This is a genomic window from Haloprofundus sp. MHR1 (genome assembly GCF_005155585.1).
Classification (GTDB): domain Archaea; phylum Halobacteriota; class Halobacteria; order Halobacteriales; family Haloferacaceae; genus Haloprofundus; species Haloprofundus halophilus.
The window spans coordinates 2,608,405-2,663,147 of record NZ_CP039833.1 but is presented as its reverse complement, the minus strand read 5'-3'; the positions used below and the strand labels follow the sequence as shown (position 1 = coordinate 2,663,147).

Below are 54,743 nucleotides of genomic sequence, written 5' to 3'. Positions count from 1 at the left end.
CAAGAGGAGATGGTCGAGATAACCGAGACGGGGACCGAGTGGGTGGTCGACCCGCAGACGGAACTGCGGTCGTTGTGACCGAGAGGGAGCGCACACGGCGCACCGAGCATCGGGTTTGATACTCCGGCCCGCCTTGGAGTCGGTATGTTCGCGGTTCCGTCGTGGCTCCCCCTCTCTCGACTCGCGCTCGTCGCCGTCGCCGTCGCCTGTCTGTACGTCGCGTGGCGGTTGGACGACCGCCGGGAACAGCGAGTCGCCGCGCTTCGGTCGCGGCTGCTCTACGGGGTGCCGTGGGGGACGCTCGTCTCGGCGCTGTTCGTGCTCGCCGTCTACCTCGTCGTCCAGGGCGGGTACCAGTACTGGTATCGACCCGTCGTCATCCCCTTCCGAGCGTGGTCGTATCTCTACCCGACCGGCATGCTCACGGCCGCGTTCTCGCACTCGGGGGCGGGCCACCTCCTCGGCAATCTGTTCGGGACGCTGACGCTCGCGCCGCTGGTCGAGTACGCGTGGGGTCACTATCCGACGGCGCGCGAGGGTGAGAGCCTCGGGCCGTCGAAGTGGCGTGCCGACCCGCGGGTCCGCGCGTTCCTCCTCTTTCCCGCCGCCGTCGTCGCCGTCGGCCTCTTCACCGCCCTGTTCTCGGTGGGCCCCATCGTCGGCTTCTCGGGCGTCGTCTTCGCGTTCGCCGGGTTCGCGCTCGTCTACTACCCGCTCACCACCGTCCTGGCGCTGTCGGCCAGTCGCGTCGTCGACCTCCTGTACGACTCGCTGGTCGACCCGACGACCGTCGCGTCCTCGCGCGAGACCATCGTCTCCCCGTGGTGGGCGCAGATAGCGATTCAGGGGCACGCCATCGGGCTTCTCGCCGGCGTGTTTCTCGCGCTGTGGATGGTCGACCGCCGCGGCGACGAGTACCCCTCGACGTTGCGGCTCTGGACGGGCGTGCTCCTCTTCTCGGTCTCGCAGTCGCTGTGGGCGGTGTACTGGTACCGCGGCGGCGACAGCTACGTGCTCTTTCGCGCAGTCGGTCTCGCCCTCGTCCTCCTCTTGGCGACGCTCGTCGCCGCCGCCGTCGGTGCGAGCGGCCGTCCGCTCCTCGGCCGGGTCGGCGCGTCGGTTCGCGAGCGGGCCGGCGACGTCGTCGGTGACGGCTCGGGGCGTCGAACGCGAGAGAGCGGGGACGAGAGGGGCGGCGAAAGCGGCGGACGAAACGGACTCCGGTCGGTGACGGGCCGGCAGGCGGCCGTCGCCCTGCTGCTGGTCGGCGCGGCGGCGATAACCGGGCCGGCTATCGCGGTCAACATGGTGACGACGGCGGGCGACGACTCGCCCGGGGAGTCGGTGCAGGTCCGCGGCTACGAGGTGACCTACGCCGAGAACGTGACCAACGGGATGGTGTCGGTGCTCGACCTCGAAGGGTTCGGCGAGTCGACGAGCGTCACTACCTCCGGCGTCGTCGTGCGCAACCCCGACCGAAACATCTGGACGAGAGAGGTGTCGAAAGCGCAACTCGCGTTCAGAGGGCGGTCGGCGGTCCGCGTCGGCGGCGTCGGGTGGCGCGAGACGGTCGTCGCGAACCGAACCGGGTGGTCGCTCGCCGGCAGCAACGCGAGCTATCGGGTGACGCTCGCCGTCGACGGCGACGAGACGCCGGCGTACACGTCGCCGCCGGCGACCGCCGAACCGGTCGTCGCCGGACAGAACGTCTCTATCGCGGCCGAGAACGAGAGCTTCCGCCTCGTCGTCGGCACCGAGAACGACACCGTCTCCGCGCCCGTCCCCCGGACGAACGAGTCGGTGACGCTCAGAGAGATTCGGTTCACGAACCGAGACGGAAAACTGTACGCCGAGACGAACGGGACCCGAGTGCGAGTCGCGTCGAGAGAGCGGTACCGGTGAGCGAGTTCACGACCACCGAATCCGGAACACCTCGGTGTCGAGGTCCTTCGTCGCCTCGTCGTGGAAGTCGAACTGTCGCTCCAGCGTCAGCGTCGCGCCGAAGGCGTGGGTGACCTCGCCGCCCTCGTCGGCGGCGAACGACTCGACGAACTCCCGGCTCCCCCGGTTGTGAATCGAGTACGAGACGTCGGCGAGTGCCGCCGCGGTGGAGAGAAACGCTCGGTCGGCCCCGCGGTTGCCGTTCTGCGCTCCGAACGGCGGGTTCATCAGCACCGTCGTCTTCGAGGCGCTGTCGGAGACGCACAGCGGGGCGCGCGTCGCGTCGGCGCGAATCCAGTGAATCGGCGTCGTGGTTCCGACCCGGCGTTCGTTGTCGCGGGCGGTGGCGAGCGCTTCGGCGTCGAGTTCGACGCCGACGACGCGGTCGGGGCCGCGAAGCGCCGCCCCGAGCGCCAACATCCCCGTGCCGGTGCCGAGGTCCACGACCGTCCGGCCGTCGACGTCGCCCTGCAAGTCCGCCAGGTGAACGACGTGGGCGGCGATATCCGGCGGCGTCGGATACTGTTCGAGACGAATCTGCGGGTTATCGAACCCGGCGACGACGGCCAGTTGCGTCTCCAGCGCGCGCCTGTCTCCCATCAGGCGAGAGTAGCGTCCCCCGAGAGCGTAAGCGTGACGCCCTCCTGTTCGGCGCGTTCGCGGAGCGCCGCGAGTGCGGGTTCGACCTTCTCGGTCGCAGCCACTTCGTCGACGACGACGTCGAGCCGACCCGCGCCGAGGAACGCCGCCGCGCGGACGTGGTCGCGGAGACGGTCGGCTTCCCGCTGAGTCGCCAGCGAGCAGTCCTCGTCGAAACGCGCCTCGACGACGAGCGTCGCCGGCTGGTAGCCTTCCTCGCCGAGCTCCGCTTTCAGGTCGCGGAGGTACGACGGCGCAGTCGAATCGAGCACCGTCGCGTCGAGACGAACCGGGGTAACGTCCGCCGGGCGACACCCGTCGAGCGCCTGTCGAACGTCGTGAGAGTGAGTGGTACTCATGCTACTACTGCATACCTTTTAGTTATACAAAAACCTTTGTGAATGCACAGTGCGCATAACTATCCGGCATCGAGCGCCGTCGGAAGAGGATCGAGGTGGAGATTCGCACGGACCTCACGAACACTAATACCCGATGCTGACATAACGACTCACGGGGGTCACACGCTCCAACCCCCACTCCCCTCGAATCCGGTGTCTACCGACCGCGAAACGCGTCTCACGTCGTGGACACCGGAACTCCCTGTCGTATGATTCCGAGCGGGAACTTCAACCTAGTAGACAACACTACGAGCGACCTCCAAATTTGTATTACATTATATATAATTTACCAAACATGGCAGAAGGCGACGCCTTGTTACGAATTGTCAGTCAAAGTTCTGTTACAAAGGTTTAAACCTTCCGTTGCCCACAAGCTTTTTATGGAACGTCCGAGTCGGCAGCGTCAGCGAGAGCAGCAAGCGGAACAGACGTCGGACGAGACCCTGCAGTGTCCGGAATGTAGTTCTACTGATGTTATCACGGACGCAGACCAGGGTGAACTCGTTTGCGACGACTGCGGCCTCGTCATCGACGAGCGCTCTATCGACCGCGGACCGGAGTGGCGGGCGTTCAACCACTCCGAGCGTCAGTCGAAATCCCGCGTCGGCGCGCCGATCACCGAGACGATGCACGACCGCGGGCTGACGACGACCATCGACTGGAAGGACAAAGACGCCTACGGGCGCTCGCTCTCCTCGGAGAAGCGCAGTCAGATGCACCGACTGCGCAAGTGGCAGGAACGCATCCGAACCAAGGACGCCGGCGAGCGTAATCTCCAATTTGCGCTCAGCGAGATCGACCGGATGGCCTCCGCGCTGGGCGTCCCGCGGTCGGTTCGCGAAGTCGCGTCGGTCATCTACCGCCGCGCGCTCAACGAGGACCTCATCCGCGGGCGCTCAATCGAGGGTGTGGCCACGAGCGCGCTCTACGCGGCCTGCCGACAGGAGGGGATTCCGCGGAGCCTCGACGAAGTCGCCGAAGTATCCCGCGTACCGCAGAAGGAGATCGGCCGGACCTATCGCTACATCTCGCAGGAACTCGGTCTGGAACTGAAGCCCGTCGACCCCAAGCAGTTCGTTCCCCGCTTCGCCTCCGCGCTCGAACTCTCCGAGGAGGTGCAGGCGAAGGCGACCGAAATCATCGACGTCTCCGCCGAGCAGGGCCTGCTCTCGGGGAAGTCGCCGACCGGATTCGCCGCCGCCGCCATCTACGCGGCGTCGCTTCTCTGTAACGAGAAGAAGACCCAGCGCGAAGTCGCCGACGTCGCGCAGGTGACCGAGGTCACCATCCGCAACCGGTACCAGGAACAGATCGAAGCGATGGGCTTCCGCTGAGCTGTCGGCTGACCTGAAAGTATTTATCTCGCGTTCTCGACGGCGGTAACGTGAACCGCCGTGCAATCCTCCACGCACTCGGGAGCGGTGTGGCCGTTGGCCTCGCCGGAGTGCGCCGTGCGCGACGACGCAGCGCCGAGCGAAGGTGAAGTCGCAGCCGACGCCCGGACCGTATTCCGACTGGACGTCCCGCGTATCCGGACGGCCCGCGCTATCCGCGAGTGACTACTGCTTCACGAAGACGAACACTTCCCGGTTCCACAGTCCGAGTTCGTAGCGCGTCGACTCGTACCCCTCCAGTCGCCGAGCGACCTGACTCCGCGTCTCCCCGTCCGCGACGACGACCGCCGGTTCGCCGGCGACCATCGTCAACCCGTTCGGGTCGGCGACGCTCGTCTGTCGCGCGTCGAGGCGCTCGAAGTACCACGGCAGCGGAAGTCGGTTCCCCCACGCGTCCGACACCGGCGGCCGGCGGTCGCTGTCGGCGTTCAGCGTGTAGAACGCCTCACCGACGTAGACGACGTCGGGGCCGTCCGTGCGCTCCATCGCCGCCGAGGCGTTTTCGAGCATCGGTTCGAGCGGTTGTGAGGGCTGTGCGTACTGCGCGAGGTCGTCGTCGGGGCCCGGTTGGCCGTAGACGTTCGCGGCGACGACGCCGCCGACGTGCGCCAGAAGGACGAGCGAGACGAGTGCGACGACGCCGACGCGGGCCGCTCGGTCGCGTTCGAGTCCGACGCGCCCCATCCGTGCGAGCGCCGCCACGCCGAGCGCCGCCGGAAGCGTCAGCGCGGCCACCGTGTGGACGGCGAGCCACGGCGCGAACTGCTCGGCGAGCATCGGCACGAGGAGCAGCGAGACGCCGGCCCAGAAGCCGAAGAACTGCAGCAGCGGTCGCCGCCCGCCGGTCAGATAGCGGTCGTAGAAGAACGCCCCGACGGCGAGACCGAGCACCGGGAGCGACGCGGTGACGAGCAGTTCGGCGTAGTCGAGGACGTACGGGAGCAGTTCGTGGCCGTTCGTCCGCCGGTAGTCGACGCGGACGGCCCAGAACTTCCGGAACGACCCGAGAAACGCCGACTCGACCGTCGCCGGGAGCGTCGTCAGGTTCCAGAGGCCGACGTCGTCGGCGTCGCCAGCGCGGGGCGCGTAGAAGACGAACACCACGCCGAGCAGGAGGAACGTCGAGCGCGCCAGCGGCGTCGCCCGCGAGACGAGTCCGCGCCGGATGCGTCCGGCGGCCGCGACCGGGTTCGAATCGCCGCGGACGCGGAGGTGGTCGAACGTCAGCACCGCCGCCAGCGCCCAGCAGAGGAGCGTGACGACCGCGAAGCCCGACGTGGAGAGCAGGAGACCGACTGCGGCGACGCCGGCGTACAGCGACCGGCGACTGTCGGCGTCGACGGCGCGGAGGAAGCAGCCGACTGCGAGCAGCGAGAACGCGGTCAGCAGCAACTCGCCGCGGGCGAACCGCGAGTAGTAGAGCAGCACCGGTTCGACGGCGAGGACGAGCGCGAACGCGACCGTCTCGTCGTCGCGGAGTCGGCTTCGGTAGAGGAGCGCGACGAGCGGGAGCAGCCCGCCCGCGAGCGCGACGACGAGGCGAGCGGTGAAGTCGTTCGCGCCGAAGAGCGCGAACACGTGGCGGTTGACGAGCGGGAGAAACGTCCCGCCGGCGACGGGGCGGTACTCGAACGCGCCGGTGTCGAGGTAGCGGAGCGTCCAGTAGCCGACGCGCGCTTCGTCCCAGTGAAACGCCCTCGCGCCGAGTCCGGCGAGACGGGCGACGAGACCGACGACCGCGAGCGCGGCGACCGCGAGCGTCGCGCGGTCGAACCGGGAGCGGGCGTCGCCGCGAGGTGTCATGTCCCTTCCTGCCGCACCCTGGGGTAGAAGCCTTTCGGGTTTCGCCGCCCGCGGCGTCGGTACGGGTTCGCAGCGTCGGTACGGGTTCGTAGCGTCGATACGTGTTCGCAGCGAGGCGGTTCGCAACCGTCAACAGGCGCAACGACGTACCGCGTCGTATGTCGATACTCGACTCGCTGCCGAGTCGCCCGCTGTCGGACGCCGAACTCGCCTCGCTGAACCGCGCCGACGCCGTGGAGTTGGCCATCGCCGTCGACGACGGCGGGCCGACCGAGGCGCTGCTGTTGGCGACCGAGTCGTGGGTGAAGGCGCTCGTGTTCGGCGGCGAGGACGGTGGATGGCGAACCGCGGACACCGTGTCGCTCGACGAGGTGGAGCGGTACGAAGCGCTCAAGCGGTGCGAGGAGAGCGCTCGGTCGCTCCGCGCCTGACCGCCCCCCGAACTCGAAAAGCGACGCCGACCCCGACGCGGTCGGGTCACCGCGTCGGGAGAGACTCTCGGGGCGTTTTCGGGCGAGGGTTCTAATCACTGGTCTGCGTACACTCTCGTATGTACGACCGAATCCTCTTGCCGACGGACGGAAGCGAGGCGGCGGAGGCGGCCGCTCCCGACGCGTTCGAACTCGCCGAGACGTACGGTGCGGAAATCCACGTGCTCTACGTCGTCGACACGCGGACGCTCGCCACCGTCGACTTGGGTGCCGAGAGGGTTCTCACGATGCTCGAAGAGGAGGGCGACGCCGCCGTCGAGCGTCTCCGCTCCCGGGCCGAAGACGCCGGCCTCGACGTTGTCACCGCCGTCGAGTCGGGCTCACCGGCGAGTATCATCGTCGATTACAGCGAGGACCACGACGTCGACCTCGTCGTCATGGCGACGCACGGCCGACGCGGACTCGACCGATATCTGCTCGGCAGCGTCGCCGAGCGGGTCGTCCGGGGTTCCGACGCGCCGGTGCTCACCGTGAGGTACGTCACGGACGCCGAATAACGTCGTCGTACACCGAGTAAGTCGTCGATACCGCCGATGGGCGGGAAGAGTGCGTCCGCTCGACGTCGTTCGAAGGAACTCGGTCCGGTGAGGACCGGTCCCGAAATCAGAGGCATGGTCGCCGCGCAGGCGACGGCGTTTGCGGCCGTCGCGGCCGGTGGAACGTCCGGACACGGGAGCGTCCGGCTACGCCGACAACCGGTACAGAGCACGCGCGTTCCACGTATAACTGTTTCCCAGACTGACCCCGTCTGGTCGCCGTATCGACGCGACAGCAGTCCGAACGACGCGGTTCGGAGACCTCTCCGTTACCTGCCGTCTCCTCGAACAGTCTGTCTGGCCGAACGGACACGAAGGGCCTACGGAACTACAATCTCGGCGTAATCGAGCGTGAAACGGATTACGATGGCCGTGATACTGCCCGAGCGTCGGGAAATACCGGCTTGTTCGCCATTTGGCTGCACGTTACTTTGGGTGTGTAGTCCCTCGGTGAGAGTGCATCCAGACAGAGACGACGCCGACCGCCGCACCGTCCCCCTGGTGCGACTTCGGCACCGTCAGTGAGCTTGCATGGTTCGCGTCCGGATGCGATTCCCGGTTCAGTGCACTCCCCCTGAATCGGACCTTTTCGGAGCCCGGTCGTGACCGCGATTACCGCGCGGTCTGTATGGAGACCGACCCGACCGTAAGTAACTATAGGGAGAAGACAGTATCCGTTTCGGTGAAAATATAGAAAGTTTTATCAATGTCCTGTTTGATACCCCAGTCGTTGCTACAGAAGCCCCCGGACAGCAATCGTGCTTAGCGGGCGTCTGTTGGCACACCTGACACACCACCTTCTCCGAAACCGATCACCGAGCCGACAGCGACGCGACGGAGTCGGACAGTCGACGACTGCGGCTTCGACCCGGTAGCCACAAGCAGGTCGATTATGAATCGGGCAGAGTAACCAGAGAGCGATTGTCGGACGTGCGGACGGGTACGCCACAGGTTCGTCGGCACGCGAGGCCCCGACAATCACACGGTCACTTTCCGTCCGACCGCTACACCGCGACCGGCGGGTATCTCGCCGCTGCGTCTTCGAGCGTGTCTCGGCGCCCTATTCCGTCGCTTTCGAGGCGACAGTATCTACCATAAAGAGTTTTCTCCGGGCTTTTCGTACCGGCGAGTATGCCCGAATACACCGTCGAGTTCGTCGGCACCGGCGAGACCATCGAAATCTCCGACAAGCAGACGATTCTCAAAGCCTGTATCGACGAGGGAATCGCCCAGGAGTACTCCTGCCGCGTCGGGATGTGCCTGGCGTGCTCGGCCGAGATCGTCGAAGGAGAGGTCACACAGCCCGCCGCGCGCGGACTCACCGAAGAGGAGGCCGAAACGTACGCGCTCACCTGTATGGCTCGCCCCCAGAGCGACCTGAAGCTCGACCGCGGGAAGTACCCGCCGAGCATCGAGAGCGACGCACAGTCGACGGGCGACGCCGCCGCGGCCGACGACGACTGACCGACTCCACTCTCTCGTTCTCTCCGGTCGCCAGTGCCGACGGCGTCAGTCGGCGGCCGCCGCGCAGTTGTTGGGGCCCAGCTCCAACTCGAACGCCTCCTCGTCGTCGACGGCGTCGCGGCCGAGGTTCGCCTCGATTATCTCCTCGAAGTTGTTCGGTCGCGGCGGCATCCCCGACAGCGCGTAGTCGACGAACGCCGACTCGTCCGTCGAGAGCGCTTCCAGCCGCGACCTCAACTCACCGAGCGTCGCAGTGTACGCGCCGCCCTCGGCGGGTTCAGCGACGTCGCTGTAGTGACCGGGAGCGACCACGGTCTCGTCGGGCAGCGTGAGGACTCGCTCGTGGAGCGTCCGATGCAACTGCCGCGCCATCTCCTCGGCTCCCTCGTCGCCGCGTTCCAAATCCGGACGGGCGACGCCCTCGGTGAACAGCAGGTCCCCGCCCAGGAGGAGGTCCCCGACTCGGTAGGCGGTCATCTCGGTGGTGTGTCCCGGAACGTGCATCGCTTCGAGCGTCGCGTCGCCGACGCGGAGTTCGTCGCCGTCGTCGACCAGTTCGGCGTCGAACGCGAGTCCGCGGTCGGCCGCGCCCTCGGGAACGACGACGGTCGCGTCGCTCCGCTCGGCTACGTCGCGCACACCGCTGACGTGGTCGGCGTGGACGTGGGTGTCTATCGCGTAGCGAAGCGTCGCGCCGCGGTCGCGGGCGTCCTCGACGTACCGGTCGGCGAACAGTCGGAGCGGGTCGACGACGGCGGCTTCGTCGCCCGAGACGACGAGATACGCGAGACAGCCGCTCGCGGGGCGTTGGTACTGAAACACCCGCGCGCCGTCCGCGTCGGCGTCCAGTTCTTCGCTGTGGTACACCCGCGCCCACCCGCGCATCCCGTCTTCGAGGTTCACCGCGTCGACGCCGTGCTCGCGGAGCGCCGCGGCGACCGTCGCGCTCGACTCGCCGCGCCCGCAGACGACGACGACGCGCTCGCCGTCGTCGAACTCGTCGGCGAGGTCGCCGACCTCCTCTCTCGCCTGCGCCTGCACGAACCGCATGTACGACAGGTGCGTCGTCTCCACGTCGCCGCCGCCGAGCGGCCACCGGTCGGCCTCGTCGCGGTTTCGAGCGTCTAACACTCGGACTCGTCCGCCGGCGCGGAGCGTTTCGGCCAGCGTCGCCGGAGAGAGTGTGGTCTCGTCGCTGCTCACGGGTCGGCGTACGCTCTCCGACGGCAAAAGCCCGCGGCGGCGAGAGCGGACTCCCCCGACGCGCGGTGAGGCGAACGTTGAACCCGCGAGCACCCGTCACGACAGGTATGGACGCCACGGAGTTCCGCGAGACGGTCGAAGCGGCGAAGCGAACCGAACTCGACAGGCTGGGTTCGAGCCAACTGCTCGTCGCACTGACCGACGCCGAACTGGACGCCGAGTCGGTGCTCCGCGTCGCCGCCGGGAGCGAGGCGGCCGCCTACGGGACGTTCTCCTCGTGGGCCGAGGATGAGGACCACGACGCGGCCCGCGAGGCGTTCGAGACGGTGGCCGAGCAGGAGGCCGAACACTACGAGCGCGTCGTCGCCGCGATGGACCACGCCAGCGACGCCGCGGAGAGCGTCGAGGCGGCGGCCGAGGCCGACAGCGGCCCGATGCACGCCTACCTCCGCGGACGCGACGACACCGTCTCGCGCGTCGCCGGCGGGATGGTCGGCCGGTCGCTCGTCTCGCTGCGGACGCACACCCAGATTATCAGTTTCTTCGTCAACGAAGCCGACGAGAAACGCGCCGACCTCTTCCGGGACCTGAAGAACGAGACGAAGGACACCCTCGAACGCGGGTTGGAGCTCTTAGACGGCGGCCGTGAGACGGACGACGACTGGGAGCGCGCGCGGACGACGGCGGAGTACGTCGTCCAGTTGGCGTACGACGACTACGCCGACGCGCTCGGCGAGTTGGGTCTGAACCCGAAGTCGGTGTGCTGACGGGTCGAGAGACGGGTCTCACCCGCTCGCGGGGACGATTCGGTACAGCGCACCGCCGTCGAACGTTCCCCCGAGCACGAACAGTTCGCCCGCCGGGTTGCGGCCGAACGAGAAGACGCGTCCGAGGTTCTCGCTTCCCTCACCGACCACGTCGACGACGCGCGTCGGCCACATCCCTTGGCCCTCGGGTCGCGTCGCGACGAACAACTCGTTCTGCGCGTCCAGGTCGGCGAAGACGTACCGACCCTCTAGCGCGGGAAGCGCCGTCCCGCGGTAGACGTAGCCGCCGATGACGGAGTTGCCGGTGAGCGGCCCCTCGGCGTGCGAGTACTCGACGATGGGGTCCACGAGGCGTTCGCCGCCGCGGACCGACTCGGCCGTCCGGTCCGGACAGGACTCCGCCGCGAAACAGCGCGTCCCCTCCTTGACGTTCCACCCGTAGTTGCCGCCCGCCGTGACGAGGTTCACCTCCTCGTAGTCGCTCTCGCCGACGTCGCCGACGAAGAGGTTCTCGGCGTCGAACGACAGCCGCCACGGGTTGCGAAAGCCCCACGCGTAGTGTTCGTCGAGGCCAGGACGGCCGACGAGCGGGTTGTCGTCGGGAGTCGCGTACGGTTTGCCGTCCTCGCGGCCGTCGACGTCGATGCGCAGGATGCTCCCGAGGAGGTTGCGACGCACGTCCTGGGCGTTGCCGCCGGGGACGGCGTCGTACCAGTCGTCGACGTGACCCGGCCCCACGTCGCCGCCGTTGCCGCCGTCCCCGACGGCGACGTACAGAAAGCCGTCCGGTCCGAACGCGAGGTCTCCAGCGTTGTGGTTCGGTTGCGGTTCCGGGAGTTCGAGAATCGCGCGTTCGGAGTCGCGGTCGGCCCGTCGGCCATCGTCGCTCACGGCGAACTCCGCGAGGACGAACGTGTGGCTGTAGTTTCGCGGCGTGTTCGCCCGCCGCGGCGCGCTGTAACGGACGAACAGCCGCCGGTTCTCGGCGAAGTTCGGGTGAAGGGCGATGCCGAGAAGCCCCTTCTCCAGGTCGACCTCGACGGCGTCCCGCAGGTCGAGAAGGGGTCGGTCCCGCACCCTCCCGGCTTCGACGACCGAGACGACGCCGCGCTGCTCGGCGACGTACCGCTGGTCGGAACCGGGGACGAACGCGACGTCCAGCGGTATCTCGAACCCGTCGGCGACCGTCTCGATGCCGACCGAATCGGGAATCGCCGTCCCCTGCGCAGACTCGACCTCCGACGGGTCGGCCGTCGCTCCGAGCGACGGCTCTGTCGACGCCCCTGCGGCGACGCCGGTATCCGCCGCCGTAGCGACGATACCCACTACTGCGCCCGAGAACGCCGTCCTGAGCAACTCCCGCCGACTCGATGAGGGTTTCACACCGGTGTAAAGCGAACGGAGTGAGAAGTAATTACATACAAATTCTGACAATCTCGGCGACTGTCCCTCGGGTGCGTACTCCGGCGTACGGGGACGGTCTCGGCGGGTGACTCGTCGCGTCCAGTCCGTGAACAGCGTCGTCCAGTCCGTGAACGGCGTCGTCGAGGCTACGAGTAGGGTCACCGAGCCACGACACCGTCGCCCAGTTCGCGGACCGCGCCGTCGACACCCGCGCTCAGACGGCGCTGTTGGGGTGGTACTCCTCGAACTCGTCGCGGAGCACGTTGCAGATTTCGCCGACCGTCGCGTACACTTTCACCGCGTCGACGATGAGCGGCACCAGGTTCGCGTCGCCGCGGGCGGCGTCTCGAATCGCTTCCAGCGCGTCTTCGACGGCCTCCGCGTCGCGGTCGTCTCTCAGTTCCCGCAGCGACTCGACCTGCCGGCGCTCGTCTTCCTCCGACACCTCCTCGATGTCGACGTGTGCCTCCTCGTCGACCTGGTACTCGTTGACGCCGACGATGACGCGCTCGCCCTGTTCGATCTCGCGCTGGCGCTCGTAGGCGACCTCCTGAATCTGACGCTGGACCCACTGCTCTTTCACCGCGTCCAGCATCCCGCCGCGTTCGTCCACCTCGTCGATGATCTCGAAGGCGTCGGCCTCGACTTCGTCGGTGAGGGCTTCGACGTAGTAGCTCCCGGCGAGAGGGTCGATAGTGTCGGCCGCGCCCGACTCGTGGGCGAGAATCTGCTGGGTTCGCAGGGCGGTGCGGACGCTCTCCTCTGTCGGCAGCGACAGCGCCTCGTCCTTCCCGTTGGTGTGGAGGCTCTGCGTCCCGCCGAGGACGGCCGCCAGCGCTTGGTACGAGACGCGGACGATGTTGTTCTCGACCTGCTGGGCGGTGAGCGTCGACCCGCCCGTCTGGGTGTGGAACTTCAACTGCTTCGACTTCGGGTTCTCCGCGCCGAAGCGCTCCTCCATGATTTTGGCCCACATGCGGCGGGCGGCGCGGAACTTTGCGACCTCCTCCAGCACGTTGTTGTGCGCGTTGAAGAAGAACGACAGTTGCGGCGCGAACTCGTCGACATCGAGGCCGGCGTCGATGGCCGCTTGGACGTACTCGATGCCGTTACCGAGCGTGAACGCCACCTCCTGGGCCGCCGTCGACCCGGCCTCGCGGATGTGGTAGCCCGAGATGGAGATGGTGTTGAACTTCGGCGTCTCGGACGCGCAGAACTCGAATACGTCGGTGATGAGCCGCATCGACTGCTCCGGCGGGTAGATGTAGAGGTTGCGCGCGACGTACTCCTTCATGATGTCGTTCTGGATAGTGCCGCGCAACTGGTCGCGGTCGACGCCCTGCTGGTCGCCGACGGCGACGTACATCGCCAAGAGCACCGCCGCGGGCGCGTTGATGGTCATGCTGGTCGACACCTCGTCGAGCGGGATGCCCTCGAACAGCGTCTCCATGTCGCGCAGCGAGTCGATGGCGACGCCCGACTTGCCGACTTCGCCCGCGGCCATGTCGGCGTCGGAGTCGTAGCCCATCTGCGTCGGCAGGTCGAAGGCCACGGAGAGACCGGTCTGGCCGTTGTCGATGAGATACTGGTATCGGTCGTTCGTCTCCGCGGCGGTGCCGAAACCGGCGTACTGTCGCATCGTCCACAGTCGCCCGCGGTGCATCGTCGGGTAGACGCCGCGGGTGTACGGCTCCTCGCCGGGGAAGCCGACATCGTCGACGTAGTCGGTGTCGGCGATGTCGTCGGGCGTGTAGAGACGGTCGACCTCGTTGCCCTCGGTGTCGGTCGTGAACGTCTCCTCGCGCTCCCCGAACCGCTCCAGCGTCGGCCCGAGCGTCTCCTCCTCCCACTCCGCCTTCGCGGAACGAATGCGCTCCAAATCGTCGGGGTCGAACATAGTCGAAGATGAAGATAGGCGGTACCTTAAGCGTTCGAGAGACGCCGTCGGTTCCCGCCGCGCCGTCGAGACTCCGGTCGACGCCGTTTAGCACGTCGATAATAAAGGCTTCACCGCCGTCTCGTTCGACCGAAATGGATTCGGAGCACACCCGGAGGCGGGTTCTGGAACTCGCCGGCGTCGGCACCGGCCTCGCGCTCGCAGGCTGTGTCGGCGGCGGCACCGACGCGCCGGCGTCGGAGGGCGGCGACGCGTCGTCGACGCCCGAGTCGACCGACTCACCGACGGAGGCCGAAACCGAGACCGAGACGCAAACCGAAACTCCCGACCCCACTATGAGTACCGTCTTTCACTTCACCGACGACGTATCGAACCAGGAACACGCGCTCGGAAACGTCAGCAACCTGCTCGCCGACGACACCGTCGACCTCGACGACGTCGTCCTCCTCGTCAACGGGTCGGGGTTCAAACTCGTCTACGAAGAGCAGACCGAACACGCCGAGAAACTGCAGGAACTCCAGGAACAGGGCGTGTCGATTCGCGCCTGCGAGAACACGATGGATCGGTTCAGCGCGACGCAGGACGACCTCGTCGACGGCGTCGAGACGGTCCCCTCCGGCGTCGGCGAACTGACGAAACTACAGGCGGGCGAGGGCTACGCGTACATCAAGACGCCGTAGAAAACGGGGCGTTCGACTCTCCGTCGTCCCATCGTCCGTTCAGTCGCCTCGTCGTCCGCTCAGTCGCCGTCTTCGGCGAGTGTGACCTCGAACGGCGCGTTCGTCGGCGCGTCGCCCGGCGCGAGATATCCCGTTCCGAAGGCGGTGTAGACGCCCCGGTCGTCGAGCGTCACTTCGGTCGTGGTCACCGTGTCGCCGCCGTCGGCCCGCTGGACAGCCAGTCGATGGGTTCCGGCGGGGAGCGTCGCGGTCGCCGTTCGAGCGTAGCCGACGCCGTCGAACAGGGTCTCCTCGCCGTCGTCGCGGACGACCCGCAGCGCGTTGCTGTCGGGCGCGGCGTTGACGAACTGCAGGCGAGCGCTCCCCCGCTCCGGAAGCGAGAGGTCCTCGTCGAAGAGCCGAAATTCGACCGACCTGTCGGTGTTTTCTCCGAGTTCGCCGAGGACGACACCGGTGTAGCTCCCGACCTCGAAGTCGATGGCGTCCTCGAAGAAGACCCGGTCGGGGTTGCCGGTCGCCACGAGGCTGATGTCGGTCCGCTCGGCGCCGAGATACAGGTACTGGCTGATCTGTCGGAACGTCTCGTCTTTCAGCGCCGCGTCGCCGAAGACGACGATGTCGATGTTCGGCGCGTTCGGGACGGCGTGGACGACGCGGAGGTTCGCCCCGCCGTCGGTCGACGCCGGCCCCTGAGTCGGGGCGTCGGTGCCGGGCGGCGTCTCGGTTCCGGGTGCCGGTTCGGCGGTGGACGGCGGCATCTCGTCTTCGAAGAGCGTCCCGCCGCAACCGGCGAGCGCAGAGAGGAGGGCGACGCCGCTGGCGTGCAGGAACCGTCGGCGACGTGAGTCGGGCATCGTCCGCCCAGTCGTTCTCCGAATATCTCAACGTTTCCCCCGTTATCAGGTAGTGAAATTGAACTGTACGTTGAGAGTACGAGTCATCGTCGGCTGCCCGGCTGCGGGTCGACGTGCGGTTCCGGCAGCAGCGACTCGAACGGTTGAGCGTCGAGCCACTCCAAGAGGCGGACGAGCTGGTCCGTCGCCGCCTCGAAAATTTTCTCCCCTTTCTCGGGCGTCGCGTCCGTCTGGTCGCCCAGTACCCCGTTCTCGGTGTTGTCGGCGGCGTCGTAGAACGTGCGCGCCCCGAACTTCCGCGGGTCGGCGTCCGCGAGGCTGACGACGCCGCCGTCGCGGGCCGATTCGAGTTCCCCTTCGCGGACCAGTTCACGGGCAATGTGCATGATCATCGCCGTCTCCTTCGGCCCGCCGTGAGGGCCGTTGTGCTCGAAGATGTCGTTCACGAGGTCCGGAATCGACTCGTCCCACATCCACTCGATGGCGTACGCCTCGCCGTCGTCGCGGAGGCGACGCCCCACCTCGCGCAGGTGGACGGCGTTGCCGCCGTGGGCGTTGACGTAGACGACGCGGTCGATGCCGTGGTACGTCAGGTTGCGCGTGAGGCTCTCGACGTAGTCGCGGAAGGCGGGCGGGTCGACCCACATCGTGCCGTGGAACTGCCGGTGGTGGGGGCTGACGCCGACGTTTATCGTGGGCGTGCAGAGGTGGCCCGTGCGTTCGGTCGCGGCCCGCGCCAGCGACTCGGCGATTAGGTGGTCGGTCGCAAGGGGGAGGTGCGGCCCGTGCTGTTCGGTCGAACCGAGCGGAACGACCGCGAGCGACTGTTCGGCGACGTACTCTCCGAGTTCCGGCCACGTCTGGTCGGCGACGTACATGGTCGGATGTGGGGCGGCGGGTGCAAGAAGTTAGGTGTCGATACGGAACCGGTCGGGTCAGTCGGTCCCGTCGGTTTGCTCGGCGACGACCACCAACGCCACTGCGTGGACGGGAGCGACCAGCGTCGCACTGAGTACCGGCCCGACGGGAGAGACGCTGCCCAGCGCGAACGTTGCGAGACCGACGACGAGGACGAGACCGAACACCGTCCAGCGGTGACCACGGGTGAGGCGGGCGCTTCGACCGAACGCCGTCGAGATGTCCTCGCCGGCGACGACGAGAACCGGAACGAGGAACACGCGGACGAACACCGCGAGCGTCCCGACGAACAACAGCAACCCTATCGGGCCACTGACGGTGCCGACGAGGCCGAGCAGCCGAAATGCGACGTGGAGTAGCGCGAGCAGTCCGAGATACGAAAACAGTTGAGCGCTCCTCGCGCGGCCACCCAGTACGCGCGACAGCGTCAACCATCCGGCGACACCGACGGCGAGAAACGCCGTCAGTTCGAGACCGAGCGTCGTGAAAAGCGGTGCTACCTTGAGGTCGACCAACGCTCCGAGCGGCGTCGTCGTCGCTCGACTCCCGGTCGGGTAGACGAGATAACTGATGTCGATGCCGCCTCCGCCCATCCGGTCGACGACGTTGACGGGGACCGGGTCACGGCGACGGCGGTAATCGACTATCGTGACGACGACGCCGGCGAGGAAGAACGGAACGACAAGTACGGGGTCGCGCCGGATGCGGTGCAGAGCGGTCCACAGCGCCGACCACACCGAAAGCTCCGGTTCCTTTTCACCGAACTTCGACCCCAGTAGCGCCCTCCGGTCGCTCATCTCGCTTCCCCCGGCCCCAGCGCGTGGACCGTTTTGAACGAGGTACAGAACAGCATCTCGCCGCTGACGATGGGCGTCGACAGCGGACTGTCGATCTCGAATCGCCAGTGCAAGTCGCCCGTCGAAGCGTCGAACGCGGCGATGGTGTCGAATTCGGAGATATACACAGTGTCGTCCCCGACGACGGGTGTCGTCTCGCGCCAGCGACCGCTTGCAGACCACCGCTGTTCGCCGGTTTCGAGGTCGACAGCGTAGAGACGATTGTCTGCCTGCTGGTCGAACACTTCGCCGACGACGTACACCATCTTCCCGCTCGAATCGTCATCTGCGGACACATCGGCCACCGCCACCGCGCCCTCGGTCTGGTTGCCGCCGTGGTCGAATCGCCACAGTTCGTCGCCGTTTGCGGGGTCGAGTGCGGTGACGCCCTCGCGGCCTGGAACGAGAATCGCCTCCGACGTGGCGGTGACGGGGAGCACGAACTGGTCCGTTACTTCCGTCTCCCACAGCATCTCGCCGGTTTGGGCGTCGAACGCGCCCACAGCGTAGGGCCAGTACGAGGCGTAGACGGTTCCGCCGAGGTACGCCGGACGTCCGGGCTCTCCGAGCGCGCCCTCGCGGCCGAGTTCGCGCTCCCAGAGCATCCGCCCGCTGCTGGCGTCGACGGCGTAGAGGTGGTCGGTTCCCGAATTTGCCCAGTACAGCGTCGAACCGACGGCGATAGGCGGCGACATCGTCGGTGGTCCGAAGATGGACGAACTGGGACTCTCTCCGTCCTGCCGCCACCGCCGCACGCCGAACTGTCGGCCGAGAATCGTGTAGCCGCCGTCGGCGTTCAAGCCGACCAGTCCCTCGACCCCGGCGAGGGCGAGCGTGTCGCTGGTGTACGCGTCCACAGGAACGATAGCAGGATTCGATTGTGAACTGCCGTCGTAGGTGAACAGCGCCTCACCGTCGAACGCGTCGAGCACAGCGACCGAGTTGCTAACGAGGTACAGACGGTCGTCGGCGAGAATCGGCGGCGAGAACGTACTGGAGAGGTCTTCGGGGTCGTGGCTCCACACCGAATCGACGGTCTCACCGGGGCCGCGAGCGTCGGGAACGTACCCGGTTCCGGCGGCGTCGTACCGCGGCATCGGCCAGTCGGTGAGCGAACCGCTTCCCGTGGCGGCCGCGGCGTCGTCGGCACTACCGGTGTTCCTCACACCGATAGCGGCGATTCCGGCCATACCGAGCGCGCTGAGGTAGCCTCGTCGGGAGGGCGAGTCGGAGACCATACATCGAGCGAACGAGTCGACCCGCAAAACTGTTGCTGTCGAGACACCATCGCCGCGACTCGCCGCGCAGTCCTCGCGTTCTCGCCGGCGTTCGCCACGTTTTTGCCCGCCCGCCACGACGCTCCGGGTATGTTTGGTGGCGGCGGTATGAACCCGCGGAAGATGAAGCAGATGATGAAGCAGATGGGCATCGACGTCTCCGAGATAGACGCCGAGGAGGTCATCATCCGAACAGCCGACGAGGAACTCGTCTTCAGCGACGCGCAAGTGACGCAGATGGACGCACAGGGACAGCAAACGTACCAGATCGTCGGCGAACCCGAGTCGAGAGCGCTCGGCGCGGGTGACGCCGGCGCGGGTGGCGCCGGTGCCGAGGACACCGTGGACGTCGAAGCGAGCGACGCCGGCGGCGAGGAGATTCCCGAGTCGGACGTCGAAATCGTCGCGACGCGCGCCGGTGCGAGCAAAGACGAGGCCCGAGAGGCGCTCGAAGCCGAGAACGGTGACCTCGCCGCGGCGATCTCGCGCCTGGAGTGATACTCCTCGTCCACGGCGACCGCGAGTATCTGCGCGGCTCCGGCGACGAACTGCAGACCGACCTCGGCGTGCTCACCGTCCCCGAGGACGTCTCGGCGGGCGATGTCCTGGAGACGCATCTCGGCGAGGAGTTCCTCGTCCGCGAACCGCGCGGCCCCGACCTGTTCAACCACTTCGAGCGGACGGGCGCGCCGATGATGCCGCGCGACGTCGGCCTCATCGTCGGCCACACCGGCGCGGCCGCCGGCGACCGAGTGCTCGACGCCGGAACCGGCACGGGCGTCCTCTCGGCGTATCTCGCTCGCCTCGGCGCGGAGGTGACGACGTACGAGCGCGACCCCGAGTTCGCCGACGTCGCGCGCGAGAACATGGAACTCGCCGGCGTCGACGAGCGAGTCGACGTGCGGACCGGCGACCTGACCGAGGAACTCGACTCGCTGTCGGGGTTCGACCTCCTGACGCTCGACACCGGCGACGCCCCCGAGGTGGTCGCCCACGCGCCCGACCTCCTCGTCTCCGGCGGCTTTCTCGCCGTCTACTCGCCGTTCGTCGAGAACTCACACGAGACGGTGCGGACGGCCCGCGAAGTCGGTCTCACGGGCGTCGAGACGCTCGAGACGATCCAACGAGAGATGGACTTCAGCGACCGGGGGTCGCGCCCGTCGACGGCGGGAGTCGGTCACACCGGCTATCTGACGTTCGCCCGCAACGAGTAGCGGGTTCACGGAGTTCGCGCATCGAACGCCGCGTTCGACTTCGCCGACAAGCGCCGCGTTCTACACGACCAACGAGCACCGCGTTCTACACGACCAACGAGCGCCGGTTGCGACGACGCGGGTCGTTCCTGCCCAAAATATCGGCCGTTAACCAAAACTTCTGACATCTTTCGACCGGAACGCGTGGTGACGCCGGGTGAGAAATATGTGTGTCCGCGTGGGCACTGTCGTGTAGAAACATGGGAGACATAGACGTAGCAATCGGCGTCGACGCGGACTGTGTCGCTGGCTGGTTAGGGTCGTACGGCGGGGCAGACTCGCCGGCGGACCTCTCGCGCGGGCTCTCCGCCGGGAACGAGGGCATTCCGCGACTGGTGCAGCTGTTCGAGGACGAGGGAATCGACACGTCGTGGTACATCCCCGGTCACACGATAGAGACGTTCCGCGAGGAGGTTCAGGCCGTCGCGGACGCGGGTCACGAGATCGGCGTCCACGGCTACTCTCACGAGAACCCGACGGACCTCTCCCGCGAGCAGGAAGACGAGATTCTCGAGCTCTCGAAGGAGCTCGTCGAGGACGTCACCGGAGAGGAGCCGGTCGGCCACCGGGCGAGCTGGTGGGAGTTCAGCGAGAACACGCCCGAACTCGTCGAAGAGCACGGCTTCCTCTACGACAGCAGCTTGATGGAGCGCGAGTTCGAGCCGGGGTGGATGCGGAAGGGCGACAGCTGGGAGAAGATACAGTACGACAGCGAACCCGAGACGTGGACGGAGCCGTACCGGTACGGCGAGGAGACCGACGTCGTCGAGATACCGATCAGCTGGTACCGCGACGACATCCCGCCGATGCTGTTCATCAAGCAGCCCAGCTACCACGCGGGGTACAAGGACCCGGAGATGATGTACGAACAGTACTACAAGCGGCAGTTCGACTACCTCTACGACCGGCGGGGAGCCGGGGTGTACACGTTCACCATCCACCCCGACCTCCACGGGCTACCCCACATGATCTCGCTCCTGCAGGAGTTCATCGGCTACGTTCGGAGCCACGAGGACGCCGAGTTCAGGACGCTCGAAGAGATTGCGCGCAAGTACCGGGACGACCCGTCGATCTACGAACCCGAGGGGGCGTACGTGTAGCGGCCGCCGCAGAACCACTAAGTCGACGGCCTCCCAACAGAACTCACGCCATGAGCACCGACGAGATGTCCGAGATCGACGAGACGCGAACGTGGCCCGAACTCGCCCTCGGCCTCTACGAGCGGTTGACCGGGCGGGGCGCGGAGATAACGTACGAGTTCGAGGATATGGAGGTCGACGTGCCGAGCAAGACCGGCGAGGACGCCGACCACGCCCACTGGCGACTCGACGGCACGCTCCGCATCAGCACCCGCGAACCGGACGAGTGACCGACGACGTGACCGACGCGCGCCGCCCGCTGGACGTCACGGCCGAACTGACGCTGACGGTCGAAGACGAAGACGTCCGCGTCGTCGGATACGGGGAGTTAGTCGTCGTCGACGCTCCTTCCCTCGCCGGGGCGCTCGCGCTCCTCCGCGGGACGGGACGACTGCCGACCGAGCGGTTCGGCGAGAACGTCCGCGCGGCCGACGTGACCGTCGACGTGCGCGTCGACGGGGTGAGCGTTGCCCGTCTCGGGCCGGGTATCCGGCCGGACGCCCTGTCGAGGAGAGTCGGCGTCGCGCCGGCCCGGCTCTCCCTCGGCGGAGCGGCGCTGGCGCTGCTCCGGCGGTAGCCGCGGGCTACCGCGTCGCCCGAATCAGCGCGAACAGCTCTTCTCTGAACCGTTCGGGGTCGAACGCGTCCGCTAGCGACGGCGAGCGGCCGGCGTCGACCCCCATCGAGTCGTCCTCAGCGACGTTCGTCGGGTACGCGCCGCCGGCGAGCAGGAACTCGCCGCGAGCGTCGGTCGGCCAGGCGGCGAGCCACCCCCGAACGCCGACGACCGCTCCGCCGACCCGGGTGCGGGCGTCGTACCCCGCGAGTCTGGCCTCGGTCCCGCGAACGTCGAACCGTCGCTCGGAGGCTCTGTCGACGGCGAGGAAGCCGCGTTCGCGGAGCTTCGTCTCGAAGCCGGCCATCGACCGGTCGGCGACCAGCCGGAACAGCGTCCGCGACGCGGGTGGTTTCGGGGCGAGTCGAAGCCGACTCGCGAAGAAGAAGCGGCGAATCGGGGTCGCACCGGGCCGTCGCGGGAGGCGCTCGGCGAACGTCGCGTTTTCGTAGACGACCGTGTGAGCGGTCACTCGGACGAGTCCGGCGTCGAAGGGGTGTTCGACGCTCGACTCGACCTGTCGCCACCCGTCGAGGCGGTCCTCGGGGACCGCCGGGGGTGGCACGCGCATCGTTCAGTGGTCGTCTTCGCGCCACTTGTGTTCGCACTCGGTGCAGACGAAGAATCGCGTCTCGGACTCGTCGGCCGAGCGAATCTGCTGCATGTACCAGTAGGCGGTGTCGTTGCCGCACTCGGGGCAGTGTGCGGTCGTCGTCGGCAGGCCGCTCGTGCCGCCCTCGGACTCGATGACTTCGGACTCCTCTTGAGCCTGCGTCGTCACCATCGCCTGCTCTTTGGCCTGGTCGCGCAGTTTCTCGTGACCGCACTTCGTGCAGACCCAGTTGTCGCCTTGCGTCTGCATCATCGAACCGCATTCGTCGCAGAACTCCATAGGAGTGATATCAGCGTACTCGGCTACTTAAACGTCGGGATTCGGCGTCGGAACCGCCCGACGGCGCGTCCGCGTCCTCGGGACGGCGACGGCATCCGGAACCGTTCAGGCGTCGCCCTCCGACTGTCCCGGTTCTCCCAGCGCTTCGACGGGCAGGACGTTGTACAACTCCTCGGACAGCTCTTCGGAACTGCGGAACCTCTCGCTGCGCGTCTCCGAAACTAACTCGCCGAGGTTCGCCTCCCCATCGGCGAGCGCTACGGTCGTGTCGGCGTACTCCGCGACGGCCTCGTCGCGGGCGACCGGGTACGAGAGCCGCTCGAAGGCGGTGTCGACTCGACTCAGTTTTATCGTCTCACTCATGGGTTCTATATCGCCTTCGAGACACATAGCTTCGGCGTCCCCGCCGCGGGACGGTGAGTTTCCGGCGCAGCGCAGTCTGCGATTCGGTGACACGATTTTCGGGTTCGCGCTCGGACGACACGCGAGCGGTTACGACGTCTCTAAGCGGTCTGTGTCGCCGTCCACGGGCGAATCCGCGTCGCAGACGACCGGGTCGTAGTCGCTCTCGACGGAGTAGCCGCCGCAGGTCGGACAGACGTGGTACTCGACCGAGTACGTCTCGCCGCACCCCCGACACTCGTACGGCCCGCCGTTCGCCTCGCCGCTCTCGGAGAGGCGGTCGGCGATGGCCGCGAACGGGTTCATACCTCTGCGAAAGGAAGATTATAACATTGTTATGAATGTACTAAAAACGGTAGAGTAACTCGTTAGTGACTATCTAATCGGACGACATTCACTCGAAGTCGGGGTCTCGTTTGTCGAGGAACGCGTCCATCCCCTCTCGCTGGTCGTGCGTGCCGAACAGTCCGCTCCACGCCCGACGCTCGTAGACGAGGCCCGCGCCCTGCGGTTCCTCGTGAACGGCGTTGATGGTCTCTTTCGCCGTCTGCAGCGCGAACTTCGGTTTCGCGGCGAGTTCGGCAGCGCGGGTGGAGACGACGTCGTCGAGTTCGTCGTGGGCGACGACTTCGCCGACGAGGCCGTGTTCGTGGGCGTCGGTCGCGTCGACGCGGTCACCGAAGTAGATCATCCGCCGGGCGAGTTCGTCGCCGACGAGGCGCGGCAGTCGCTGGCTGCCGCCCCATCCGGGCGTGATGCCGAGGTCGATCTCGGTCTGGCCGATGACGGCGCGCTCGGAGGCGACTCGAAGGTCGCAGGCCAGTGCAAGTTCGCAGCCGCCGCCGAAGGCGTAGCCGTTGATGGCGGCGATGACGGGGGCGGGAAACGTCTCCAGGCGGTCGGCGACGCGGTGACCGAGTTCGGCGTATTCCTGCGCTTCGGGCACCGAGAGCTCCTTCATGTAGGAGATGTCCGCGCCGGCGACGAACGCCTTCTCGCCCGCGCCGGTGAGGACGACGACGCGCGCGTCGGCCGCCTCGGCCTCGTCGAGGGCGTCTTCGAGCGCTTCGAGCGTCTCGACGTTGAGCGCGTTGAGTCGGTCCGGTCGGTTGACGGTGATGGTCGCCACGTCGTCGCTGTCGATGTCGAGGAGTACGGTCTCCGCCATACTCGTGGGTCACGCCGATTCGGGATAATCGTTCGGCCCGCGGTCGATACAGCGGCGAGTTCCGGTCGACGAACGGTCTTCGCCCGCATCGGTGACGCCGAGACCACGGTACGCCATCTCAGCCCGCGGTCCCGGCCACACTCCAGAACACCGATATCCTCCCTCCCCGAACACCCGGCAATGACCCTCTCGGACGAGGACAAGGAGCGGTTGGCGGACGTAGTCAAACTCCAACCGACGAAGAACAAGGAACTGCAGGACCGCTGGGACCTCGACAGCGGCAGCGAGGTCCATCGCTACCTCGAAGGCACGCTCAAGGAGTACTACTACCGCGACGAGAACAGCCTCATCCGGGCGACGACGGAGGCCGCGGAGCTGCTCGGCATCGACCCGCCGGTCGAGGACGAACGCGACGAGGGCGCGCCGAGCGTGCTTCGCGTCCCCGAACTCGAGTCGCGGGTGTTCGAGGTCGTCGCCGGACCCGACGAGCGCTCCGAGAGCGTCGTCAGCGTGCTGAACAAGCTCCGCGAGCGGTTCGACGTCGACCCCGAGGCCGCCGACGTCCGCCGGGCGCTGCAGAGCCTCAAGCGGAAGGGCGTCGTCGAGGTCACCTACCGGACGGTGCCGACGTTCAAACTCGCCGTCGACCGCGACGAGGTCGACGTCGAAGTCGTCTGAACCGACCGACGGCTCGACGGGCTTCGACCGCCGACTTCCGTTCTCTCTCGCCCGCCGACTTCCGTTCTCTCGCGCCCGCCGACCTCCGTCCTCATATGCCCGCCGAAACGTTCATCCGAGCGCTCCCCCCTAACGCACCCCGATGAGAGACGACGAGGGCGACGACGCCGACGAGTCGACTGCCGCGACGTCGGAAGGAAGCGGCCGAGCGCCCGAACGCGACCGAGACGGCGGCCCCGGCGCTCGCCCGGGGACGGTACACGTCGACGCGTTCGGCGCGGTCGGCGACGGCGACGTCGACGACGGTCCCGCGTTGCAGGCGGCACTCGACGCCGCCGCCGACCGCGGCGGCGGAACCGTAACGCTGCCGCCCGGTACGTACCGCCACGAGCGCTCGCTGCTCTACGGTTCGAACCTCGTCGTCGACGGTCACGGCGCGACGCTCCTGTTCGACCCGCCGGACCCCGACGCGACGGCGCTCGTCCCGCGAAGCTACGGCGGCGGCGAACGGGTGCGACAGGTCGTCGTCGACGGACTGACCCTCGGTTCGGTTGACCCCGCGAAGGGGAACGGTATCGGCGTCGCCCACGCCGAAGACGTCACCGTCCGCGGCTGTCGGGGCGAGAACCTCCGCTGGCACCTCGTCGACGTGGCGGGCGGGAAAGACGTGCTCGTGCGGAACTGCTACGCGGTCGGTCTCCGGTCGGCCGCCTACCAGGCGGACAACCTCACCGAGCGCGGCGGCCTCGTCGTCGCCCCGCCCGGAGGCGGCGTCGAGAACGCCGCCGTCGACGGCTCCGCCAACGAGAACGTCGCCATCGTCAACAACGTCGCCGAGGACTGCGCGCGCGGCGTGCACCTCCACCGCAGCGGCGGCCACGACCTCTCGGTCGACGGGAATAAGATCCGACGCTGCACCGACGTCGGCATCCTCGGCGACGACGGCACCGACTGGCACGACGTACGCATCACCGGCAACATCGTCGAAGGGACGGAGACGTCGACCGGCATCCGCCTCGACGGCCGCTACCGAAACATCTCCGTGGAGAACAACACCGTCAGGAACCACGGCGGCGACGGCATCACGGTTCACCCCGGGGGCCACGGAGCGGCGGGCGACGTCTCCGACGGGCCCGACGAGTTCGAGGAGGCCGTCGCCGAGGGCGTCAGTGTCTCCGACAACACCATCGAGTGCGTCGGCGGTGCAGGTATCGCGCTCCGCCGGGCCTCGGGGGAAGTCGCCGACAACTACGTCTACGACGTGGGAATCGGCGGGAGTCGGCGTGACGGCTCGACCGAGGGCCGCGAAGACGGGAGCCTTCGAGGCCGTCCGATCCACGAACCGTCGGGCGTCGTCGTCGAGCGCGGCGACGGCGTCACCGTCACCGACAACGTCTGTCGCGCCGTCGCGGGCGTCGGGTTCGTCGTTCGCGGCGGCCGCAACGTCGCGGTCACGGCGAACGAACTGTTCGACTTCGAGGTCGGCGTGCTCGCCGTCTCCGACCCGACGCCGACCGCCCGAGTGCGGGTCGCGGCCAACACGCTCGAAGGCCGGGAGGGTTCGCAGTGCGGCATCCGTCTCCGCGGCGGCTTCGACCACCGCCTCGACGGGAACGACTGTCGACGGGTCGACCGCGGGGTCGAACTCCTCGGCGTCCGCCGCGTCTTCTTCCGCGACACCGACGTCGTCGGCGGAGGCGACGACGGGGACGACGGGGAGGTCGGCTATCTCCTCGACGGCTGCGAGGAGCTCCGCTTCCGCGACAACGACGCCGACGGCTTCGCGCGGTCGACGGTTCTCACGGGGTCGACCGATATCGAGGGGCAGCTCCCACACGCCGACGTTCGCGTCGGCTCCGACTGTGCCGACGTGACGTTGACGTTCCCGGGCCGCGCGCCGCCGACCGAGGGACGCTTCGACGTCGGATGCCGGGTCCGCAACGTCGAACCGTCGCCCGGGAGCGCGATGGGTTGGGTCTGCGTCGACGGCGGCGACCCCGGCACGTGGCACCCCTTCGGCCGAATCGACCACGACTCGGTCTGACGGGTCTCAGGAGTCGGGCGCGGACGGTTATCGGGAGTCGGCGGTTATCGGGAGTCGGGCGCGGACCGCTCGCGGACGCGCGCACGCCGCCGTTCGAGCAACCGCTCGATTCCCTTGCCCGGACCGCCCTCTATCGGCCACCCTCTCGTCCGCCACTGCGGGGGTTCGGGCTGGAAGGAACCGCACGACCCCGCGCACTCGGCGGCGGTCTGGTGGCGGCCTTTCGCCGCGCACCACGGGAGGAGCGCGTCGCCCGCGCGTCGAAGTTCGAAGTGCCGACAGTCCTGGCGCATCGTCGAGTGGTACGACCGCCAGCCGCGGCCGTAGGCGCGCTCTGCGAGTCGCAGACGCGTCTCCGCTCGGTCGCCGCAGTCGCCGCTGTCGACTCCGTCTCCGTCCGCTCTCGGCGACAGCGAACTCGGGTACCACGCCACCTCGCCCGCGTCGGCTCGGACCCCGGCCGAGAAGTCGAGCGCGAGGATGCCGACATCGACGGGGATGCTCTCGAGCAGCGCGGGTTCGACGGCCGCGTCGGTCGCCGCCGTCGCCAGCCACACCTCGTCGGCCAGCGCCGTCTCCACGTCGTGTTCCAACTGCCCCGAGAGCGCGCGCGCGGCGCTGGCGTCCAGGTCGGGTTTGTTCTCGATGGCGACGATGCGACGAATCCAGTCGGGGTACGGCGCGATGCGGCGAATCTCGATTCTCCGCCCTTTACGTCGCTTCTCGACGACGCCGCGGGCGGCGGCGCGGTGGATCGCCGCGAGGACGTAGCGCCACGGGTAGCCCGGATGGGGGAGCGCGTCGCGGTACCACGTCCACTCGGCAGGTGCGTGGCGAGCGACGTGCAGGAGGTTGGAGTCGAGTTCGTCGTCGCCGAACGCCGCGCGCGCGGCGAGCGCCTCGGGGTCGGCTTCGACGACGACGGTGTCCCAGCGGCGTCGCTTCGTGCCGAGCTGCCGCGCGACGACGAGCGCCGACTCGCGGTCGCTCTCCGGGGGCCACGCGCGTTCGGCCCACCGGCAGGTCAGAAGCTCGAAAACGAACTCCGAGTCGGCCGGATAGCTCACGGGCGCACTGCGAGCGCAGTCGCTATTCGTGTTACGGAACGCGGCGCGAGCGCGCGCCGACCCGCCTCACCCGCCGCGGGTCACGCGAGGTACTTTCGCTCCGGTTCGTCGTCGCCGTTCTCCGAGACGAGTTCGTTGAGGTAGTTGTGCGCCTCTTCGAGAATCTCGCGCGGGCCGTCCTGCGTGATCGTGTTGATGGCCTGTTCGTAGTCGCGCCACTGCAGGTCGCGGTGCTCGCTCGACAGCTCCGCGCTGGCCTCGAACGAGCGCGCGATGAACAGGTGGACCGTCTTGTGGATGGTCTTGCCACCGGCTTCGAACACGTAGTCGTACTCTCTGCGGAACCCGTCGACGAGGCGGAAGTCGTCGATGCCCGCCTCCTCTCCGATCTCTCTAATCGCCGTCTGCTGCAGTTCCTCATCGCCTTCGACCCCGCCTTTCGGGAACTCCCAGTCCCCGGGTCGGCTCTTCAGGAGCAGATACTCCCGTCGGCCGCGGGTGTCGCGGAAGAGGATGGCTCCAGCACTGACCGCTTCGACCGTCATTGTATCCACGTAGACCATCCCGTGTTAAGAGAATATCGGAGGCGTCGGCACAGTCTCGCACAGTCGACGCTCGACGGCGCGATTTCTGCGGAAACGTACCCGACTTTATCAGTGACCCGCCGTCGTCGACCGGTTCGCGCGCGTCGACGGTGCGGAGCGGCGGCTCCGTCGACCGAGAGGCGAGTCCCCGTGCGGAACAGTCACGCACGCCGCACGCTGTAGATGCGTTTTTACCGCTCCGCGTGCGAAACTGAGAGTAACCCCCCAGCTCATGACTTTTGTAACCAAACTCACTTTCGAAAGTGGTGACCGCGCCGTGCTCGACGACGTGGTGACGGGACTCAAACGGCTGCTCGAACGGAAAGGAGCGGAGTGCAAAGGTCCGCACTCCTCGTCGCCGGACCGACTGAGCGTCCCGCAGTACCGAACTCTCACGCGCGGCCGGGAGTTCTCGCCGTGGTCGTACACGGTGTACACGCGCCGACTCGAAATCCACGGCGCGGACCAGATCGCCCGCAGCGTCGCCGAGCGGCAGTTCCCCGACAGCGTCCACGTCGAAATCGAGATCGAGCAGAAGAAACCGCTCGGCCACCGCCAGAACTGACCTGCACCGGCGGAACTGGTATCTTCTCGTCGACGGTCGCCGTCCGTCTCAGAACGACGCCTCGGACCTGTCGAGCACCGCGAGCAGCTCCGCGGTGCCCCGATGCGACGCGGCGTCGAAGGAGTCGACGCGGATGCGCACTTTCCGGTCGAGGAGTTCCCCGTCCGGGTCGAGTTCGACGTCGTCCGCGGTCGTCGCGAGTCGCAACACCGTGTCGCCGATTCGGACGACCGGGGTGTCGCCGTCGACGCCGGTGACGTACGCCACCAGTTGGTCGCCGACGTCGTACGAGGGGGTGCTCGTCCGGAACGTCCACCCCGCGAGGAGCTTTCGGAACGCCCCACCGCCGTCGGTCCGCGCGTCGCGCTGCGACGAGCGGTCGCTCATACGCGACTCACCTCCTCGGAGACGCGGTCGGGGACGTACTCGCGGCCGTAGCCGGTGACCGCCGCGAAGACGAACACGCCGACGAGGAACCAGCCGTGGAACACGTACGGCCAGACCGAGGCGGGGTTGACGAGCATCGCCTGCGTGAACCACTCGTACTCCTCGGGCAGGCCGAGCATCACCGAGTAGCCCGCGAGGACGCCGCCGCCCCACGGGAAGATGTAGCCGAGCGCCGAGGTGTTGGCGTCGAGGATGTTGGCCCGACGGTAGCCGTTGATGTTGAACCGCCGACCGAGCGTCGAAACGTACGGTGCGATGGCGATTTCGGCGGCCGTGTTGATGGTTATCATCGCGTTGACCAGCGCCGTGCCGAGTACCATCGTCAGTTCCGAGCGCCGGACCGAGGTGGCGACGCGGTTCAACAGCACGTCCTGAATCGCCTCGAAGCCGCCGCCGCGCTGGAGCACCTTCGCGCCCGCGACGATGAGCAACACGAGGACGATGAGCGGGAAGAAACTCGATGCACCGGCGTAGATGCTCCCGCCGACCGACGGGTCGGCGTCGGCCCCCGCGGGAATCGTCTCGACGACGGCCCCGACGACGGGTGCGTCGGCGAAGGCGGCGGCGATGCCGGAGGAGGCGGGTGCGTTGAACACGAGCATCTCGCTGGCCGGCGCGAGGCCGAGCGCGAGGTTGAGGACGATTGCGACGATGAGCCCCCAGGAGATGGCCTCGACGATGTGTCGGCCCGAGACGGCCGTCACGATGACGACGGCGATGGAGAGCAGATGGACGAGGCCGAGCGCCGTCGCGTCCTCGATGACGGTGGCACCGACCGACATGGGTTCGCCGGCCATCGCGCTGCCGGCGACGAGGTAGGCCGCGAAGGCGAGCACGGCGGCGATGACGGCGTACTTGAACCGCGAGGCGACGACGCCGCCGATGTCCGCGTTCTGGGTGACGGCGCTGACGATGGTGGTGTCGCTGACGGGCGCGAGGTTGTCGCCGAACACCGCCCCCGAGAGGATGGCCCCGAACAGGAGTACGGGGTTCGCGCCGAGGAGCACGCCCGCCGGGAACACGAGGCCGGTGAAGGCGATAGCGGTGCCGTAACCCGTGCCGATACCCGTCGCCAGCACCGCGGCGAGCAGGAACGTCAGCGCCGGGAACAGCGCCGCGCCGACGCTGAGCGCGTCGGCCGCCCAGACGAGACCGGAGACGAACTCGCCGACCTGTATCGTCTCGGCGAACATCCCGGCCCACAGCCACGCGACGATGGCGGTGACGGCGACGCGCTGGGTCATCCCCTCGAACAGCGCGTTGGCGTAGTGCTTCCAGTCTCCCTTCACGAACAACATCCCGAGGATGAGGCCGAGGAGCATCCCGGCGACCAACCCCGTCGTGTCGCCGATGCCGAAGAGACCGCTCTGTACGATAGCCCATACGATGAAGAACGCGATCGGGACGGTGCTCGCGAGCGGACCGCCGCGGAAGCGCAACGGCGGGCCCTCGGAGTCGTCGCCGAGTTCCGCACGACTCATATCAGTTCTGTCGACTCGGGCCGGACAAATAAGCGATACGTCTCGGCGAACTGTGAACCAGCGAACCAGTCCGTCCGGCGACGGTCCGTTCCGATTGCCCTTTTCTCCGGCTTTATGTGAACGCCTCCCAATCTCCGCGACATGAGCCAAAGCGAGTTCGACTACGTCGGCTTCCGCCGCGACCTGCACCGCCACCCCGAACCGGCGTGGCGAGAGTTCTACACCACCGCCCGCATCGTCGACGAACTGGAGAAACGCGACCTCGACGGGTTGTTCGTCGGCCGAGAGGCGCTCGCCGACGACCGCCCCGGCGTCCCCGACGACGCGGAACTCGCCGAGTGGTTCGAGCGGGCCCGCGAGGCCGGCGCGCGCGAGGACGTCCTCGAGAAACTGGAGGGCGGCTACACCGGCGCCGTCGCCGTCGTCGAGAAGGGCGAGGGGCCGACCGTCGCGCTCCGCGTCGACATCGACGCGCTGCCCATCACCGAGGCCGACGAGGACGACCACGCGCCGGTCTCGGGTGACTTCCGCTCGGAGAACGAGGGGTTCATGCACGCGTGCGGCCACGACGCCCACGCGACCATCGGTCTCGGCGTCCTCGACGCGATCATCGACAGCGACTTCTCGGGGACGTTCAAGGTGTTCTTCCAGCCGAGCGAGGAGATCGTCTCCGGCGGCGGCCCGATGGCCGACAGCGGCCACCTCGACGACGTGGACTACCTGCTGGCCGTCCACATCGGTCTCGACCACCCCTCGGGCGAGATAGTCGCGGGCGTCGACGGTTTTCTGGCCGTCCACCACTTCCGCGCGGAGTTCACCGGCCACCCCGCCCACGCCGGGGCGCGCCCCGAGGAGGGCGACAACGCGGTGCAGGCGATGGCCGCCGCGATTCAGAACCTCTACGCGATTCCCCGACACGCCGACGGCGCGACCCGCATCAACGCGGGGTTGGTCGGCGGCGGCACGGCGACGAACATCATCCCCGAGGAGTCGTTCATCGACGGCGAGGTCCGCGGCGAGACGACCGAACTGATGGAGTACATGCAGGAGAAGGCGTACCGCGTGATGGAGGCGGCCGCGGAGATGCACGGCTGTGAAGTCACCCTGACGACGGAGGGCGAGGCCCCCAGCGCCCGTAGCGACGACGCGCTCGTGAACGTCGTCTCCGCGGTCGCAGGCGACAACGACGGCGTCACCTCGCTCGTCGAACGCGACGCGCTCGGCGGCAGCGAGGACGCGACGTTCCTCATGCAGAAAGTACAGGACAACGGCGGGAAGGCCGCCTACGTCGGCGTCGGCACCGACCACCCCGGCGGCCACCACACCCGGACGTTCGACGTGAACGAAGACGACCTCGACTTGGGTATCGAGGTGCTCGCCGACTCGGTTCTCGAAGTCGCGGCGACGCGGCCGTAGGGCGACGCGTTCTCCTCCTCCCGCCCTATCGCCTGACGACCAACGTCACGATTCCGAGTACGAGCAGCGCGATTCCGTACCACAGCGAATCGCCGGGTAGATACGCGAGAATTAGCGTGACGATGCCTGAGGAGAGAAGCGACCAGCCGATAGTAGTTCGGTACGTCATACAGTGGTGACGACGCGCAGACTGATAGTGGTGGGGGCGCATCGGGGGTCCCGAGCGCAGAATACACCGCTTCCCGGCCTCGCTCACCGACAGAGAGCACCGAGAGGGTAGCCGTTTCGTCTCTCGTACCGCTCACCGCGCTTCGGTATTCTCGAAGACGACTCCATCGACGAGATAATCCTGTTCGAAAGTAATTAAACCATTTTTTAATACTACAATTTCCAATTGATAATATGAAATAATATATGGTTGAATTTGCAAGCACGAAATACACCCGTCTCCCCGTCCAACGGAACAACGATGCGTCGACGGAAATTTATCAAAGCCTCGGGTGCAACGGCTCTAACTGGTCTGGCCGCTGGTTGTATGAACGGTGGCGAAAACGGCGACAGCGAGACCAGTCCAAACGATACGACCGACGGAAACGAGACCGAAGAAACGACTACCGAAGGGGACGAAACCGCAGAGAACGAGACCGGTGGAAACGAAACCGACGGAAACGCAACCGAGGACGGAGCGTTCGGAGACGTCGACGGGGAGATCACGGACGACAGCGACGAGAACCTCGAAGTCACGGAGAGGGAACTGTACGAATCGAACGGCGAGGTCGGTCTTCGCGGAACCATCGAGAACGTCGGCGACACGGCGTACGAGTTCGTCGAGGTCGAAGTGACGCTGCAGGACGACCAGGGCGAAGTCCTCGTCGAGTTTATCGACGAGACCGAAGAGGAGGAGATAGACCGCCTCGAACCCGGCGAAACGTGGGAGTTCGACGTCGTCTTCGAAGAAGCGCAGATGGAGGAGGTTTCGAGCTACAGCATCGGTGTCGACGGCGACCTGGCCGAGACTACCGGGAGCGACAACGGGACGAACACGACTGCCGGCAACTCGACCTCGAACACGACGGCCGACGACTCGAACACGACGAACGACTGAGCGGATAAAACCGCGAGGGCCGAGGGCCGCGTTCACCGAACGGGAGCGACGACGCCGCCCGGACCCGACGCAAACGGTTCGGAATCAGTACTTCGCTTCCGCGCCGGTCGTCTCGTAGATTTGGTCCATCAGGTCGTCGCGGTGGATCTGCCACCCTGAGAGCGCGCTCGGGCGCGTCGGGTAGCGGTCGTAGTGGTTCATCAGTTTCTCGGCGAGTCGCTTCGTCTGGTAGAACGTCTTTATCTCCCGCCAGTAGCCGGCGCTCTTGAACGCGGTCTGCGCCATCAGGAGCGGGCTCATCGACGTTTTGCCGGAGTACAGCGCCTCGGCGAGTTTCTCGCCCGGCAGCGCCGCGAGCAGCCCCATCAGATCGTCGACGTCGACGGCCGTCGAGAGGACGTTGTACACGTCGAGGCCGGCGTAGCGGCCGCCGAAGTGGTCCATCACGCGCTCGTTGTAGTGCCAGAGCGCGTCCTCGGACACGTCGCCGTCCGCGATGGCGCGGACGGCCTGCTCGGCGGCGTACTTTCCGGCGTAGGCCGCCCCGGCGATGCCACCGCCGGTCGTCGGGTTGACGTGACCCGCGGCGTCGCCCGCGGCGATGAACCCCGGCGCGGTGGCGGAGTCGTACGGTCGGCGGGTCGGCAGCGCCGCGCCGAGTTTGTCGGTGACCGTCGCGCCCTCGAACTCGGGGCGCGCGCGGAGGTCCTGCTTGAGGTCCTCGACGAGTTTCATCGGCTGCTCGTTCATCTGGAAACCGAGACCCGCGTTGATGGTCGTCGACGTGCGCGGGAAGTACCAGAGGTAGCCCGCCGCGCGCTTCGTCGGTTTGAACACGAGCGCGTCGTCCCACTCGACGGGTTCGTCGACCTCGACGATCTCGCGGTACGCCGAACAGAACTGCGAGTAGCGGACGTTCGTGTCGAACGTCGCCCCCGAGAGGTCGGCTTTGTCCTGCAGAAGCGACAGCGAACCCGCGCCGTCGATGGTGACGTCGGCCTCGAACTCGACGACGTCGCCCTTGTGCTTGCCGCGGACGCCCGTGACGGTGCCGTCGTCGGCCTGCGTCACGTCCTGGACGACGGTGTCGTAGTGGAACTCGACGCCCGCGTTTTCGGCACCTTCGATGAGGAGGCGACCGTACTCCCAGCGGTCGATGACCGCGAGTTCGCCGGGGACCGGGATTTCGAGCACGGTGTCGTGGCTCGGTATCTCGAAGCGGCCGTGGTCGACGTCCGTGTTGGTGAACGCGGGCTGAATCTGCGTTTTCGGAATCGACTCGGGGAACGCGTCCGCGCCCTTCAGCGCGTCGCCGCAGGCGATGTGTCCCGCTTCTTCCTCGTCCTTTCGCTCGACGATAGCGACGTCGAGTCCCGCGTTCGCCACCGTCGCGGCGGCGTAGCAACCGGCGGTCCCCGCGCCGACGACGACGACATCGTACTCGTGCGTAGTCATTAGTCGTGAGTCTCGTAGGCGGAAGCAAAACTCTTTATTCCCAAATCTGTCCTTCGACCCCCGACATAATTGCCTCCGCGCGAGTTCCGCCGGCACGGGATATCCTCACGTGCAGTCGGTTCACCGTACCGACGAAACGACTTACTCGTCGGCTCCGAATACGCGGTTATCCTCCCCGGAAACGTACTCTACTCGTTATGTCTTCGCACGGACGACCCCCGACAGACGACCGACGGTCGACGCTCGGTCCCGAGGCTCTCGACGCGTTCGCCGACGCCTTCGGCGGGGAGATACTGCTCCCGTCCGACGCGGGGTACGACGACGCGCGCCGTATCTGGAACGGGATGATAGACAAGCGTCCGGCGGTCATCGCTCGCTGCTCGGGGACCGCCGACGTCGTCGCCGCGGTGCGGTTCGCCCGCGAGCGCGACCTCCCGCTCGCGGTCCGCGGCGGCGGCCACAACGTCGCGGGCACCGCCGTCTGCGACGACGGCCTCGTCGTCGACCTCTCGGGGATGGACAGCGTGTTCGTCGACCCCGACGCGCGGCGGGTCCGCGCGCAGGGCGGCGCGACGCTCGGCGACGTCGACCGCGAGACCCAGCTGTTCGGTCTCGCCACCGCACTCGGCGTCGTCTCCGAGACGGGTATCGCCGGACTCACCCTGAACGGCGGGGTCGGACATCTCCGCCGGAAGTACGGCCTCTCGCTCGACAACCTCGTCTCGGTCGAACTCGTCACCGCCGACGGCTCGGTGGTGACCGCCAGCGAGTCGGCGAATCCGGACCTCTTCTGGGCGATTCGCGGCGGCGGCGGCAACTTCGGCGTCGTCACCGCCTTCGAGTACGAACTCCACGAGGTCGGACCGGAGGTATTCGGCCTGTTCGTCTGGTATCACGGCGACGACGCGCGGGAGGCGCTTTCCGCCTTCCGCGACTACGCCGCCGACGCCTCCCGAGACGGCAGCGTCGTCCCGTTCTACGCGACGGTTCCCGAACTCGACGAGTTCCCGGAGGAGGCGCGGGGCGAGTCGGCGGTCGTGTTCCTCGGCTGCTACGACGGTCCGGCCGAAGACGCGGAAGCCGAGTTCGAGACGCTGCGAACCGCCGTCGACCCGCTGGTCGACTTCAGCGGCGTGATGGCGTACACGGCGCTTCAGTCGATGCTCGACGAGGACTACCCCGACGGACTCCGCTACTACTGGAAGGCCAGTTACGTGACGGAACTCACCGACGACGTCGTCGACCTCGTGATTCGATACGGACGCGAGAGTCCGTCGACGCTGTCGACGGTCGACGTCTGGCACCTCGGCGGCGCGATTTCCGACGTCGCCCCCGAGGAGACGGCGTTCTGGCACCGGGACGCGCCGTTCATGGTCACGTTCGAGGCGAACTGGGAGGACCCCGAGACCGACGACGCGAACGTCGCGTGGGCTCGAAACGGCCTCGCCGAACTCCGAGAGATGGACGTCGCCGCCGGCGCGTACGGTAACTTCCCCGGCTTCGGCGAGGACCCCGCGCGGACGCTGTTCGGCGAGAACTACGAGCGGTTAGTCGAGGTAAAGCGCGAGTACGACCCGGAGAACGTGTTCAGGCTGAACCAGAACGTCGCGCCGAAACCGGCGACCGGGGATGTCCGATGACCAGCGTCGCGTCGACAGACCGCGCGACGTCGAGCGACGGGACCGAAATCGCGTACGAACGAACCGGCGACGGGCCACCGCTCGTCTTGGTTCACGGGACCGCCGGCGACCACACCGACTGGCAGCGAGTGCGCCCGGCACTCGACGAACGGTTCGCCGTCTACGCGCTCGACCGACGCGGCCGAGGTGAGAGCGTCGACACCGCGAAGTACGCGCTCGAACGGGAGCTCGAAGACGTCGCTGCGGTCGTCGATTCGGTCGACGAACCGGTCGTCCTGCTCGGTCACTCCGCCGGGGCGCTCTACGCGCTGGAAGCCGCGCTGCGAACCGACAACGTCGAACGGCTGGTGCTGTACGAACCGCCGATTGTCGAGGCCGGAGAGCGTCTCGTCCCCGCAGAGACCGTTGCCCGCATCGAAGCTCACCTCGACGACGGCGACCGCGAAGAGGCGTTCACGGTGTTTCTTCGGGAGGTCGCCGGCGAGTCGCGGGAGGATATCGAGGCCCTGAAAGCCGCTCCGGCGTGGGGCGTCGGCCTCGAAACGGCGCACACTATTCCGCGGGAGATTCGCGCCATCGACGACTACCGATTCGACCCCGACCGGTTCGCGGCGTTCACGGTCCCGACGCTGCTTCTGTCCGGTGGCGAAAGCCCGCCGTTCATGGAGCGAGCGACCGCGCTCGTCGACAAGGCCCTGCCGAACACCCGAGTCGTCACGCTTCCGGGGGCAGGCCACGAGGCGATGAACACCGCGCCCGAGTCGTTCGTCGAGACGGTGGTCGAGTCGCTGCGCTCTCCGGGGTGAGCACGTGGAGCGGAGGGGAGACGAAAGAAGCGCTGCGACGGCTACCGGTCTTCGCCCGACTCGTAGTGTTCGCCCGCCGCTTCCGGGAGTCGCGTCTTCCCGAACAGCGCGAGCACGACGATGACCGCGACGTACGGAATCGTCCGCACGAGCGACTGCGGGACGGCGATGATGGCCGCCGCCTGCAGGCGCAGTTGCAGCGCGTCCAGTCCGGCGAAGAGGAACGTCGACAGCAGCGCGCCGACGGGGTTGTAGTTGCCGAACAGGTAGGCGACGATGGCGATGAACCCCTTCCCGTTCACCATCGTCTGCCCGTTGCCGACGAACTGGCCGAGGCTGAGCGACAGCGCCGCACCGCCGATGCCCGCGAGCAACCCGGAGATGAGCACTGCCGCGTAGCGGACGCGGTTCACGTCGACGCCCGCGGTGTCGAGCGCCTGCGGGTTCTCCCCGCTGGCGACGACCCAGCGGCCGAACGACGTGCGGTTCAGCGTGTACCACGACGCCGCGGTGGCGACGAACATCAGGTAGACTATCGGCGACGCGTCGAACAGCGCGCCGAAGAAGGGGATACCCGCGAGGCCGGGCACCGTGACGGTGCCGAAGGTCTGCACGCTCGTGGTGTTCGGGCCGCCGTAGATGACCTGCGAGGCGAACGGCGCGAGTCCGAGCGCGATGAGCCACACCGCGAGGCCCGCGATGATCTGGTCGGCGCGGAACTCGATGCAGACGACGGCGAACAGCGCCGCCAACAGCACGCTGGCGACGACGCCGACGAACAGGCCGAGCCAGATGTCGCCCGTCACGTCCGTCGCGTAGACGCCGACGAACGCCGAGATGATGAGCAGCCCTTCGAGGCCGATGTTGATGACGCCGCTCTTCTCGGCGAAGATGCCGCCCAGCGCCGCGAAGGCGATGGGTACCGAGAGCCGAAGCGTCGCCGAGAGCGCGCTCTTGGTGAACATGACGCCGAGGATGCGCCCCGGCGTCGACGCCGGGGCGACGAGCCCCCACAGCACGAAGACGGCGGCGGCGACGAGCGCGACGATGCCCGCGATGCGCCGCGTCGAGAGGTCGGAGGTGCGGCTGAGCGTCGCGTTACTCATTTCGCTCACCTCCGGTCGCCGCGGCCGAGTCGTCGGTCACGACCCCTCCATCGGTCGCGACGGGGCGTTCGTCGGAGCTGTCGACGACGAACTTCTGTCCGATGAGTCGGAAGAACTCCGGCATCGCCACGAAGAGGATGATGAGCCCCCGGAGCACGCCGACGAGTTGCGGCGGCACGTCCGTACTCACGTCGACGATGATGGAGCCGCTCTTCAGGATGCCGAACAGCAGCGCGGCGAAGCCGACGCCGAGGGGGTTGTTGCCCGCCAGAATCGAGACGGTGATGCCGTCGAAGCCGTACGCCGGGACGCCGGTCTGGTAGTTGCCGAGAATCATGAGCACGTACATCGCGCCGCCGACGCCGCCGATAGCGCCCGACAGCGTCATGCTGGAGACGATGGTCCGCGCGGCGTCGACGCCGCCGTACTCGGCGGCTTCGGGTTGGATGCCGCTCGTGCGGATGTCGTAGCCGAACGACGTGTGTTCGAGCAGGTAGTACGACGCGCCGACGAGCGCGAGCGCGATTCCGAGCGCGATAATCGAGAAGTCGTCGCGCGGTTCGTACAGAATCGGCGGGATGGTGGCGAACTCCGGGAGACCGACCGTCTCGTTGGCCGGGCTCTCGGGGTCCTTGAACGGGTTCGCGACGAGGAACAGTGCGACGCTCGTCGCCACGAAGTTCAGCATGATGGTCGTGATGACCTCGTTGGCGTCGGCGTACGCCTTCAGCGCCCCCGGAATCGCGGCGAACAGGCCGCCGGCGAGCGCGCCGACGACGAGGCCGAACGGGACGAGCACGAGCGTGCCGACGAGGCCCGAGACCAGCGAGGAGGCCCAGAGGACGGTGAGCGCCGTCGCCAGCGCGCCGACGACCAACTGACCCTGCATCCCGATGTTGAAGATGCCCGCGCGGAACGCGAGCGCGACGCCGAGGCCGGTGAAGATGAGAATCGTCGTCTCGCGGAGCGTGACCGCCATCTGTCCGTTCAGCGGCGTCCACCCCTCGCGGAACGGCGGCGCGAGTTGCCCCTGCAGGGGTTGGAACAGCGGGTTGATGGGGTTGCCGAGCGCGCCGAGGAAGAGGCTGTCGTAGACGGCGAAGGGGTCGTAACAGAAGCCGACGCCGAAGAACGTCGTCGCCGCGGTCGTACACGTCGTCATCCGACCGGCGGCGAGGACGATGAGGACGCCGACGAACATCGAGAGCACGAGCGCGGCGGTGCTGATGAGCACCCGCTCGAACGCCGAGGCGCGGACGAGTCGCTCGAGCGCGCTCCGACCGCGCGCGCGCCAGTCGCCGGCGCTCATCGGCTCTCACCCCCGGCGGTGGCACCCGCGTTGTCGTCGTCGGTGGTCCGGTCGCCCGGCCCCGCGTCGTCGGTGGCCCCGCTGCCCGGTCTCTCGCCGCCGTCGGCGGCACGGAGGCTCGTCGCCGACGACTCCTCGGGCAACCGCTCGCCCGCCATCAGCAGGCCGATCTCCTCCTCGGTGACCGTCTCGGGGTCGACGACGTCCATTATCTCGCCGTCGTGCATCACCGCGAGGCGGTCCGAGAGCCCCTGAACCTCTTCGAGTTTCGAGGAGACCAACAGTACGGCCTTGCCGGCCGACCGCAGGTCGAGCAGTCGGTCGTGGATGAACTCCGTCGACCCGATGTCGACACCGCGGGTCGGGTGGGTGGCGACGACGAGCGACGGGTCGCGCTCGAACTCGCGGCCGACGATGAACTTCTGCTGGTTGCCGCCCGAGAAGGCGGCGGCCTTCGCGTCGCGGTTCGGCGGGCGAACGTCGTACTCGTCGATGATGTCCTGGGCGTGGGTCCGCGCTCGGTTCCACTCGATGCGCCCGTTCTCGGCGAACGGCCGACTGTGCTGGCTGCCGAGCAGCCCGTTCTCGGTGAGGTCGAACTCCATCACGAGGCCGCGTTCGTGGCGGTCCTCGGGGATGTACGCCATCCCCTCGTCGATGCGGCGCTGGCGCGACCACGCCGTGATGTCGTCGTGGCGGAAGGTGACGGTGCCGGCGGTCGGCTTTCTGAGACCCGTGACGGCCTCGACGAGCTCGGACTGCCCGTTGCCGTCGACGCCGGCGATGCCGAACACCTCGCCTTCGTGGACGGTGAAAGAGACGTCGGAGACGGCTTCGACGCCGCGTTCGTCCTCCGCGGAGAGGCGGTCGACCGAGAGGACCGTCTCGCCGCGTTCGACGCGCGGTTTCTCGACGGTCTCCAACACTTCGCGGCCGACCATCAGCTCCGCGAGCCGTTCGCGGGTCACGTCGGCGGCCGCGACGGTCCCGACGTTCCTCCCGTCGCGGAGGACGGTGATGTCGTCGGCGGCGTGCATCGCCTCGCCCAACTTGTGGGTGATGAAGATGATGGTCTTCCCCTGTGCGGTGAGCTCCTCGAAGACGGCGAAGAGGTCCTCGACTTCCTGCGGCGTCAGCACCGCGGTGGGTTCGTCGAGGATGAGGACGTCAGCGCCCCGGTAGAGCGCCTTCAGAATCTCGACGCGCTGCTGGACGCCGACGCTCACGTCGGCGATAGTCGCGTCGGGGTCGACGTCGAAGCCGTAGCGGTCGCAGAGCTCCACCACCTCGCGGCGGGCGCGGGTGCCGTCGACGGCCAGCCCGCCCCACTTCCGGGGCTCGTTGCCGAGGGTGATGTTCTCGGTGACGCTCATGGGGTCGACCAGCATGAAGTGCTGGTGGATCATCCCGACGCCGGCGTCGATGGCGTCGCCCGGCGAGTCGAAGCGTCTGGGTGGCTGTACGTATCGGTGGGTCGTCTCGTCGTCGGCTTCGAGTCCGTCGCCGTCGACGTAAACGTCGCCCTCGGTCGGTTCGTACAGTCCGTAGAGGACGTTCATCAGCGTCGTCTTCCCCGCGCCGTTCTCGCCGAGGAGCGCGTGTACCGACCCCCGTTCGACGAGTAAGTCGACGTCGTCGTTGGCGACGACGCCGGGAAAACGTTTGGTGATTCCGTCGAGATGGACGGCCGGTTCCATTGGTAGTGGCTTGTTGAGTGTGTGCTTAAGAGCGTGGTTTCGCGGATTGTTCGACTATCGAACCGTTTTCGGTCCCCGACGGACCGAGTTACAGGTTCAGTTCCGACGGATCGGCCGGCACCGAGATGTCGCCGTCGATGATGGCCTGTCGCGTCTCGCCGACGGTGGACTTCACGTCCTGGGGGATCTCGCCGCCGATGCTGTCGCCGTAGACGGCTGCGACGCCCTCCTGTTCGAGGCCGAGCGTCGTGACGCTGCCCCCCTCGAACTCGGCGTTGACGACGCTCTCGATGGAGGTGTAGACGGCCGTGTCGACGCGCTTGACCATGCTCGCGAGGATGACGTCCGCGTAGCCGGATTTCGTGAGCGACTGGTCCTGGTCGACGCCGATGGCGAACTTGCCGGCGTCCTGCGCCGCCTGGAAGACGCCCGTCCCGGCGTTGCCGGCGGCGTGGTAGACGATGTCGACGCCGTCGTTGTACATCGCCGTCGCCGCCTCGTTACCCGCCTGCGTGTCGTTGAAGTTCCCGACGTAGCTGACCTGCACGTCGATGTCCTGGCTCACCTCGGCGACGCCCGCGCGGTAGCCCGCCTCGAACTTGCCGATGAGGTCGCCTTCGACGCCGCCGACGAAGCCGACCGACGACTGGTCGGGGGTCGTCTCGCCGCCGCCGGCGCTGAACTCCTGTTGGGTGAGCAGTCCGGCCATCTGACCGACGAGGAACGACCCCTCCTCTTCGCCGAACACGTAGCTCTCCACGTTCGGCTCCTCGACGACGCTGTCGACGATCATGAAGTTCTGGTCGGGGTAGTCGGGGGCGTTCTCCGCGAGCGCTTCGGCCTGCAGGAAGCCGATACAGCAGATGAGGTCGTGTTCGCCGCTCTGGGCGAACTGCTGCTGGTACGTCTGGAACTCCGTCACCTCGCTCGGCTGGACGTTGTCGTGGGTGACGCTGTACTCGTCGGCCGCCTGCTGGACGCCGGTCTGCGCCTGGTCGTTGAACGAACCGTCGCCGAGGCCGCCCGTCGCGTACACCATACCGACGCTCACGTCGGCGCTGCCGGAAGCGCCCGCGCCGCCGTCGTTCGACTCGTTGCCCGAGCCGCTGTCGTTGCCGCCGCTGCTCTCGTTGTTGCCGTCGTCTTCGGTCGGACCGCCGGTACAGCCGGCAAGTCCCGCGATTCCCGCCGCGCCCGTCGCCTTCAGGAGTGTCCGCCTATCCACATTCATGACTACGTCTGGACGAAGGTGGCGGCGAAATAGGCATAAAGGCGTCGTTTGCGCCGGACGGCGCTCAGAGACGCCTCGACCGCCCGAGGGCGGTCAGTTCTTCGCCGTCTCGACGGCGCGTTCGACGACGGCACCGGCGTCAGCGACGAGCGAGTCGACGTCGTCGCTCTCGGCGTAGAGCCGAACGTACGGTTCGGTGCCGCTCGGACGGACGAGCAGCCACGAACTGTCGGGGAACTCCAGTCTGACGCCGTACTCGGTGTCGACGCTCGCCTCCGGGAAGGCGTCGGGAAGCGTCCGTTCGAGCGTGGCCATCGTCTCGCGCTTGGCCTCGTCGGGACAGTCGACGCTCACCTTCCGGTAGGGGCGTTCGGTCACGGGGTCGCGCAGCGCGTCGAGACCCGCGTCGGCGACGAGTCGGCCGACGACCGCCGCGGAGACGACGCCGTCTATCCACCCGCCGAACTGCGTGTGGATGTGTTTCCACGGCTCGGCGGCGAAGACGACGTCGCCGCCGGCGTTCTCGGCGGCGGCGATGCCCTCGTGCAGCGCGCCGAGGCGGACGCGTTCGACGCGGCCGCCGGCCTCGCGGACGCGTTCGTCGATGCGCGCGGAGGCGTTCGGCGTCGTCACGACGACGGGGTCGTCGGCGTCGACGCTGCGGACGTAGTGTTCGGCCAGAATCGCGACGACGGTGTCCTCGTGAACCACCTCGCCGTCGGGGGCGACGACGACGATTCGGTCGGCGTCGCCGTCGTGACCGATGCCGAAGGCGAAGGGGTCGCCGTCGTCGCCGGCGTCGGCGACGAACGTCCGGAGGTCACGGAGCGACTCGGGCGTCGGCTTGCTCTCGCGGCCGGGGAAGTGCCCGTCGACGTTCCCGTTGAGCGTGACGACCTCCGCGCCGAGCGAGCGAAGCACCTGCGGGGTGGCGAGACCGGCCATCCCGTTCCCGCAGTCGACGGCGACGCGGAGCCCCGACAGCGGCGCACCGCGGCCGCGGGCGTAGTCGACGACGGCGCTGCGGTACGCCGAGAGCACCGCCTCGTTCTCGCTGTCGCCCCACTGGTCCCACGCGGTGGGCGGTTCGTCGCCGGCGACGCGCTCTTCGACCGCCCGCTCGGCCGTCCGGTCGTACTCGACGCCGTCGTCGAACACCTTGATGCCGTTGTCCGTCGGCGGGTTGTGCGACGCGGTGAGCATCACGCCGCGCCGACCCCGCGAGGCGAACGCGAGCGCGGGCGTCGGCAGCATCCCGGCGCGGCGAACGCCGGCACCGGCGGACAACAGTCCCGCCTCGACGGCGGCGGCGAGCGCCGGCCCGGTCACTCGTCCGTCGCGCGCGACGACGAACTCCGCACCGTCCCGACCGACCGCGCGGCCGACGGCGAGGGCGAGTTCGGGCGTCACGCGCTCGGTCGCGCTTCCCCGGATTCCGGCAGTTCCGAACAGTTCCATACGCGGAGGTATCGGGCGGTGTACTTAGATGGTCCCGATTCGGCCGCGCCCGCGGCCCGACGTATTTTGCCGGTCGCCCGCGAACGTCGCCCCATGAGCGAGACACCGTCCGACTCCGACAGAACCCGCGCGCACGTCTTCGTCACCGGCCGCGTCCAGGGCGTCTTCTACCGAGCGAACACCCGCGATACGGCGAACGAGCGGGGCGTCGACGGCTGGGTTCGCAACCTCGACGACGGCCGCGTCGAAGCCGTTTTCGAGGGCGTTCCCGACGCCGTCGACTCGATGGTCGAGTGGTGCGAGAGCGGCAGTCCGGACGCCGAGGTCGACGACGTGAAAGCGGAGTACGAGGAGCCGGAAGGGCTCGACGGCTTCGAGGTCCGACGCTGAGCGGCGGCGGAGAGGCAGAGAAGCGGGGAGCGTGGGGAGCGTCTGTCACGCGAAGGCTATCTCCTCGCCGCACCATCCACTCTCGTGAACGACATCACTACCGCAGTCGACATCGACGCACCGCCCGAGACGGTCTGGCGCGTCCTCACCGACTTCGAGAGCTACCCCGACTGGAACCCCTACACCGTCGTCTCCGGCCGCGCCGAGGAGGGGACACGGCTCCGCGTCTCGCCCGGCCCGGAGGCCGGGCGTGCGCCGACGTTCCGACCGCGCGTGCTCCGCGCCGACCCGAACCGCGAACTCCGGTGGATCGGCCACCTGTACGTCCGCGGCCTCTTCGACGGCGAACACCGGTTCGTGGTCGAGTCTCGCGACGACGACCGTTCGCGACTCGTCCAGTCGGAGTCGTTCTCGGGGGTGTTCGCGGGACCGATTCTCCGACGCATCGGAGCCGACACGGAGGCGAACTTCCGCGGCGTGAACGAGGCGCTGAAAGCGCGGGCTGAGGCGCTGTGGGCCGACCGAGTGGGCAGCGCGGATTCGAATATCACCGCCGGTACCGGAGAGTCGGCGACCTGACCCTTCCCGAGAGAAACGTTCATACCGTGACCGCGTGAGAACCGGTCCGATGCACCTCGGTAACTCGTCGCCACGTCGCGCACAGACCGTCCGTCGCCTGCCCCCTCTTCCCGCCGGAGGCCGCCCGTGAGGGTCGCGGCGATTCCGTGGACGATTCTGACCGTCGTCGGACTCGTCGCCACCCTCTCGACGGGCTTTCTCATCGTCCGCGGCCCGTTCTTCGGCGGACCGACGCTCGACCCGCTCTCGCTTCTCGTCGCCACCGGCGGCTTCATCGCCGCCATCATCGCCCTCGCGTTCGGCGGGTCGAAACTGGCGCGCGTCGTCCTGTTCTGACTCCCCGCCGGAGTCGGTGTCGGCGACGACCGTGCGCCGAAACGGCGTATTCGGTGTCGAGGATGCCTCTCTCGGACGAGCATTCGAAAACAGGGGTTCGGCCGACTCGGGCCCGAGCCGTGCTGGCGGCTACGAGTCGGAGTCCGCTCTACCGACGAGCGCCTCGATACCGCTCCCGGCCGCGCGGGTCAGCACCGCCGCCATCGCGGTTCCTGCGCTCCAGATAGCCGTCTCCTCCGGCGGTTCGGTCCCCTCGCCCTCGTACAGCACCGAGAGCAGGAAGATGTCGTCGTCGGCGAGCACTACCCGGCCGGTGAAGTCGCCGGGCGCGTCCGCGGGGGGCGCGGCGACGCCGATATCGTCGTCGCGGGCGAACACCTCGCGGACGGCGGCGCTGGCGCTGACGACGTCGACGTCCACTCCCGCGTCCGCTCGTTCCCGAAGCGCGACCACCACGTCGTCGTCGAGCAAGTCGACGGAGTCGGCCCCGAAGAGGATTCGTCGCTCCGCGCGGCGGACCAGGTCGACGGTCCGGTCGTCGATGGGTCTGCGGCCGCGGACGGTCCAGACGTCGTCGCGGGTCTCCTCGCCGTGTTCCTCGCTTCGGAGCTCCGCGAGGGCGTCGAAGGCGCGGTCCCGCTCGCGTTCGAGGCGAACGGTCAGCAGTTCCTTCGCCGCCTCCAAACTGACCGGGCGGTACCGCTTCGGCGTCGACTGCTGCAGTTCGACCAGACCCCGCGCTTCGAGGTCCTCGGCCGCGCCGTACACCTGCGAGCGCGGGACGCCCGCGAGCTCGTGGACGTCCTTGGCCGTGCCGGTGCCGAGTCGGTGGAGCGCGACGAAGACCCGCGCCTCGTAGTTCGAGAGACCGAGGCGTTCGAGCGCCTCCTCGACGTCGCGTTCGTCGGGCCTGTCGTCGGTCATCGTTCCTCCCTCGTCTCCCGCCCTTTCGACTGTTTCGTTTCCGGGCGGGCCGGTCGGTCGCTTCGTTCGTCCGCTTCGGTTGCGAACCTGCCGCTGCTTCGCTTCACTTGCGACGTAGGTTTGCTCGCTACACTCACAAACCCACCGTCGCGGCACTTCACTTGCGACGAGGTGTCACTCACTACGTTCGTGACACCACCATCCGTCGCGACGCCGTCGCCGCGGTCCGGAGCGCCCGCCCCGTGACCGATGGGGACGGCGGGGTCGTTGCCCTGGTGCCGGTCCCACAGCACGAGCACCGACGGGAGCACGAGCAGCGAGACGAAGAACGAGTACGCGATGCTGAGCGCGGTCAACACGCCGAACTGTCCGAGGACGTCCAGCACCGAGAGCACGAGCACGCCGATGCCGAACGTCGTCGTCAGCATGCTCCCCGCGAGCGCACCGCCCGTCCCGCGAACGGTTCGGTCGAGCGCCGTAAACAGCGAGTGCGTCCGCCGCTCGTCGACGAACCGGTGGACGACGTGGACCGAGTAGTCGATACCGAGACCGATGGTGATGGCGAGAATCGTCGCCGTGAACGCGTTGAACGAGATTCCCAGGAGGCGCATCGTCCCCGCGATGAGCGCGACGGCGACGCCGATGGGAATGGTGTTGACGACTCCCAGCGAGGGGTACCCCTCGACGAGCCAGTAGACGAAGACGAGAAACACCACCGTCACGACGAGGGCGAAGGCGAGGCTCGAAATCGCCGACTGGAGGATGAGGTCCGACACCGCCTTGAACACGACCGTGTTGCCGGTGGCGATAGCACCGTCGCCGCGGAACTTCTCGGCGACGCTCCGGGCGTCCTCGGTCACCGCGGTCTGGCTGGCGCTGGCCTTCGTCGAGTAGGTGACGCGGGTGCTCCGGCGGTCGTCCGAGAGATACTCCTGCGCCTGCGCGCTCGCCGGCGTGTCCATCAGCGCGTCGTACACGTCGCCGAGGTTTCGGTCGGGAATGCCGTTTCCGTCGGCGTCGTTGCGGTCGACCACCGCCGCGAACTCGGGGTCGCTGGCGGCTTGCGACTGGATGACCGTCACGATGCTCTCGGAGTCGGCGCGGCCGCCCGACTGGACGAACGAGTCAGGCGGGTCGTCGCCGGCGCGGTGAAGCTCTTCGAGCGCCGTGTCCCGCTCCATGTTCGTCTCCCAGTAGACGGTCGCGCTGCCCCCCTGCGTCGTCTCGAACTTCTCTTCGAGGAAGTTCAGCGTCGCGACGACCGAGTAGTCCGACGGCGCGAACGGCTCCGGGAGCGCGTCGAGGTAGTCGGGCGTCTCCTCCGGCGGGAGGAAGTCCTCCTGGGAGAAACTCGTGTCGACGCCCGTCGCGTACGCGCCCGCGACTGCGCTCAAGAGCACGACGGCGAGCAGGAACAACGCGGGAGCCTTCCCGGCGACGACGACGCCGCCGCGGAGCGCCTCGCCGAAGCGCGAACCCTCCGCGCCCAGCGGCGACTCGCTGAACGTCGGAACCGGCCAGTCCTCGCGGCGGCGGTCTATCCACACCTTCGCCGCCGGGAGGAAGATGCCGAAGATGAGGAACGTGAAGACGATACCGACGGCGGCGACGACGCCGAAGTCCCGAATCGGCGGGAGGTCGGACACGAGATTCGAGAGGAAACCGATGACCGTCGTCCCGGTGACGATGAAGAACGCGACGAGCAGTTGGTCGGTCGTCAGTCGCATCGCGCCGTCGATGTCGTGGCCGTCGGCTCTGTCTTCGCGGTAGCGGTTGATAGCGTGGATACCGAAGTCGATGCCGACCGCGAGCAGCAGCGGCGGCACCGCGATCATCATCTGACTGAACGGGATGCCGGCGAGGCCGAGGAACCCGAACGTCCAGACGACGGCCATGAGAAGCGACAACCCGCCCAAGAGCAGGTCCACGAGGTCGCGGTAGGCGACGACGAGGAAGAACACGATGAAGATGACCGCCGCCGGCGTCACGATGAGAAGCGAGTCGGTGATGACCGAACTGAACTCGTCTGCGGTGACGCCGCTGCCGAAGACGGTGATGTCGTCGCTCGTCGCGGCGACGACGCGCTGCGCCTGCTGTTGAATCGGCGTGAGCGGACTCGTCCCGCCCTGGCCGGCGGCCGACGACTCGTAGCCGGGAACGTCGTGTTGGACGACGCCGATGGTCGCCGACGCCGACGCCGACCGGCGGTTGAAGTCGTTACTCAGCGTTCCGGTGAGCCCGGGGTTGTTCGCGTTCTCCCTGACCGCGGCCCGAATCTCGCCGGGCGAGGCCCGCTCGACGGCGGTTATCTGCGCGTCGAGCGTCTCCGCCTCGGGGTCGAGCGTCTGTGCGACGACGCTCGCGGCGCTGCTCGTCGACGAGACGCGGAGGTCGGTCCGGTCTTCGAGTGCGTCCTGCGTCCGCAGCATCTCCAGGAGCGCCGGTTTCGCCAGCACGTTCTGGCTGCGCTGAATCAACTGCGTCGACCCCGGTTCGCTCTCGAACGACGCGCCGAACTCGCGGTTGATGTCCTCGAGCGCCTGGTTCGCGGGGATGTCCTCGGCGAACTGCTCGGTGCCCGACTCCGTCGAGACGTTGCCGAGCCCGGCGGTGAAGACGAGCGTCAGGACGAGAAACAGGACGACGACGCGTCCCGACCGCTCGACGATGCGCTCGTCTACCCAGTCGATGGCGCGCTGGTGGTCCAGCGCCATGCTCAGAGGCCGCCGGAGCGTCGGCGGTACAGTACCGCGCCGACGCCGACGAGGGCGATGGCTCCGACGCCGACGAGCGTCAGCGGGACGTTTCCGCCGTCGTCGTTCGCGACCTCGACGGGCAGTTGGTACGTGTCCGAAATCCGTTCGGTGCCGGAGGCGTCCTCGTATCGGAAGTCCATCTTCACCGGGTACGTCTTCGCCAGCGCGTCGCCGCCGACGTTGACGCCGAAGACGAGTTTGGCGCTCTCACCGGGCGCGAGTTCGTCGACGTACGCCTCGCTGTTGTCGGCGCTGATGGGCGATTCGGGGAATATCTTCGCCGACACCTCGCGGAGCGGTTCGTCGCGGTTGTTCGTCACCTCGACGACGAGTTCGCCGCTCTCGCCCGCCGCGAACGTCGTGTTGACGCCTTCGAGACCGAACTCGTCGCGCCGTTCGCCGACGTCGACCCGCACGTCGAGCGGGTCGCTCGTGCGCTGAGTGCCGTCACCGGTCCGGTACTGCGCCTCCAGCGAGAACTGCCGCGGGCCGGCGTCGGCGTTGTCGGTCACCTCGGTCGAGAAGTCGAACGCCGCGCGTTCGCCCGGTTCGAGCGTCCCGACGGCGTACTCCGTCTCGACGGGGTTCACGTTCGAGTTCCGACTCTCGAAGACGAGGACGACGTTGTCGGCGGTCGTCTCGCCGGTGTTGACGAGTTCGCCCGACAGCGACCCCTCCTCGCCGACGTGCAGCGACCCCTCGACGTTCTCCAACTCGAAGGTCTGTTCGGCGAGCGGCGTCACGCCGAAAGAGACGGGAGGCGTTTCTGCGCTCTCGCCGTTTTCGTTCTCGTAGGACGTGGTCGCGCGCATCGTGTACGCCTCCGGGTTCGCGTTGTCGGCGACGGTCACGTCGTACTGCAGCGTCCGGGTCTCGCCGGGTTCCCAGCGCTGTACGAACCGGCTCGCCGACTCGCTCTCGCCGAAGCGGACGTCGGCGTTCGTCGTCTGAACGGAGACGGAGGCGTTGCGGGCGACGCTCTCGCCGACGTTCCGCATCGTGACGTTCATCGTCCCGCTCGCGCCGGCGGGTGCGTCCGTCTCGACGTCGGTGACGACGAAGCGCGCGCGGTCGTCGACGCGGACGGTCACGTCGACGGTTTCGGTCGTCCGCTCGTCGTTGTCGTACTCGTAGGTGAGTTCGAGGTCGAGGTCGTACGTCCCCGACTCGATGTCGTTGGGGACGCCGACCCGGAAGTCGAGGTTCGTCGGCTGGCCGTCCTGCATCGTGCCGACGAGACGCGTCCCCGAACGGACCGAGATGGGCGTCCCACCCGACTTCAGCCTCGCCTCGACGTTACGGGCGTTTCGAGCCTGTTCGTCGACGTCTTCGGCGTCGTTGACGAGTTGCACCGAGAGGTTCGACTGCTGACCGGGCGTGAGCGTCGGTTCGGGGACGTACACCTCGAACCGGGGGTCTTCGATGGCCGACACCGTCGCCGGCGTCGTGAGCAGTGCGAGGACGAGAAAGACGCTGAGTACTTTTCTGCGCATGTATTGAGTAGTGTCCGGACGGCGGCGCCGAGCGACCGATGCCGGGCGATTCGGTCGGTGTCGACGCTCGCGGTCGACTGGCTTCGCTCCACCGTATACGCCGCTACTACATAAGTTGTTGTAAATTTCTACAAACTACCTATCGATTCGTTCGGACACCGACATGCGACGCCCTCCCAAACGAATCGGCGGACGGAGGGGGAGCGGCGAGAGCGACGAGAGAGTCGAGAGCGGTCCGAGTCGGCCGACAACGGAACGACCCTACGGGGCGGTGGCGTACCGGGCGTCGAGATGACCGAGTATGCGGTCGACGATGGACGGGTCGTACGTCCAGAAACCGTAGAACTCCCGGTTCCCGCGCTCTTCCGCGAGGAGCGCGCAGCTATCGCTTGCGACGTCGCCGCCGTCGTAGACGACGAACCACGAGTCCGCAATCTCCTCGGTATCGACGACGTGCGGCGTGACGCCGGCTATCTCGGCGGACTCGCCGCCCTCGGCGGCGTACACGTGGACGTCGAGGGTCGTACTCCCGAGCTGCGCGTACACGTCCGATTGGGCTTCGAGGGCGCGTACGCGCTGGAAGCCGGCGTGGAGTGCCCCCGATTTCGACCGCCAGGCGCGGTCCTCGATCTCCCTCGACGCCGCGACCATCTGCCCGACGTCGTACGAGGTGAACGTCGTCCCGTCGAGATGTTCGAGCAGTTTACTGAACCCGGTCCGCTCGCCGATTCCGCGCCGAAACGGCGCGGTCAGCGACTGTAAATCGACAGCCGTGAGCACGTCGCCATCCTCGCTCAGCACCGCGAACCCGCCGGGGCCGCCCGCGGCGCTCCCCTCCTGAACGGAGACTCGTTGGGAGGCGAAGTACGCCTCCAGTTCCTCGACGACGGACGGAGACGCCGGGTCGAACACCGTCAGCGTCTTCTCCCGGCTCTCCACCCCCTCTATCACTGCTCTCAGCGACATACCCCCCGTACTCTCTCGGCGCCTAAATGAGTTGTTCGTCGGAGTGACAAGAGATATATCCTCTGAGAATAATGTCAGGATAGATGACAGAGCCGGTCGCACAGACCGGGGCCGGCCGGCGTCGGGTCGTCGTCCTCGGCCGCGGCGAGTTCGCCGACGAACTGGTGGAGACGCTCCGCGACTCCACCGTCACGGCCGCGCACGCCACCGAGGCGTCGGCGGCGCTCTCCTCGCTCAGCGACGGACCCGTCGACTGTTTCGTCGTCGTCGCCGACGGCTCGCTCCCGACGCCGGCGTCGGAGCTGTTCTCGCTCGCGCGCAGTCGGACGACCGCACCGGGACTGTACGTGAGCGACGAGACGGCCGCGCTGCCGCCGGCGGTCGAGCAGGTTCCGGCGGACACGACGCACGCGACGACGCGAGTCCGTCGGGCGTTGCTCGACTCGGCCGTAGACGACGTCCCCGCGTCGACGACGACCGACTCCGTCGGCGCGTACGGTTCGACGGTCAGTCACGAACTGGGCAACCAGTTGATGAAACTCGACTTCGCGGCTGATTCGGCGTCCGACGGAGACGAGGCGAGACGACTCGACCGAGTGCTCTCGCGCCTCCGACGGCTGGCCGACGAGGCCGAAGCGGTCGGCCGCGGGACCGCCGCGCCGGAGACGGTCGAACTCGACGCCGTCGCGGCCGACGCCTGGGACCGCGTCGAGGCGTCCGACGCGGACCTCGTCGTCGAGGCCGACCGCTCGCTGGAGGCGGACCCGCTGCTTCTGGTGCTGTTCTTCGAGAACGTGTTCAGAAACGCCGTCCGCCACGGCGGCCGTGACGTGACGGTACGCGTCGAGACGACGCCGCGGGGGTTCGCCGTCGCCGACGACGGGCCCGGGTTCCCCGAGGACGCGCGGCTGTTCGAGTGGGGGCACACCACCGGAAACGGCTCCGGAACGGGACTCGGTATCGTCGCTCGCATCGCCGACGCGCACGACTGGACCGTCACCGCGTACAACGACGGCGGGGCGGTGCTCGACGTTCGAACCGAGTGACGAGAACGCGTTCGAGGAGCGGGGAGAAACCGAGCGAACGCCGCGGACGGCGCTCCGACTACGAGGCGTCGCCGGGGCCGATGGCGACGGCGTAACTCTCGGAGCCCAGTTCCTCCAACTGGTCGGTGGTCTGTCGGCGGAGCGTCGCGAGCCGCCGCTTCAGCAGTTCGTAGTTCGAGTCCGATTCGAGCTGGCGAGCGCTGTGTTCGGTCTCCAAGAGCGCGACTTTCGAGGCGACGGCGAAGAACTCCTGCAACTGCGAGTCGTACGTCGCGCGGACCAGCAGACTTTCGACGACCGCAAACAGGTCGTCGCGGCGGACGGGCTTGACGAGGTACTCGTCGAACGGCATCTCCGCGACGTCGGTGGTCGGGTCGACGGCGGTGACCATCGCCACCTGCGGCGGGTTCTCGCGTTCGTGCAACGCCGAGAGCACCTCGTCGCCCGACATACCGGGCATTCGACGGTCGAGTAAGACGGCGTCGGCGTCGTCGGCGAGTTCGAGCGCCTCCGCGCCGCTGGTAGCGGTCAGCACGCGATAGCGGTCTCGCAGGCGCTCGGCGTGGCCGTGCGCGATGTCGGGGTCGTCGTCGACGACGAGTACGGTGTGGTCCATAGTGCGCCTCTCTTTGTCGACTGTGTTCTTTCCAGCGTGTTAATATTTTGGTAATACATCACAGTCAAACGAGTTGACAATATCGTCAGACGCCGAGGCGCTTCCTCGCGCCGGGGGACGAACTCGCGTCAGTCGGGGGTGACACCGAGATCTTCGAGCGCCCAGCGGACGATTTTCGCCTCGACGACGGCCCGCGTCTCGGCGTCGGCGTCGGTCAGCACGCGGTCGGTCTCTTCGAGGAATCGTCGCTCCGTCTCCGTCTGGTCGGGTTCGTCGCGCGTCGCGTTCAGCAACGCCTCGAAATCCTCGCGGAGGTCGAACGACGCGTAGGCGGCGTTACAGCGCGAGAGGGGACTCATCCCGAGGTTCGACACGAGGTCGGTGACCGTCTCCCAGTCGGAGCTACAGAAGTGAACCGACACCTCGCCGACGATGTCGCGCCACGCGATGGGGTCGCCGTTGCGCATCAGCGTCACCGCCCGCGGCGGCAGGTCGAGTCGGGCGACGGTCTCCCGTTCGCCGCAGAGACAGCACGGCCTCTCGGTTTTGCCCGTGTACATACCCCCCGTTGGAACTGCGTGAAGTTGGACGTGTCGAGCGAACGGGGCGGCGGTGCGAGACGGGTGAGCCTCGTCGACGAACCGACCGCGTCCCGGTTCGTCACTGCTGCGGCGGCGACTCGACGGGTGACTCGGTGTCGGCGGCGAGCCACTCGCTGGCCCACGACTCGATCTCCTCGAACACCGGGCAGAGCGACCGCCCTTTCGGCGTGAGGCTGTAGTACGTCGCCACCGGCGCGTCCTCCTCCAGTCGCCGGTCGACGAACCCCATCTCCCGGAGGTCGTCGAGCACGCGCGAGAGCGTGCGCGAACTCGCGTCGGTCGAGCGCTTCAGTTCGTTGAACCGCTTCTCTCCCTCCTGGAGGTCGTGCAGCACGATGAGTCGCCACTGCGACCCGATCTGTTCGAGCGAGTCGATGACCGGACAGACCGCCAGCGGCTTCTCGGTGTCGAGATTGGATGACATCGGTGTTACCTGGTCACGTCTATGTCCGCGAACGGATATATAGGTTCGTATCGAATACCAGGTAACGTGATGCAACCACGTTTCAATCAGATAGCAGAAGCGGACCGTTCACCGACCGAACGCGGCCAGATAGCGGGGCGAGCGCGATGACGGTGCTACAGAGCACCGTCGCGTTCGACGGCCCGGCGGGACTCGCGTTCCTGCTCGGGCGCGTCCTCTTCGGCGCGATTTTGGCGTTCAACGGCCTGAACCACTTCCTCAACGGCGACCAGTTAATCGGCTACGCGCGGGCCAAAGGCGTCCCCGCGCCGGGGATCGCCGTCCCGTTCACGGGCGGGATGCTGCTGTTCGGCGGCGTCGGCGTCGCCCTCGGCTTGCTCCCGACGCTCGCGGCGGGGGCGCTCGTCGTCTTCCTGCTCGTGACGACGCCGCTCATGCACGACTTCTGGGCCGCGCCCGCAGAGCAACAGCAGAGCGAGATGACGAGTTTTCTGAAGAACGTCGCTATGCTCGGCGGCGCGCTCGTCTTCCTCGGCCTCAGCGCCGTGCC

General features: G+C 67.6%; 58 protein-coding genes (2 of these 58 only partly in view). 25 read left to right on the top strand and 33 right to left on the bottom strand.

Annotated features, from left to right (window positions below):
- Both FCF25_RS13520 and FCF25_RS13515 read left to right on the top strand, forming a co-directional pair.
- Window positions 1–78 carry the final stretch of a Xaa-Pro peptidase family protein gene (locus tag FCF25_RS13520; RefSeq protein ID WP_137049051.1) on the top strand. It extends 1,083 nt beyond the left edge of the window, so only the last 78 of its 1,161 coding nucleotides appear in the window; its start codon lies off the left edge, out of view; it ends in the stop codon at window positions 76–78.
- A 66-nt stretch (window positions 79–144) separates the two neighbouring features.
- Entirely contained in the window at window positions 145–1,902 is a 1,758-nt protein-coding gene (locus tag FCF25_RS13515; RefSeq protein WP_137049050.1) for a rhomboid family intramembrane serine protease, read from the top strand.
- 6 nt (window positions 1,903–1,908) lie between these two features.
- On the opposite strand, the gene FCF25_RS13510 is transcribed toward FCF25_RS13515, so the two are convergent.
- Entirely contained in the window at window positions 1,909–2,541 is a 633-nt protein-coding gene (locus FCF25_RS13510) for an METTL5 family protein (protein ID WP_137049049.1), read from the bottom strand.
- Window positions 2,541–2,939 (bottom strand): hypothetical protein, encoded by a 399-nt coding sequence (locus FCF25_RS13505; RefSeq protein WP_117591335.1) that lies wholly within the window; start codon window positions 2,937–2,939, stop codon window positions 2,541–2,543. The genes FCF25_RS13510 and FCF25_RS13505 overlap by 1 nt, the downstream gene beginning before the upstream one ends.
- A gap of 419 nt (window positions 2,940–3,358) precedes the next feature.
- Here FCF25_RS13505 and FCF25_RS13500 point away from each other — a divergent pair, with 419 nt between their 5' ends.
- A complete protein-coding gene (locus tag FCF25_RS13500) occupies window positions 3,359–4,312 on the top strand; it encodes a transcription initiation factor IIB family protein (RefSeq protein WP_058581587.1) in 954 nt (317 codons plus the stop codon).
- 225 nt (window positions 4,313–4,537) lie between these two features.
- Here the strand turns inward: FCF25_RS13500 and FCF25_RS13495 are convergent, their stop codons facing one another.
- Window positions 4,538–6,175 (bottom strand): flippase activity-associated protein Agl23, encoded by a 1,638-nt coding sequence (locus FCF25_RS13495; protein WP_137049048.1) that lies wholly within the window; start codon window positions 6,173–6,175, stop codon window positions 4,538–4,540.
- 158 nt (window positions 6,176–6,333) lie between these two features.
- On the opposite strand from FCF25_RS13495, the gene FCF25_RS13490 reads away from it, so the two are divergent.
- From FCF25_RS13490 to FCF25_RS13480, 3 genes are all read left to right on the top strand, one after another.
- Window positions 6,334–6,606, top strand: coding sequence for a hypothetical protein (locus tag FCF25_RS13490; protein ID WP_117591337.1), 273 nt, complete (start codon window positions 6,334–6,336; stop codon window positions 6,604–6,606).
- 119 nt (window positions 6,607–6,725) lie between these two features.
- Window positions 6,726–7,163 (top strand): universal stress protein, encoded by a 438-nt coding sequence (locus tag FCF25_RS13485; RefSeq protein WP_137049047.1) that lies wholly within the window; start codon window positions 6,726–6,728, stop codon window positions 7,161–7,163.
- Window positions 7,164–8,333: 1,170 nt separating this feature from the next.
- Window positions 8,334–8,666, top strand: a complete 333-nt coding sequence (locus FCF25_RS13480) for a 2Fe-2S iron-sulfur cluster-binding protein (protein ID WP_137049046.1) — start codon at window positions 8,334–8,336, stop codon at window positions 8,664–8,666.
- Between the two features lie 45 nt (window positions 8,667–8,711).
- Here FCF25_RS13480 and FCF25_RS13475 read toward each other — a convergent pair whose 3' ends face one another.
- The gene (locus FCF25_RS13475) at window positions 8,712–9,869 is read right to left on the bottom strand and encodes an MBL fold metallo-hydrolase (RefSeq protein WP_217353074.1); all 1,158 of its coding nucleotides are present in this window, start codon (window positions 9,867–9,869) and stop codon (window positions 8,712–8,714) included.
- Window positions 9,870–9,976: 107 nt separating this feature from the next.
- On the opposite strand from FCF25_RS13475, the gene FCF25_RS13470 reads away from it, so the two are divergent.
- The gene (locus tag FCF25_RS13470; protein ID WP_137049044.1) at window positions 9,977–10,636 is read left to right on the top strand and encodes a rubrerythrin family protein; all 660 of its coding nucleotides are present in this window, start codon (window positions 9,977–9,979) and stop codon (window positions 10,634–10,636) included.
- 18 nt (window positions 10,637–10,654) lie between these two features.
- Here FCF25_RS13470 and FCF25_RS13465 read toward each other — a convergent pair whose 3' ends face one another.
- Complete coding sequence (locus FCF25_RS13465) at window positions 10,655–12,019, bottom strand: sorbosone dehydrogenase family protein (protein ID WP_217353073.1); 1,365 nt, start codon at window positions 12,017–12,019, stop codon at window positions 10,655–10,657.
- Window positions 12,020–12,254: 235 nt separating this feature from the next.
- Complete coding sequence (locus FCF25_RS13460) at window positions 12,255–13,937, bottom strand: methylmalonyl-CoA mutase (RefSeq protein WP_137049043.1); 1,683 nt, start codon at window positions 13,935–13,937, stop codon at window positions 12,255–12,257.
- Window positions 13,938–14,071: 134 nt separating this feature from the next.
- On the opposite strand from FCF25_RS13460, the gene FCF25_RS15815 reads away from it, so the two are divergent.
- Entirely contained in the window at window positions 14,072–14,617 is a 546-nt protein-coding gene (locus FCF25_RS15815; RefSeq protein WP_217353072.1) for a DsrE family protein, read from the top strand.
- 59 nt (window positions 14,618–14,676) lie between these two features.
- On the opposite strand, the gene FCF25_RS13450 is transcribed toward FCF25_RS15815, so the two are convergent.
- The 4 genes from FCF25_RS13450 to FCF25_RS13435 form a co-directional block, all read right to left on the bottom strand.
- The gene (locus tag FCF25_RS13450; protein WP_137049042.1) at window positions 14,677–15,471 is read right to left on the bottom strand and encodes a DUF4397 domain-containing protein; all 795 of its coding nucleotides are present in this window, start codon (window positions 15,469–15,471) and stop codon (window positions 14,677–14,679) included.
- 83 nt (window positions 15,472–15,554) lie between these two features.
- On the bottom strand, window positions 15,555–16,349 hold the full coding sequence (locus FCF25_RS13445) for a creatininase family protein (RefSeq protein ID WP_137049041.1): 795 nt from the start codon (window positions 16,347–16,349) through the stop codon (window positions 15,555–15,557).
- Window positions 16,350–16,406: 57 nt separating this feature from the next.
- Complete coding sequence (locus tag FCF25_RS13440; protein ID WP_137049040.1) at window positions 16,407–17,186, bottom strand: hypothetical protein; 780 nt, start codon at window positions 17,184–17,186, stop codon at window positions 16,407–16,409.
- Window positions 17,183–18,463: a PQQ-binding-like beta-propeller repeat protein gene (locus FCF25_RS13435; protein ID WP_137049039.1), complete on the bottom strand. Its 1,281-nt coding sequence runs from the start codon at window positions 18,461–18,463 to the stop codon at window positions 17,183–17,185. The genes FCF25_RS13440 and FCF25_RS13435 overlap by 4 nt, the downstream gene beginning before the upstream one ends.
- Before the next feature lie 129 nt (window positions 18,464–18,592).
- On the opposite strand from FCF25_RS13435, the gene FCF25_RS13430 reads away from it, so the two are divergent.
- The 5 genes from FCF25_RS13430 (at window position 18,593) to FCF25_RS13410 (ending at window position 21,471) form a co-directional block, all read left to right on the top strand.
- On the top strand, window positions 18,593–19,000 hold the full coding sequence (locus tag FCF25_RS13430; protein WP_137049038.1) for a nascent polypeptide-associated complex protein: 408 nt from the start codon (window positions 18,593–18,595) through the stop codon (window positions 18,998–19,000).
- A complete protein-coding gene (locus FCF25_RS13425; protein WP_137049037.1) occupies window positions 18,997–19,716 on the top strand; it encodes a tRNA (adenine-N1)-methyltransferase in 720 nt (239 codons plus the stop codon). The genes FCF25_RS13430 and FCF25_RS13425 overlap by 4 nt, the downstream gene beginning before the upstream one ends.
- 239 nt (window positions 19,717–19,955) lie before the next feature.
- Window positions 19,956–20,855, top strand: a complete 900-nt coding sequence (locus tag FCF25_RS13420; protein WP_117591350.1) for a polysaccharide deacetylase — start codon at window positions 19,956–19,958, stop codon at window positions 20,853–20,855.
- Window positions 20,856–20,905: 50 nt separating this feature from the next.
- Window positions 20,906–21,124, top strand: a complete 219-nt coding sequence (locus FCF25_RS13415) for a hypothetical protein (RefSeq protein WP_117591351.1) — start codon at window positions 20,906–20,908, stop codon at window positions 21,122–21,124.
- Entirely contained in the window at window positions 21,121–21,471 is a 351-nt protein-coding gene (locus tag FCF25_RS13410) for a hypothetical protein (RefSeq protein WP_117591352.1), read from the top strand. Before FCF25_RS13415 ends, FCF25_RS13410 begins: the two co-directional genes overlap by 4 nt.
- Before the next feature lie 7 nt (window positions 21,472–21,478).
- Here the strand turns inward: FCF25_RS13410 and FCF25_RS13405 are convergent, their stop codons facing one another.
- The 5 genes from FCF25_RS13405 to FCF25_RS13385 form a co-directional block, all read right to left on the bottom strand.
- Window positions 21,479–22,081, bottom strand: coding sequence for a hypothetical protein (locus tag FCF25_RS13405; protein ID WP_137049036.1), 603 nt, complete (start codon window positions 22,079–22,081; stop codon window positions 21,479–21,481).
- 3 nt (window positions 22,082–22,084) lie between these two features.
- Entirely contained in the window at window positions 22,085–22,402 is a 318-nt protein-coding gene (locus tag FCF25_RS13400) for a transcription factor S (RefSeq protein ID WP_117591354.1), read from the bottom strand.
- 105 nt (window positions 22,403–22,507) lie between these two features.
- Entirely contained in the window at window positions 22,508–22,765 is a 258-nt protein-coding gene (locus FCF25_RS13395; RefSeq protein ID WP_117591355.1) for a hypothetical protein, read from the bottom strand.
- Between the two features lie 129 nt (window positions 22,766–22,894).
- Complete coding sequence (locus FCF25_RS13390) at window positions 22,895–23,110, bottom strand: hypothetical protein (RefSeq protein WP_174786382.1); 216 nt, start codon at window positions 23,108–23,110, stop codon at window positions 22,895–22,897.
- Window positions 23,111–23,198: 88 nt separating this feature from the next.
- Window positions 23,199–23,972 (bottom strand): enoyl-CoA hydratase/isomerase family protein, encoded by a 774-nt coding sequence (locus tag FCF25_RS13385; protein WP_117591357.1) that lies wholly within the window; start codon window positions 23,970–23,972, stop codon window positions 23,199–23,201.
- 180 nt (window positions 23,973–24,152) lie between these two features.
- Between FCF25_RS13385 and FCF25_RS13380 the strand changes: the two genes are divergently transcribed.
- Both FCF25_RS13380 and FCF25_RS13375 read left to right on the top strand, forming a co-directional pair.
- Window positions 24,153–24,650 (top strand): DUF5797 family protein, encoded by a 498-nt coding sequence (locus FCF25_RS13380; protein ID WP_117591358.1) that lies wholly within the window; start codon window positions 24,153–24,155, stop codon window positions 24,648–24,650.
- A gap of 142 nt (window positions 24,651–24,792) precedes the next feature.
- On the top strand, window positions 24,793–26,694 hold the full coding sequence (locus FCF25_RS13375; protein WP_137049035.1) for a right-handed parallel beta-helix repeat-containing protein: 1,902 nt from the start codon (window positions 24,793–24,795) through the stop codon (window positions 26,692–26,694).
- A gap of 44 nt (window positions 26,695–26,738) precedes the next feature.
- Here the strand turns inward: FCF25_RS13375 and FCF25_RS13370 are convergent, their stop codons facing one another.
- A complete protein-coding gene (locus FCF25_RS13370; protein ID WP_137049034.1) occupies window positions 26,739–27,761 on the bottom strand; it encodes a DUF5787 family protein in 1,023 nt (340 codons plus the stop codon).
- A gap of 80 nt (window positions 27,762–27,841) precedes the next feature.
- Complete coding sequence (locus FCF25_RS13365) at window positions 27,842–28,306, bottom strand: bis(5'-nucleosyl)-tetraphosphatase (RefSeq protein WP_117591361.1); 465 nt, start codon at window positions 28,304–28,306, stop codon at window positions 27,842–27,844.
- A 271-nt stretch (window positions 28,307–28,577) separates the two neighbouring features.
- Here FCF25_RS13365 and FCF25_RS13360 point away from each other — a divergent pair, with 271 nt between their 5' ends.
- Window positions 28,578–28,910: an uS10/mL48 family ribosomal protein gene (locus FCF25_RS13360; RefSeq protein ID WP_117591363.1), complete on the top strand. Its 333-nt coding sequence runs from the start codon at window positions 28,578–28,580 to the stop codon at window positions 28,908–28,910.
- Between the two features lie 48 nt (window positions 28,911–28,958).
- Here FCF25_RS13360 and FCF25_RS13355 read toward each other — a convergent pair whose 3' ends face one another.
- Together FCF25_RS13355 and FCF25_RS13350 are read right to left on the bottom strand one after the other, a co-directional pair.
- Entirely contained in the window at window positions 28,959–29,297 is a 339-nt protein-coding gene (locus FCF25_RS13355) for a hypothetical protein (RefSeq protein WP_137049033.1), read from the bottom strand.
- The gene (locus tag FCF25_RS13350; RefSeq protein WP_137049032.1) at window positions 29,294–30,838 is read right to left on the bottom strand and encodes a Na+/H+ antiporter NhaC family protein; all 1,545 of its coding nucleotides are present in this window, start codon (window positions 30,836–30,838) and stop codon (window positions 29,294–29,296) included. The genes FCF25_RS13355 and FCF25_RS13350 overlap by 4 nt, the downstream gene beginning before the upstream one ends.
- Window positions 30,839–30,979: 141 nt before the next feature.
- Between FCF25_RS13350 and FCF25_RS13345 the strand changes: the two genes are divergently transcribed.
- Complete coding sequence (locus FCF25_RS13345) at window positions 30,980–32,254, top strand: amidohydrolase (protein ID WP_137049031.1); 1,275 nt, start codon at window positions 30,980–30,982, stop codon at window positions 32,252–32,254.
- 25 nt (window positions 32,255–32,279) lie between these two features.
- Here the strand turns inward: FCF25_RS13345 and FCF25_RS15720 are convergent, their stop codons facing one another.
- Window positions 32,280–32,423 carry a hypothetical protein gene (locus tag FCF25_RS15720; RefSeq protein ID WP_168191262.1) on the bottom strand — a complete coding sequence of 48 codons (144 nt, stop codon included), beginning with the start codon at window positions 32,421–32,423 and terminating at the stop codon, window positions 32,280–32,282.
- Window positions 32,424–32,789: 366 nt separating this feature from the next.
- On the opposite strand from FCF25_RS15720, the gene FCF25_RS13340 reads away from it, so the two are divergent.
- Complete coding sequence (locus tag FCF25_RS13340) at window positions 32,790–33,359, top strand: DUF3426 domain-containing protein (RefSeq protein WP_168191261.1); 570 nt, start codon at window positions 32,790–32,792, stop codon at window positions 33,357–33,359.
- An 84-nt stretch (window positions 33,360–33,443) separates the two neighbouring features.
- Here the strand turns inward: FCF25_RS13340 and FCF25_RS13335 are convergent, their stop codons facing one another.
- Window positions 33,444–34,814 carry a geranylgeranyl reductase family protein gene (locus FCF25_RS13335; RefSeq protein WP_137049029.1) on the bottom strand — a complete coding sequence of 457 codons (1,371 nt, stop codon included), beginning with the start codon at window positions 34,812–34,814 and terminating at the stop codon, window positions 33,444–33,446.
- Window positions 34,815–35,011: 197 nt separating this feature from the next.
- Between FCF25_RS13335 and FCF25_RS13330 the strand changes: the two genes are divergently transcribed.
- Window positions 35,012–36,454: an FAD-binding oxidoreductase gene (locus FCF25_RS13330; protein ID WP_137049028.1), complete on the top strand. Its 1,443-nt coding sequence runs from the start codon at window positions 35,012–35,014 to the stop codon at window positions 36,452–36,454.
- Entirely contained in the window at window positions 36,451–37,260 is an 810-nt protein-coding gene (locus FCF25_RS13325) for an alpha/beta fold hydrolase (protein WP_137049027.1), read from the top strand. The genes FCF25_RS13330 and FCF25_RS13325 overlap by 4 nt, the downstream gene beginning before the upstream one ends.
- 41 nt (window positions 37,261–37,301) lie before the next feature.
- On the opposite strand, the gene FCF25_RS13320 is transcribed toward FCF25_RS13325, so the two are convergent.
- The 5 genes from FCF25_RS13320 to FCF25_RS13300 form a co-directional block, all read right to left on the bottom strand.
- Window positions 37,302–38,366, bottom strand: coding sequence for an ABC transporter permease (locus FCF25_RS13320; protein WP_137049026.1), 1,065 nt, complete (start codon window positions 38,364–38,366; stop codon window positions 37,302–37,304).
- Complete coding sequence (locus FCF25_RS13315) at window positions 38,359–39,675, bottom strand: ABC transporter permease (RefSeq protein ID WP_117591378.1); 1,317 nt, start codon at window positions 39,673–39,675, stop codon at window positions 38,359–38,361. The genes FCF25_RS13320 and FCF25_RS13315 overlap by 8 nt, the downstream gene beginning before the upstream one ends.
- On the bottom strand, window positions 39,672–41,372 hold the full coding sequence (locus FCF25_RS13310) for an ABC transporter ATP-binding protein (RefSeq protein WP_137049025.1): 1,701 nt from the start codon (window positions 41,370–41,372) through the stop codon (window positions 39,672–39,674). Before FCF25_RS13310 ends, FCF25_RS13315 begins: the two co-directional genes overlap by 4 nt.
- Window positions 41,373–41,460: 88 nt before the next feature.
- Window positions 41,461–42,603 carry a BMP family protein gene (locus FCF25_RS13305; RefSeq protein ID WP_137049024.1) on the bottom strand — a complete coding sequence of 381 codons (1,143 nt, stop codon included), beginning with the start codon at window positions 42,601–42,603 and terminating at the stop codon, window positions 41,461–41,463.
- A 93-nt stretch (window positions 42,604–42,696) separates the two neighbouring features.
- On the bottom strand, window positions 42,697–44,061 hold the full coding sequence (locus tag FCF25_RS13300; protein ID WP_137049023.1) for a phosphomannomutase: 1,365 nt from the start codon (window positions 44,059–44,061) through the stop codon (window positions 42,697–42,699).
- 93 nt (window positions 44,062–44,154) lie between these two features.
- Between FCF25_RS13300 and FCF25_RS13295 the strand changes: the two genes are divergently transcribed.
- The 3 genes from FCF25_RS13295 (at window position 44,155) to FCF25_RS13285 (ending at window position 45,366) form a co-directional block, all read left to right on the top strand.
- Window positions 44,155–44,451 carry an acylphosphatase gene (locus FCF25_RS13295; protein WP_137049022.1) on the top strand — a complete coding sequence of 99 codons (297 nt, stop codon included), beginning with the start codon at window positions 44,155–44,157 and terminating at the stop codon, window positions 44,449–44,451.
- Window positions 44,452–44,535: 84 nt separating this feature from the next.
- A complete protein-coding gene (locus FCF25_RS13290) occupies window positions 44,536–45,030 on the top strand; it encodes an SRPBCC domain-containing protein (protein ID WP_137049021.1) in 495 nt (164 codons plus the stop codon).
- A gap of 126 nt (window positions 45,031–45,156) precedes the next feature.
- Entirely contained in the window at window positions 45,157–45,366 is a 210-nt protein-coding gene (locus FCF25_RS13285) for a hypothetical protein (RefSeq protein ID WP_117591391.1), read from the top strand.
- Window positions 45,367–45,495: 129 nt separating this feature from the next.
- Here the strand turns inward: FCF25_RS13285 and FCF25_RS13280 are convergent, their stop codons facing one another.
- The 4 genes from FCF25_RS13280 to FCF25_RS13265 all read right to left on the bottom strand — a co-directional run bounded on the left by FCF25_RS13280 (window position 45,496) and on the right by FCF25_RS13265 (window position 51,505).
- A complete protein-coding gene (locus FCF25_RS13280) occupies window positions 45,496–46,290 on the bottom strand; it encodes a TrmB family transcriptional regulator (RefSeq protein WP_137049020.1) in 795 nt (264 codons plus the stop codon).
- A complete protein-coding gene (locus FCF25_RS13275) occupies window positions 46,287–49,004 on the bottom strand; it encodes an RND family transporter (RefSeq protein WP_137049019.1) in 2,718 nt (905 codons plus the stop codon). The genes FCF25_RS13280 and FCF25_RS13275 overlap by 4 nt, the downstream gene beginning before the upstream one ends.
- 2 nt (window positions 49,005–49,006) lie before the next feature.
- The gene (locus tag FCF25_RS15715) at window positions 49,007–50,539 is read right to left on the bottom strand and encodes a COG1361 S-layer family protein (protein ID WP_168191260.1); all 1,533 of its coding nucleotides are present in this window, start codon (window positions 50,537–50,539) and stop codon (window positions 49,007–49,009) included.
- Window positions 50,540–50,800: 261 nt separating this feature from the next.
- Window positions 50,801–51,505, bottom strand: a complete 705-nt coding sequence (locus tag FCF25_RS13265; protein ID WP_117591397.1) for a DICT sensory domain-containing protein — start codon at window positions 51,503–51,505, stop codon at window positions 50,801–50,803.
- An 83-nt stretch (window positions 51,506–51,588) separates the two neighbouring features.
- Between FCF25_RS13265 and FCF25_RS13260 the strand changes: the two genes are divergently transcribed.
- Window positions 51,589–52,551 carry a sensor histidine kinase KdpD gene (locus FCF25_RS13260; protein WP_137049018.1) on the top strand — a complete coding sequence of 321 codons (963 nt, stop codon included), beginning with the start codon at window positions 51,589–51,591 and terminating at the stop codon, window positions 52,549–52,551.
- 58 nt (window positions 52,552–52,609) lie between these two features.
- Here FCF25_RS13260 and FCF25_RS13255 read toward each other — a convergent pair whose 3' ends face one another.
- The 3 genes from FCF25_RS13255 to FCF25_RS13245 form a co-directional block, all read right to left on the bottom strand.
- A complete protein-coding gene (locus FCF25_RS13255; RefSeq protein WP_137049017.1) occupies window positions 52,610–53,167 on the bottom strand; it encodes a response regulator in 558 nt (185 codons plus the stop codon).
- A gap of 128 nt (window positions 53,168–53,295) precedes the next feature.
- Window positions 53,296–53,727, bottom strand: a complete 432-nt coding sequence (locus tag FCF25_RS13250; protein WP_137049016.1) for a hypothetical protein — start codon at window positions 53,725–53,727, stop codon at window positions 53,296–53,298.
- A gap of 100 nt (window positions 53,728–53,827) precedes the next feature.
- Complete coding sequence (locus tag FCF25_RS13245) at window positions 53,828–54,193, bottom strand: helix-turn-helix domain-containing protein (protein WP_137049015.1); 366 nt, start codon at window positions 54,191–54,193, stop codon at window positions 53,828–53,830.
- Between the two features lie 146 nt (window positions 54,194–54,339).
- On the opposite strand from FCF25_RS13245, the gene FCF25_RS13240 reads away from it, so the two are divergent.
- Window positions 54,340–54,743, top strand: the 5' portion of a protein-coding gene (locus FCF25_RS13240; protein ID WP_137049014.1) for a DoxX family protein. It continues 19 nt past the right edge of the window; 404 of the gene's 423 nt are visible here — the first part of the coding sequence; its start codon is at window positions 54,340–54,342; the stop codon falls past the right edge of the window.

Bases quoted from the DNA above. Each gene is read 5' to 3' on its own strand.
- FCF25_RS13515 (WP_137049050.1), top strand. From the start codon at position 145: ATGTTCGCGGTTCCGTCGTGGCTCCCCCTCTCTCGACTCGCGCTCGTC.
- FCF25_RS13510 (WP_137049049.1), bottom strand. From the start codon at position 2,541: ATGGGAGACAGGCGCGCGCTGGAGACGCAACTGGCCGTCGTCGCCGGG.
- FCF25_RS13505 (WP_117591335.1), bottom strand. From the start codon at position 2,939: ATGAGTACCACTCACTCTCACGACGTTCGACAGGCGCTCGACGGGTGT.
- FCF25_RS13500 (WP_058581587.1), top strand. From the start codon at position 3,359: ATGGAACGTCCGAGTCGGCAGCGTCAGCGAGAGCAGCAAGCGGAACAG.
- FCF25_RS13495 (WP_137049048.1), bottom strand. From the start codon at position 6,175: ATGACACCTCGCGGCGACGCCCGCTCCCGGTTCGACCGCGCGACGCTC.
- FCF25_RS13490 (WP_117591337.1), top strand. From the start codon at position 6,334: ATGTCGATACTCGACTCGCTGCCGAGTCGCCCGCTGTCGGACGCCGAA.
- FCF25_RS13485 (WP_137049047.1), top strand. From the start codon at position 6,726: ATGTACGACCGAATCCTCTTGCCGACGGACGGAAGCGAGGCGGCGGAG.
- FCF25_RS13480 (WP_137049046.1), top strand. From the start codon at position 8,334: ATGCCCGAATACACCGTCGAGTTCGTCGGCACCGGCGAGACCATCGAA.
- FCF25_RS13470 (WP_137049044.1), top strand. From the start codon at position 9,977: ATGGACGCCACGGAGTTCCGCGAGACGGTCGAAGCGGCGAAGCGAACC.
- FCF25_RS13460 (WP_137049043.1), bottom strand. From the start codon at position 13,937: ATGTTCGACCCCGACGATTTGGAGCGCATTCGTTCCGCGAAGGCGGAG.
- FCF25_RS15815 (WP_217353072.1), top strand. From the start codon at position 14,072: ATGGATTCGGAGCACACCCGGAGGCGGGTTCTGGAACTCGCCGGCGTC.
- FCF25_RS13450 (WP_137049042.1), bottom strand. From the start codon at position 15,471: ATGCCCGACTCACGTCGCCGACGGTTCCTGCACGCCAGCGGCGTCGCC.
- FCF25_RS13445 (WP_137049041.1), bottom strand. From the start codon at position 16,349: ATGTACGTCGCCGACCAGACGTGGCCGGAACTCGGAGAGTACGTCGCC.
- FCF25_RS13440 (WP_137049040.1), bottom strand. From the start codon at position 17,186: ATGAGCGACCGGAGGGCGCTACTGGGGTCGAAGTTCGGTGAAAAGGAA.
- FCF25_RS13435 (WP_137049039.1), bottom strand. From the start codon at position 18,463: ATGGTCTCCGACTCGCCCTCCCGACGAGGCTACCTCAGCGCGCTCGGT.
- FCF25_RS13430 (WP_137049038.1), top strand. From the start codon at position 18,593: ATGTTTGGTGGCGGCGGTATGAACCCGCGGAAGATGAAGCAGATGATG.
- FCF25_RS13420 (WP_117591350.1), top strand. From the start codon at position 19,956: ATGGGAGACATAGACGTAGCAATCGGCGTCGACGCGGACTGTGTCGCT.
- FCF25_RS13415 (WP_117591351.1), top strand. From the start codon at position 20,906: ATGAGCACCGACGAGATGTCCGAGATCGACGAGACGCGAACGTGGCCC.
- FCF25_RS13405 (WP_137049036.1), bottom strand. From the start codon at position 22,081: ATGCGCGTGCCACCCCCGGCGGTCCCCGAGGACCGCCTCGACGGGTGG.
- FCF25_RS13400 (WP_117591354.1), bottom strand. From the start codon at position 22,402: ATGGAGTTCTGCGACGAATGCGGTTCGATGATGCAGACGCAAGGCGAC.
- FCF25_RS13395 (WP_117591355.1), bottom strand. From the start codon at position 22,765: ATGAGTGAGACGATAAAACTGAGTCGAGTCGACACCGCCTTCGAGCGG.
- FCF25_RS13390 (WP_174786382.1), bottom strand. From the start codon at position 23,110: ATGAACCCGTTCGCGGCCATCGCCGACCGCCTCTCCGAGAGCGGCGAG.
- FCF25_RS13385 (WP_117591357.1), bottom strand. From the start codon at position 23,972: ATGGCGGAGACCGTACTCCTCGACATCGACAGCGACGACGTGGCGACC.
- FCF25_RS13380 (WP_117591358.1), top strand. From the start codon at position 24,153: ATGACCCTCTCGGACGAGGACAAGGAGCGGTTGGCGGACGTAGTCAAA.
- FCF25_RS13375 (WP_137049035.1), top strand. From the start codon at position 24,793: ATGAGAGACGACGAGGGCGACGACGCCGACGAGTCGACTGCCGCGACG.
- FCF25_RS13365 (WP_117591361.1), bottom strand. From the start codon at position 28,306: ATGACGGTCGAAGCGGTCAGTGCTGGAGCCATCCTCTTCCGCGACACC.
- FCF25_RS13360 (WP_117591363.1), top strand. From the start codon at position 28,578: ATGACTTTTGTAACCAAACTCACTTTCGAAAGTGGTGACCGCGCCGTG.
- FCF25_RS13355 (WP_137049033.1), bottom strand. From the start codon at position 29,297: ATGAGCGACCGCTCGTCGCAGCGCGACGCGCGGACCGACGGCGGTGGG.
- FCF25_RS13350 (WP_137049032.1), bottom strand. From the start codon at position 30,838: ATGAGTCGTGCGGAACTCGGCGACGACTCCGAGGGCCCGCCGTTGCGC.
- FCF25_RS13345 (WP_137049031.1), top strand. From the start codon at position 30,980: ATGAGCCAAAGCGAGTTCGACTACGTCGGCTTCCGCCGCGACCTGCAC.
- FCF25_RS15720 (WP_168191262.1), bottom strand. From the start codon at position 32,423: ATGACGTACCGAACTACTATCGGCTGGTCGCTTCTCTCCTCAGGCATC.
- FCF25_RS13340 (WP_168191261.1), top strand. From the start codon at position 32,790: ATGAACGGTGGCGAAAACGGCGACAGCGAGACCAGTCCAAACGATACG.
- FCF25_RS13335 (WP_137049029.1), bottom strand. From the start codon at position 34,814: ATGACTACGCACGAGTACGATGTCGTCGTCGTCGGCGCGGGGACCGCC.
- FCF25_RS13330 (WP_137049028.1), top strand. From the start codon at position 35,012: ATGTCTTCGCACGGACGACCCCCGACAGACGACCGACGGTCGACGCTC.
- FCF25_RS13325 (WP_137049027.1), top strand. From the start codon at position 36,451: ATGACCAGCGTCGCGTCGACAGACCGCGCGACGTCGAGCGACGGGACC.
- FCF25_RS13320 (WP_137049026.1), bottom strand. From the start codon at position 38,366: ATGAGTAACGCGACGCTCAGCCGCACCTCCGACCTCTCGACGCGGCGC.
- FCF25_RS13315 (WP_117591378.1), bottom strand. From the start codon at position 39,675: ATGAGCGCCGGCGACTGGCGCGCGCGCGGTCGGAGCGCGCTCGAGCGA.
- FCF25_RS13310 (WP_137049025.1), bottom strand. From the start codon at position 41,372: ATGGAACCGGCCGTCCATCTCGACGGAATCACCAAACGTTTTCCCGGC.
- FCF25_RS13305 (WP_137049024.1), bottom strand. From the start codon at position 42,603: ATGAATGTGGATAGGCGGACACTCCTGAAGGCGACGGGCGCGGCGGGA.
- FCF25_RS13300 (WP_137049023.1), bottom strand. From the start codon at position 44,061: ATGGAACTGTTCGGAACTGCCGGAATCCGGGGAAGCGCGACCGAGCGC.
- FCF25_RS13295 (WP_137049022.1), top strand. From the start codon at position 44,155: ATGAGCGAGACACCGTCCGACTCCGACAGAACCCGCGCGCACGTCTTC.
- FCF25_RS13280 (WP_137049020.1), bottom strand. From the start codon at position 46,290: ATGACCGACGACAGGCCCGACGAACGCGACGTCGAGGAGGCGCTCGAA.
- FCF25_RS13275 (WP_137049019.1), bottom strand. From the start codon at position 49,004: ATGGCGCTGGACCACCAGCGCGCCATCGACTGGGTAGACGAGCGCATC.
- FCF25_RS15715 (WP_168191260.1), bottom strand. From the start codon at position 50,539: ATGCGCAGAAAAGTACTCAGCGTCTTTCTCGTCCTCGCACTGCTCACG.
- FCF25_RS13265 (WP_117591397.1), bottom strand. From the start codon at position 51,505: ATGTCGCTGAGAGCAGTGATAGAGGGGGTGGAGAGCCGGGAGAAGACG.
- FCF25_RS13260 (WP_137049018.1), top strand. From the start codon at position 51,589: ATGACAGAGCCGGTCGCACAGACCGGGGCCGGCCGGCGTCGGGTCGTC.
- FCF25_RS13255 (WP_137049017.1), bottom strand. From the start codon at position 53,167: ATGGACCACACCGTACTCGTCGTCGACGACGACCCCGACATCGCGCAC.
- FCF25_RS13250 (WP_137049016.1), bottom strand. From the start codon at position 53,727: ATGTACACGGGCAAAACCGAGAGGCCGTGCTGTCTCTGCGGCGAACGG.
- FCF25_RS13245 (WP_137049015.1), bottom strand. From the start codon at position 54,193: ATGTCATCCAATCTCGACACCGAGAAGCCGCTGGCGGTCTGTCCGGTC.